At 55.1% G+C, this 57,671-nt stretch carries 51 protein-coding genes, 1 pseudogene and 1 riboswitch (1 of these 53 running past the window's edge); of the genes and pseudogenes, 13 read left to right on the top strand and 39 right to left on the bottom strand.

Annotation, left to right across the window (positions count from 1 at the left end; all coding sequences use genetic code 11):
- From H7B67_RS25550 to H7B67_RS25540, 3 genes are all read right to left on the bottom strand, one after another.
- Positions 1–921, bottom strand: partial view of an NAD(P)/FAD-dependent oxidoreductase gene (locus H7B67_RS25550; protein ID WP_185122720.1) — the 5' portion only. Its footprint begins 444 nt before the window's first position; the window shows 921 of its 1,365 coding nt (coding positions 1–921); it begins with the start codon at positions 919–921; its stop codon lies beyond the left edge, outside the window.
- A gap of 65 nt (positions 922–986) precedes the next feature.
- Positions 987–3,311 (bottom strand): ABC transporter permease, encoded by a 2,325-nt coding sequence (locus H7B67_RS25545; RefSeq protein WP_185122755.1) that lies wholly within the window; start codon positions 3,309–3,311, stop codon positions 987–989.
- A 2-nt stretch (positions 3,312–3,313) separates the two neighbouring features.
- Complete coding sequence (locus tag H7B67_RS25540) at positions 3,314–4,018, bottom strand: ABC transporter ATP-binding protein (protein WP_185122719.1); 705 nt, start codon at positions 4,016–4,018, stop codon at positions 3,314–3,316.
- A 282-nt stretch (positions 4,019–4,300) separates the two neighbouring features.
- Between H7B67_RS25540 and H7B67_RS25535 the strand changes: the two genes are divergently transcribed.
- On the top strand, positions 4,301–5,128 hold the full coding sequence (locus H7B67_RS25535; protein WP_185122718.1) for a DUF92 domain-containing protein: 828 nt from the start codon (positions 4,301–4,303) through the stop codon (positions 5,126–5,128).
- On the opposite strand, the gene H7B67_RS25530 is transcribed toward H7B67_RS25535, so the two are convergent.
- Both H7B67_RS25530 and H7B67_RS25525 read right to left on the bottom strand, forming a co-directional pair.
- Complete coding sequence (locus H7B67_RS25530; protein WP_185122717.1) at positions 5,120–5,665, bottom strand: DinB family protein; 546 nt, start codon at positions 5,663–5,665, stop codon at positions 5,120–5,122. The two genes, H7B67_RS25535 and H7B67_RS25530, sit on opposite strands and share 9 nt — an antisense overlap.
- Before the next feature lie 67 nt (positions 5,666–5,732).
- Positions 5,733–6,680 (bottom strand): helix-turn-helix transcriptional regulator, encoded by a 948-nt coding sequence (locus H7B67_RS25525; protein ID WP_185122716.1) that lies wholly within the window; start codon positions 6,678–6,680, stop codon positions 5,733–5,735.
- A gap of 48 nt (positions 6,681–6,728) precedes the next feature.
- On the opposite strand from H7B67_RS25525, the gene wsfD reads away from it, so the two are divergent.
- Together wsfD and H7B67_RS25510 are read left to right on the top strand one after the other, a co-directional pair.
- A complete protein-coding gene (gene wsfD / locus H7B67_RS25515; RefSeq protein ID WP_483417632.1) occupies positions 6,729–8,873 on the top strand; it encodes a glycan biosynthesis hexose transferase WsfD in 2,145 nt (714 codons plus the stop codon).
- A gap of 17 nt (positions 8,874–8,890) precedes the next feature.
- Positions 8,891–9,112, top strand: a complete 222-nt coding sequence (locus tag H7B67_RS25510) for a YczF family membrane protein (protein WP_185122713.1) — start codon at positions 8,891–8,893, stop codon at positions 9,110–9,112.
- Positions 9,113–9,124: 12 nt separating this feature from the next.
- On the opposite strand, the gene H7B67_RS25505 is transcribed toward H7B67_RS25510, so the two are convergent.
- The 4 genes from H7B67_RS25505 to H7B67_RS25490 all read right to left on the bottom strand — a co-directional run bounded on the left by H7B67_RS25505 (position 9,125) and on the right by H7B67_RS25490 (position 14,193).
- The gene (locus H7B67_RS25505; protein ID WP_185122712.1) at positions 9,125–10,228 is read right to left on the bottom strand and encodes a GerAB/ArcD/ProY family transporter; all 1,104 of its coding nucleotides are present in this window, start codon (positions 10,226–10,228) and stop codon (positions 9,125–9,127) included.
- A 35-nt stretch (positions 10,229–10,263) separates the two neighbouring features.
- Entirely contained in the window at positions 10,264–11,484 is a 1,221-nt protein-coding gene (locus H7B67_RS25500) for a Ger(x)C family spore germination protein (RefSeq protein ID WP_185122711.1), read from the bottom strand.
- A complete protein-coding gene (locus H7B67_RS25495; protein ID WP_342592636.1) occupies positions 11,474–13,066 on the bottom strand; it encodes a spore germination protein in 1,593 nt (530 codons plus the stop codon). The genes H7B67_RS25500 and H7B67_RS25495 overlap by 11 nt, the downstream gene beginning before the upstream one ends.
- 128 nt (positions 13,067–13,194) lie before the next feature.
- Positions 13,195–14,193: an aldo/keto reductase gene (locus H7B67_RS25490; RefSeq protein WP_185122710.1), complete on the bottom strand. Its 999-nt coding sequence runs from the start codon at positions 14,191–14,193 to the stop codon at positions 13,195–13,197.
- Between the two features lie 112 nt (positions 14,194–14,305).
- Between H7B67_RS25490 and pdxR (H7B67_RS25485) the strand changes: the two genes are divergently transcribed.
- Positions 14,306–15,721 (top strand): MocR-like pyridoxine biosynthesis transcription factor PdxR, encoded by a 1,416-nt coding sequence (gene pdxR / locus H7B67_RS25485; protein ID WP_185122709.1) that lies wholly within the window; start codon positions 14,306–14,308, stop codon positions 15,719–15,721.
- Positions 15,722–15,965: 244 nt separating this feature from the next.
- Here pdxR (H7B67_RS25485) and H7B67_RS25480 read toward each other — a convergent pair whose 3' ends face one another.
- The 4 genes from H7B67_RS25480 to pdxR (H7B67_RS25465) form a co-directional block, all read right to left on the bottom strand.
- Positions 15,966–16,922, bottom strand: a complete 957-nt coding sequence (locus tag H7B67_RS25480; RefSeq protein WP_185122708.1) for a VOC family protein — start codon at positions 16,920–16,922, stop codon at positions 15,966–15,968.
- 143 nt (positions 16,923–17,065) lie between these two features.
- Positions 17,066–17,860 carry an SDR family NAD(P)-dependent oxidoreductase gene (locus H7B67_RS25475; RefSeq protein ID WP_185122707.1) on the bottom strand — a complete coding sequence of 265 codons (795 nt, stop codon included), beginning with the start codon at positions 17,858–17,860 and terminating at the stop codon, positions 17,066–17,068.
- A gap of 139 nt (positions 17,861–17,999) precedes the next feature.
- Positions 18,000–19,010 carry an AraC family transcriptional regulator gene (locus H7B67_RS25470; protein ID WP_185122706.1) on the bottom strand — a complete coding sequence of 337 codons (1,011 nt, stop codon included), beginning with the start codon at positions 19,008–19,010 and terminating at the stop codon, positions 18,000–18,002.
- Positions 19,007–20,431, bottom strand: coding sequence for a MocR-like pyridoxine biosynthesis transcription factor PdxR (pdxR, locus tag H7B67_RS25465; RefSeq protein ID WP_185122705.1), 1,425 nt, complete (start codon positions 20,429–20,431; stop codon positions 19,007–19,009). Before pdxR (H7B67_RS25465) ends, H7B67_RS25470 begins: the two co-directional genes overlap by 4 nt.
- A 118-nt stretch (positions 20,432–20,549) precedes the next feature.
- Between pdxR (H7B67_RS25465) and H7B67_RS25460 the strand changes: the two genes are divergently transcribed.
- Both H7B67_RS25460 and H7B67_RS25455 read left to right on the top strand, forming a co-directional pair.
- The gene (locus tag H7B67_RS25460) at positions 20,550–21,458 is read left to right on the top strand and encodes an NAD-dependent epimerase/dehydratase family protein (RefSeq protein WP_185122704.1); all 909 of its coding nucleotides are present in this window, start codon (positions 20,550–20,552) and stop codon (positions 21,456–21,458) included.
- The gene (locus H7B67_RS25455; RefSeq protein WP_185122703.1) at positions 21,448–22,314 is read left to right on the top strand and encodes an arylamine N-acetyltransferase family protein; all 867 of its coding nucleotides are present in this window, start codon (positions 21,448–21,450) and stop codon (positions 22,312–22,314) included. The genes H7B67_RS25460 and H7B67_RS25455 overlap by 11 nt, the downstream gene beginning before the upstream one ends.
- A gap of 48 nt (positions 22,315–22,362) precedes the next feature.
- Here H7B67_RS25455 and nirD read toward each other — a convergent pair whose 3' ends face one another.
- The 6 genes from nirD to H7B67_RS25425 all read right to left on the bottom strand — a co-directional run bounded on the left by nirD (position 22,363) and on the right by H7B67_RS25425 (position 29,724).
- Positions 22,363–22,707, bottom strand: a complete 345-nt coding sequence (gene nirD / locus H7B67_RS25450; RefSeq protein WP_425353926.1) for a nitrite reductase small subunit NirD — start codon at positions 22,705–22,707, stop codon at positions 22,363–22,365.
- A 20-nt stretch (positions 22,708–22,727) separates the two neighbouring features.
- Positions 22,728–25,181: a nitrite reductase large subunit NirB gene (gene nirB, locus H7B67_RS25445; RefSeq protein WP_185122701.1), complete on the bottom strand. Its 2,454-nt coding sequence runs from the start codon at positions 25,179–25,181 to the stop codon at positions 22,728–22,730.
- Between the two features lie 90 nt (positions 25,182–25,271).
- The gene (locus H7B67_RS25440; RefSeq protein WP_185122700.1) at positions 25,272–26,042 is read right to left on the bottom strand and encodes a DJ-1/PfpI family protein; all 771 of its coding nucleotides are present in this window, start codon (positions 26,040–26,042) and stop codon (positions 25,272–25,274) included.
- Between the two features lie 178 nt (positions 26,043–26,220).
- Positions 26,221–27,750, bottom strand: a complete 1,530-nt coding sequence (locus H7B67_RS25435; protein WP_245364107.1) for a right-handed parallel beta-helix repeat-containing protein — start codon at positions 27,748–27,750, stop codon at positions 26,221–26,223.
- 75 nt (positions 27,751–27,825) lie between these two features.
- Positions 27,826–28,716, bottom strand: coding sequence for a hypothetical protein (locus tag H7B67_RS25430; protein WP_185122699.1), 891 nt, complete (start codon positions 28,714–28,716; stop codon positions 27,826–27,828).
- 144 nt (positions 28,717–28,860) lie between these two features.
- Positions 28,861–29,724, bottom strand: a complete 864-nt coding sequence (locus tag H7B67_RS25425) for an SDR family oxidoreductase (protein WP_185122698.1) — start codon at positions 29,722–29,724, stop codon at positions 28,861–28,863.
- Between the two features lie 402 nt (positions 29,725–30,126).
- Between H7B67_RS25425 and H7B67_RS25420 the strand changes: the two genes are divergently transcribed.
- The 3 genes from H7B67_RS25420 to H7B67_RS25410 are packed head-to-tail and all read left to right on the top strand — an operon-like array spanning position 30,127 to position 33,633.
- Positions 30,127–31,461 (top strand): spore germination protein, encoded by a 1,335-nt coding sequence (locus H7B67_RS25420; protein WP_185122697.1) that lies wholly within the window; start codon positions 30,127–30,129, stop codon positions 31,459–31,461.
- Positions 31,458–32,552, top strand: coding sequence for a GerAB/ArcD/ProY family transporter (locus tag H7B67_RS25415; RefSeq protein WP_185122696.1), 1,095 nt, complete (start codon positions 31,458–31,460; stop codon positions 32,550–32,552). Before H7B67_RS25420 ends, H7B67_RS25415 begins: the two co-directional genes overlap by 4 nt.
- On the top strand, positions 32,545–33,633 hold the full coding sequence (locus H7B67_RS25410; protein WP_185122695.1) for a Ger(x)C family spore germination protein: 1,089 nt from the start codon (positions 32,545–32,547) through the stop codon (positions 33,631–33,633). The genes H7B67_RS25415 and H7B67_RS25410 overlap by 8 nt, the downstream gene beginning before the upstream one ends.
- A gap of 4 nt (positions 33,634–33,637) precedes the next feature.
- Here H7B67_RS25410 and H7B67_RS25405 read toward each other — a convergent pair whose 3' ends face one another.
- From H7B67_RS25405 to H7B67_RS25375, 7 genes are all read right to left on the bottom strand, one after another.
- Entirely contained in the window at positions 33,638–34,096 is a 459-nt protein-coding gene (locus H7B67_RS25405; RefSeq protein WP_185122694.1) for a hypothetical protein, read from the bottom strand.
- 15 nt (positions 34,097–34,111) lie between these two features.
- Positions 34,112–35,149, bottom strand: a complete 1,038-nt coding sequence (locus tag H7B67_RS25400; RefSeq protein ID WP_185122693.1) for a DUF3231 family protein — start codon at positions 35,147–35,149, stop codon at positions 34,112–34,114.
- A 64-nt stretch (positions 35,150–35,213) separates the two neighbouring features.
- Complete coding sequence (locus H7B67_RS25395) at positions 35,214–36,050, bottom strand: MBL fold metallo-hydrolase (protein WP_245364106.1); 837 nt, start codon at positions 36,048–36,050, stop codon at positions 35,214–35,216.
- Positions 36,051–36,088: 38 nt separating this feature from the next.
- Positions 36,089–36,871, bottom strand: coding sequence for a VOC family protein (locus H7B67_RS25390; RefSeq protein WP_185122692.1), 783 nt, complete (start codon positions 36,869–36,871; stop codon positions 36,089–36,091).
- Positions 36,868–37,419, bottom strand: a complete 552-nt coding sequence (locus H7B67_RS25385) for an NADPH-dependent FMN reductase (RefSeq protein WP_185122691.1) — start codon at positions 37,417–37,419, stop codon at positions 36,868–36,870. The genes H7B67_RS25390 and H7B67_RS25385 overlap by 4 nt, the downstream gene beginning before the upstream one ends.
- 162 nt (positions 37,420–37,581) lie before the next feature.
- Positions 37,582–38,250, bottom strand: coding sequence for a response regulator (locus tag H7B67_RS25380; protein WP_185122690.1), 669 nt, complete (start codon positions 38,248–38,250; stop codon positions 37,582–37,584).
- 16 nt (positions 38,251–38,266) lie between these two features.
- Positions 38,267–39,940, bottom strand: coding sequence for a GAF domain-containing sensor histidine kinase (locus H7B67_RS25375; RefSeq protein ID WP_185122689.1), 1,674 nt, complete (start codon positions 39,938–39,940; stop codon positions 38,267–38,269).
- 255 nt (positions 39,941–40,195) lie between these two features.
- Between H7B67_RS25375 and H7B67_RS25370 the strand changes: the two genes are divergently transcribed.
- Entirely contained in the window at positions 40,196–41,203 is a 1,008-nt protein-coding gene (locus tag H7B67_RS25370) for a DJ-1/PfpI family protein (RefSeq protein WP_185122688.1), read from the top strand.
- Here H7B67_RS25370 and H7B67_RS25365 read toward each other — a convergent pair.
- Together H7B67_RS25365 and H7B67_RS25360 are read right to left on the bottom strand one after the other, a co-directional pair.
- Positions 41,200–41,793 carry a TetR/AcrR family transcriptional regulator gene (locus tag H7B67_RS25365; protein WP_185122687.1) on the bottom strand — a complete coding sequence of 198 codons (594 nt, stop codon included), beginning with the start codon at positions 41,791–41,793 and terminating at the stop codon, positions 41,200–41,202. The genes H7B67_RS25370 and H7B67_RS25365 overlap by 4 nt on opposite strands.
- Positions 41,794–41,939: 146 nt before the next feature.
- Entirely contained in the window at positions 41,940–42,695 is a 756-nt protein-coding gene (locus H7B67_RS25360) for an SDR family NAD(P)-dependent oxidoreductase (protein WP_185122686.1), read from the bottom strand.
- Between the two features lie 301 nt (positions 42,696–42,996).
- Here H7B67_RS25360 and H7B67_RS25355 point away from each other — a divergent pair, with 301 nt between their 5' ends.
- Entirely contained in the window at positions 42,997–44,133 is a 1,137-nt protein-coding gene (locus H7B67_RS25355; protein WP_185122685.1) for a glycosyltransferase, read from the top strand.
- Positions 44,134–44,144: 11 nt separating this feature from the next.
- Here the strand turns inward: H7B67_RS25355 and H7B67_RS25350 are convergent, their stop codons facing one another.
- From H7B67_RS25350 to H7B67_RS25310, 9 genes and pseudogenes are all read right to left on the bottom strand, one after another.
- Positions 44,145–44,849 carry an HAD family hydrolase gene (locus tag H7B67_RS25350; RefSeq protein ID WP_185122684.1) on the bottom strand — a complete coding sequence of 235 codons (705 nt, stop codon included), beginning with the start codon at positions 44,847–44,849 and terminating at the stop codon, positions 44,145–44,147.
- Positions 44,846–45,919 carry a lysophospholipid acyltransferase family protein gene (locus H7B67_RS25345; protein ID WP_185122683.1) on the bottom strand — a complete coding sequence of 358 codons (1,074 nt, stop codon included), beginning with the start codon at positions 45,917–45,919 and terminating at the stop codon, positions 44,846–44,848. Before H7B67_RS25345 ends, H7B67_RS25350 begins: the two co-directional genes overlap by 4 nt.
- A gap of 139 nt (positions 45,920–46,058) precedes the next feature.
- Positions 46,059–46,514: a DinB family protein gene (locus H7B67_RS25340; RefSeq protein WP_185122682.1), complete on the bottom strand. Its 456-nt coding sequence runs from the start codon at positions 46,512–46,514 to the stop codon at positions 46,059–46,061.
- Entirely contained in the window at positions 46,471–48,270 is a 1,800-nt protein-coding gene (locus H7B67_RS25335) for an ABC transporter ATP-binding protein (protein ID WP_185122681.1), read from the bottom strand. Before H7B67_RS25335 ends, H7B67_RS25340 begins: the two co-directional genes overlap by 44 nt.
- Positions 48,271–48,385: 115 nt before the next feature.
- Entirely contained in the window at positions 48,386–49,918 is a 1,533-nt protein-coding gene (locus H7B67_RS25330; RefSeq protein WP_185122680.1) for an FAD-dependent oxidoreductase, read from the bottom strand.
- Positions 49,919–49,998: 80 nt separating this feature from the next.
- Positions 49,999–51,689 (bottom strand): annotated as a pseudogene (gene ilvD, locus H7B67_RS25325) (dihydroxy-acid dehydratase).
- Between the two features lie 20 nt (positions 51,690–51,709).
- On the bottom strand, positions 51,710–52,375 hold the full coding sequence (locus H7B67_RS25320; RefSeq protein ID WP_185122679.1) for a GntR family transcriptional regulator: 666 nt from the start codon (positions 52,373–52,375) through the stop codon (positions 51,710–51,712).
- 107 nt (positions 52,376–52,482) lie between these two features.
- Positions 52,483–53,082 (bottom strand): NAD(P)-binding domain-containing protein, encoded by a 600-nt coding sequence (locus H7B67_RS25315; protein ID WP_185122678.1) that lies wholly within the window; start codon positions 53,080–53,082, stop codon positions 52,483–52,485.
- Complete coding sequence (locus tag H7B67_RS25310) at positions 53,079–53,486, bottom strand: MerR family transcriptional regulator (protein WP_185122677.1); 408 nt, start codon at positions 53,484–53,486, stop codon at positions 53,079–53,081. The genes H7B67_RS25315 and H7B67_RS25310 overlap by 4 nt, the downstream gene beginning before the upstream one ends.
- Before the next feature lie 172 nt (positions 53,487–53,658).
- Positions 53,659–53,800: riboswitch (cyclic di-AMP (ydaO/yuaA leader) on the top strand.
- A 126-nt stretch (positions 53,801–53,926) separates the two neighbouring features.
- On the opposite strand from H7B67_RS25310, the gene H7B67_RS25305 reads away from it, so the two are divergent.
- Positions 53,927–54,724, top strand: coding sequence for an alpha/beta fold hydrolase (locus H7B67_RS25305; RefSeq protein WP_185122676.1), 798 nt, complete (start codon positions 53,927–53,929; stop codon positions 54,722–54,724).
- 47 nt (positions 54,725–54,771) lie between these two features.
- Here H7B67_RS25305 and murI read toward each other — a convergent pair whose 3' ends face one another.
- Together murI and H7B67_RS25295 are read right to left on the bottom strand one after the other, a co-directional pair.
- Positions 54,772–55,557: a glutamate racemase gene (gene murI, locus H7B67_RS25300; RefSeq protein WP_185122675.1), complete on the bottom strand. Its 786-nt coding sequence runs from the start codon at positions 55,555–55,557 to the stop codon at positions 54,772–54,774.
- A gap of 92 nt (positions 55,558–55,649) precedes the next feature.
- Complete coding sequence (locus tag H7B67_RS25295; protein WP_185122674.1) at positions 55,650–56,747, bottom strand: MGDG synthase family glycosyltransferase; 1,098 nt, start codon at positions 56,745–56,747, stop codon at positions 55,650–55,652.
- A 232-nt stretch (positions 56,748–56,979) separates the two neighbouring features.
- Between H7B67_RS25295 and H7B67_RS25290 the strand changes: the two genes are divergently transcribed.
- Positions 56,980–57,627 (top strand): C40 family peptidase, encoded by a 648-nt coding sequence (locus H7B67_RS25290; protein WP_185122673.1) that lies wholly within the window; start codon positions 56,980–56,982, stop codon positions 57,625–57,627.
- Positions 57,628–57,671: the final 44 nt, after the last annotated feature.

Genomic DNA, 57,671 nt, shown 5'->3' with positions numbered 1-57,671 from the left:
CTCTTCGAGTGTTCGAAAGAACGACGGCACGAACAAAGTGAAGTTCAGATTAGGCGTGCCCCCGTCCTCCCTCTCTCGATAATTCTGCCCGTCCGGCATGGCGAGTCCCTCCTGTTGCTTGAGGACGACGCGTCCGCGCGGGTTCATGCAGTAAGTCGTGGCCGAATAATCGTTGCCGGAGAAGCTCAGTTTCGTCTCGAACGAGCGGCCTAGAATCGCGTTCAGTTGGTCGCCGCGCATTTCGATCCGCAAGCCGAGATCGACCCGAGCTTCTCCGTAATCGATGCCCAGATCTTCGCACTGCCTGGACAGCCAGTCATTGCCGCTGCGGCCGGTGGCGATGAGGATCTTGCCTGCACGGATCGTCTCTCCTTCCTTCAGCGTCAGCTCGAAGCCTCCGTCCGCGAGGCGACGAATATCCCGAGCCTCCGTTCGGAACCTCCAGTCGATACGGTTCTCCATCTCCTCGTACATTCCGCGCAGGATCGTCCGGGACAGCTCCGTTCCCAGATGACGGGTTCTCGTCGTCAGTACGCGGAATCCCGCCTTCTCCGCTTGTGCGGCCATTTCCGGGTCGCGAGTATCATAGAGCCCGACGCGGTCTCCGCCGTACGAGCACAGTACCGCATCCACTTCGTCCATAAGCTCCAAAGCCCGCCCGTAACCGACTTTACGCTCCAGATCTCCCCCGAAGTCGTTCGTATAGTTGTACTTCCCCTCGGATAGGCCCAGCCCTCCGAAGCCGACGTACTTGTCGCAGGCGTCGCAGCCGCATTCTTCGCCGCGATCGAGCGGACAAGCACGCTCCTCCAGTTTCTTGCCTTTGTCGATAACGACAACTTTGCGTCCTCGCCTCGCCAACTCGCGCGCTGCGAAGACGCCGGCGACTCCGGCGCCGATGATCGCGAATTCGTAATTCATGTCCTTCCCCCGTTCCGTCCCAATTCTCCAAGAATACCGGACGAGGGAAGGAAGCGCAAGACCCGTCATTCCACGCTTTTTAACGATTCGATCATATCGATTCGGGTAACTTTGCCCCGCAGCATCAAGTTGGACAGAACGGTCAGCAAGAAAGCGAGGAGAACGGACGCCAGCATGATGGTTATCGTTAATTGGTCCGGGATTTGCTGGTGAGTGCTCGAAAGCGCCTTAACGATAAAAGTATAAACGTAACCGCTAATCGGCAAAGCGACAAGAACGGCGAACGCGGTCAGCACGATATTTTCCAAGAAGATCAGCCTGTTTATTTTAGGTTTGGCATAGCCTAACACCTTCAACGTAGCAAGCTCGCGATTCCTCTCGTAAATATTGATGGAAGAGATCGTATGGATAGCGCCGAAGGAGAGGATGACGGCACAGACGATAAACATGATAAAGACGAAGCTGTTTTGCTTCAAGATATATTCGGCCGATTCCTTGAGGTCGTTCTTGTCCGCAATGGTATCCACGTTCTGATCCTGTTCAAAGAATTGACGTACCTGGACAAGCTCTTCGGAGCTATTGGCTTCGACTAGCAGCGAAGTTGGGCTATCCGCTACTCCCAAGCTTTCCAAATAGGCCGGGGTGATATAAAACGACGGATTCGAATACTGGGTCGAGATTTCAAGCACCTTCATCTGCACGAGTTTATCGTTAAGCTCCGGCGCGCTGAATCGAATTTGGATCGTATCCCCTTTGGCGATGCTGTAATGGTCGGCGTAAGACTGAGGGACTACGACGCCATCGTTCTCCAACGAGAGTCGATTGGCGTTCTCGTCAAAGAAATGAATGAGGTTGTTTTCCTTTTCCGTGACGATCAAGGTTGCATTCTCTTGTTCGTCGCCTGCCAGGATTTCGACAGGAAACTCGGATATCCAATGACTGTTCATTAAGCCCGGCGGCAACTGCGCTTTATCGGAAGAGGTCCCCGGCGCGTAATCCACTCTTAAGTCATAGGAATAAACCTCTTCCACTTGTCCCGCTACTTTTAACAAAGACGATTGCGTACCGAACGCCGTGATCAACAACACGGTGCTGACCGCTACGCCGATTGCGCTCGCCAACGCCTTTTGCTTATTCAAAAAGATGTTCCTCAGGATCAGCTTGTAGCTGTAAGGGATACGGCTCCATATCCCCGGCATTCTCTCGATGACTAGCTTTTTCGTTTTCTTAGGAGGTTTTGGCCGCATCGCCTGGGCAGCTCTTTCTTTCAATACGTTTCTGCCGCTGAGATAACAGGCTAAGAGCCCGAACGCGCTGGATAAAAGAATAGGCGGAATGACCGATAAATACGATAGGGAGAAATGAATGTCGGGCAGAGAGTTAGACCGCGAGCTCGACGTCGTTACGAATGGGATAAAGACGGAAGCAGCAATGACGCATCCTATGATGGAGCCTACTACGGCTACCAGCACGGGGTATCCCATGTAATGAAGCATGATGCTTCTGTCTTTTACGCCCAATGCCTTCATGATCCCTACTTGATTTCGCTGGGAATCGATCATTCTGGACATGGTTAGAAAAAGAATAATCGCTTCGATGACAAAGAGAACGAACGGGATGACCTTGCTCATCAAATTGTTGTTGGCAATCGTTTCGTTTATTTTCGAATAGGAGAACGACCGTTCTTTGCTGACCTGCTCCAAGTAAGGCAATTGTTTGGATTGCGCTTCGATAGCTTGGCCGAGCTTGTCGATGTCATAGCCTTCTTCGGCGTCGATGATGACTTCATTATAGGCAAAGCCGCCTATGATCTCAGGAATCGTCTCCTCGTCGATGTACGCGAATCCGGAGGTTTTATGGTCTTGGGTATCGTTCTTTTTGACATGTTCGACGTTCTCGCCCAATCCGGTTATGGTCAACGTCAACTCTTGGCCGTTCGCCGTTAATTGGATTCGATCGCCGACGCCGTACCGGTGTTCTTCGGCATAATGGGAATCCAGCAACACCTCGTTCTTGTGGGACGGAATCCCCCCCTCTATTAAAGAAAGAGTGTTGATTTCATTGTTTGCGGGGATCGAATGAAGGGTCACGGTAGCTTTAGTGTCATCGAATGTTTGCGTGGCGTCTACCGTGTACCGTCCTTCGATTTTATGGATGCCTTCAATCTTGCTTAATTCGGACACGTCCTCTTGGGAGATCTGAGCGTAAGAGACGTTGAGGTCGCTTAGGTTATGTTCTTTGTAATAATCCTTCGTGTAAGAGCTAAGCGTGCTGCTATAGGTGACAAGCCCCGAATAAAAGAAAGCTCCTACCGCGACGACCAGCACCAAGGCGATAAATTGACCTATCGATTGCTTGATATCCCTTACTAATTTAATCAGTAATTTCATGCTCACCACTCGATCCCTTCGACGCTTCGTTTCACGTCATTCGTCGTAATGCTCTCGATCTTGCCGCTCTTCACCTTGATTACCTTATCGGCCATCGGAGCGATTGCGGAATTATGCGTGACCACGACGATGCACTTCCTCGTATCTTTGTTCAGATCTTGCAGAAGCTTTAAGACGGCTTTGCCCGTGACATAATCCAGAGCGCCGGTGGGTTCGTCGCAGAGAAGAAGCAGGGGATTCTTGGCGACGGCTCTCGCGATCGCGACTCGCTGCTGCTCTCCTCCGGAGAGCTGGGAAGGGAAGTTGCGGAGACGATCCTTTAATCCGACTTTGCTTAAGGTGTCTTTCGCATCCAGATGGTTTTTGCATACTTCGGCGGCGAATTCGACATTCTCGAGTGCGTTTAAATTCGGAATCAAGTTATAAAACTGAAAGACGAAGCCCACTTTCTCGGCGCGATATTGCGTCATTTTTTTGTCGCTCAGCTTCGTTAGTTCTTGATTGCCGACGAAGACTTGACCGGAACTCGCCGCATCCATGCCGCCTAGGATATTCAGAATCGTGCTTTTGCCGGCGCCGCTTGCCCCTAGAATGACCACGAATTCCCCTTCCGATATGGTAAAATCGACTCCGTCGAGCGCCTTTATCGGCACTTCGCCTATTTGGTACTCCTTCGACACGTTTTTGAATTCGATCAACTTTCTCATGGAACTCATCTCCTTCATCATTCTCCGGTCTCCCGTCCTGAATTTTCCATTTCTGTTTTCGGTTATCTACCCTGTTAATTATACAAATGTAAAGGATTGGCATCACCGCTCTGCGGACTTATCTTGAACTAGACTGAAGTCGGGCTTATTCCTCCTCCGTCAGACGTAAAAAAAGCGCCTCGTTCGGCGCGCGGCTTGCTCTCCCAGAGGAGCAAAAATAACGTTATACTTCTGGTATACGGTTGTTGCGTTTATGTAATTTAAGGTTAGGGGCGTCGGAATTTGGAATGGTTATTAGGTTTGGCCGGAAGCGCGGCCATCGCGGGGTTGGCCTATGCCAGAAAGTCGTTATCCCTCTCCGGGCTTCTGGCGGCGGTTTTGCTAGGGACGACGATGTATGCGCTCGGAAGCGCGGTCTGGTACGGCTCCCTCATCGCTTTTTTTGTATCTTCGACCTTGTGGTCCAAGTGGAAAAGGCAGGCCAAGAAACAAGCCGAGAGCGGGTACGAGAAATCCGGGAGGCGCGATGCCGGCCAGGTGCTCGCCAACGGCGGTCTGGGCCTTCTATTGTGCGCGGCAGATTGGGCTTGGCCTCATCCGCTATGGCTATATGCTTTCTTAGGAGTCATGGCCTCGGTGACGGCCGACACTTGGGCGACGGAGATTGGCGGGTCGAGCCGGAAGCCGCCGAGATCGATCAAGACGGGACGGCAAGTTGCGCCCGGCACGTCAGGCGGAGTCTCCGGCCTCGGTCTGGGCGCTTCGCTTGCCGGGGGACTGTTTATCGGCGCCGTAGCCGGTGCTTTATCGCTTGCTGTATCCCTCGAATCGGAAGAGGCTGCGCCGCTAAGGCTGATCGCCTACATTGGGATAGCCGGACTGGGCGGCCTTGTCGGATCGCTGGCCGATTCTTGGATCGGCGCGACCTGGCAGCAGATGTACCGCTGCAGGGTGTGCGGCCGCGAGATCGAACAGCCTCGTCATTGCGAGAAGCCCGCCGAACGAATCCGCGGGCGGGCAGGCTGGAACAACGATGCCGTCAACTTCGCGAGTTCGCTGGTCGGCGGCCTATTCGCAGCTTTATTGGCGATGGTGTTCAGTTTAGTTTGAGGAGCTAGGCAACTCGCTCTTTAGTCGGTCCAACTGCAAGAAATGGTGCCGATAGTGCATTTCGACCAACAAAAACCACTCTTTGGCGTTTAGCGCCCCTAACCTGGGATGGAGGACCTTGTTGCGTTCGGACGCTTGAGCCAATGCGGGTTCCATCCCTCGCATCCGCTCAGCGACTGCATGCAGCCCCTCTATCAGCCGGTCTCTGCTTTCGGGTTGCTTCGGCGTGTATTGCGGGGATGCCGGGACGCGAACCCGCACGGGCGGAAAACTTCCTTGATCGAATACCGCCTTCCCGCTCTCCGTTTTCTCCCCGTTCGCGCTCAAATTCTCCTCGCTTCCGGCCAAGCATAGGTCGGCATTGCGCAATTGCATCCCTTGCGCCGATTGAATCAAATGAACGTACATTTGCCCGATGGACCATTCCTCCGGATTCGCCTTATAAAGCAACTGCTCCCACTCAAGCTTCTCAAGTTCGCTTAAATAGGTTTTTATCGACACTTCAAACTGCCGCAGGGCTTCCGCAGTCCTTCTCATTGGTAAAGCAACTCCTCTTCTCATTAGGTTAATTCCACTATAAAAAAACGCTACTGACAACAGCGTGTCAGTAGCGTTTTAACATTTTCTCGGCTTCCTCCCGAATCCTGCTGCGTAAGGACTCCGGCTCCAAAACCTCGACCTCTCCGCCCCAACCGAGTACGTGAGGCAGCAGCTCTTCCGGCCTTCGAACTAGAAACGTAACCATAAGGACGTCTTCTCGCGTCTCCATCTCCTCCAGATAAAAGGGAACGGTCTCCTCGATTTTGTCGGCAATGGCGGGATTTGCCCGTATCGACACCCGCACGTTACGGTCGTCCGGCGGGCGATAACGGCTTAGATCAAAGCCTGGCGGCATGGAATAGCGTTCCTCCGATACGGCCAGCTCCGTCATCCGAGACAATCGGAAGTGCCGGATATCTTGACGCAAGCTGCAGCGGGCGACCAATACCCAATGTCCCTGAACAAGCGCCAGCCCGTACGGATCGACTTCCCTGCTGCTCTGACGACTTCCATCCGGTTCCGGCATTTTTTTCTGATACGTAAAGATTAATTTACGGCGTTCCAGTATGGCTTGCCGCGCCAATGCAAGATAGTCCTTCACCTTCTGGCCGGTTGACGGTTCGCCGGAGTAAATCAGCTTCATGGTTTCCCGGACTCGCTTCGACTCGGCTCGCACGGCTTCCGGCAGGATCGCTTCGATCTTGCGCCGAGCCGTATTGGCCTTGCTGCCGTACTCTTCATCCAGCCTTTGTTCGATAAAGTCCGTCCCCATCAGCAGAGCCACGGCTTCTTCCGCCGTGAACCCGATCGGAGGCAGAAAATAGCCCTCCATCATGGAGTAGCCTTGACCTGGAGCGCCGATGATCGGAACGCCCGCTTCGCTCAAGGCTTGAATGTCGCGATAGATCGTCCGGACGCTTGTCTCGAAGTGTGCCGCCAAGTCCTCCGCTCTCACCACTTTGTTGCGCTGCAGTTCGAGAGTGACGGCGAGCTGCCGTTCGGTTTTGTTCATTCGTTTCCCCCCGCTTGCCCTCCATTATACAATACAAGCCGCTTAAGTATGATGGTTCCATTAACGGGCACAGTATGGAAACCAATGAATTTTCGACAAGTAAGAAGGGGTACGACTTTGCTGAAGTCCAAAACGATACGGGCGTGGATCCTCTATATCCTCGTTGTGCTCGCCATCGCCATCCTGATCTATGTTCCAAGGACGATAGGGCTTGCCGATAATTCCGACTTTAACCGAACGATGAGAGCCTTCGGGCTCTCGTCGGTCAGCGGGATCAAGTACTTGAGCGCCGAATATCTGTATGACATAGCTAATCCAACCAGTTTGGGCAGGTATTTTATCCGCATCTTTCGGCCCGTCCAACACAACCCCGCGGAGTATTACTCCGCTCAATTTATCTTTGTCAAAGTCGCCTTGTTTTTCAACGCGGCCGCCAACAAGCTTCTTCGGCGAGAACCCGGCTTGTTTAACCTGGTTTTTCAAACCATATCATACGTCCTTATCTATGCGGTTGCTATGGCTCTATTTCTGAAGAAGAAGTGGAGAATTCAACTATCCGCCGATTTGTCGGTTAAAATCGTTTTTGCCGTTATGTTTTTGGATTGCGGCTATTTGGTTTATTTCAATTCCTTTTACGGGGAATCGACTACGCTAATCTTTCTCGTCATGGCTTTTGTCCTGCTTTTCTATCTTGAGAGAAACGACAACGGGTATTGGATTTACGCGGGGGCGTTGCTGTCCCTGTTCCTTTTTTCCGGTTCCAAAGCGGCCAACTTTCCGTCAACGGTGTTGCTATCCATTCCCCTTGCTTATTACGCGATAAAAAAAGAGAACCTTAAGAAAAAAATCTTGGTCTGCGTCTCGATCGTCGTTATGCTTGTTGCTTCTTACCGGTATGTCATGATTGCGCCCGAATGGATGACCAAGATGACCACCTTTCAATCCGTATTCTTCGGCGTTTTGTACAAGAACCCGTCGCCGGAGAAGGCTGCCGAAGACCTCGGTTTGCCGCGGGAGCTGTCCAAGCTGGAAGCCTTGAACGCCAACGTACGGCACCCCTTGAATCCCTATTACAAACGGGATCCTGATTTTAAATCTGAGTTTTTTGACCGGGTCGACAAATTCGGGGTATTCAAGTATTACTTGACGCATCCCTCCTTCTTCGCCGCAAAGCTGGATGAGAGCGCCGAGGCCGCTTTGCCTCTTCGTCCCACTTATTTATCCAATATTAATCTGCCTAGCGAGCGAGCGGATTTACGGTTTGCTTTTCGATGGAACCTGTGGGAGAGCTTCCGCAAGGAAGCAGCCGGCTTCGCTTCCGTATTCTTTGGCGTCGTGTCGGTCCTGTATGTCGCCAATGTAGTTTCATTAGTTAGGAAAAGGGCAGACTTCTACCGTATCTTGCTGAGGTTGGCGCTCTTGTGCGCCGCGGCGGGTCAATTCATCGTCCCCATCGTGAGCAACGGGAATGCCGATCTGCAGAAGCATATGTTCCTGTTCAACGTTCATTTCGACATGCTGATCGTCGTTTTGCTGTTGGACAATCTGGATTATCGAAGCCTGACGTTCCGGCGTATCGCCATTGCCGTTGCGGCCTTATTGGCAATCATCGCTTTCTATCCCGGCTCGCCGGGAACCGTAACGATAGGCCGCTTCGACGACAAACCCATAAAGTGGTACGTCTTGGATAGGCAAGACGATCGAATCAAGATAATCGCCAAGAACGCGTTATATCGCCGCGCGTACGACGAACGCTCTAACGATTATTCTCAAGCGAGCATTCGATCGGACCTTAATGCCAAAGCGAATGAATGGTTTACGCCGGAAGAGCGAAGCCGCATTCTATGGACGGAATATCCCGCCTTATGCAATGAATCCAACTCCCCGCAATCCGAGAAAGGAGACCGTCCCCATTACTGGTTTTCGCCCATCAAATATGTTTCGCAGGACAGCAATCGTGCCTATCGGAAGATGTACTCGGCTTATTTAACCTTGCCTTCCGTCGACGATGCGGAGAAGCTCTTTAAGCTATCGAAGTCGGCGTCCGTTCTATCCCATGATTATTGGCTTGCCGCTCCGTATTACAACAGCTCCGATATGGCACGGGTCGTGGCATCGGATTACCAAGTGTATCATCGCAAGGTCGATGCGGTACTGGGAGTTCGACCGGTCATGTGGGTTAAACTGCGATAACCAAGGAGGAGAAGCGCATGAAGCTAGCAGCCGTTACGGTATTGCTATTTGTCTATGGCACGGTTTACACGCTAATGGTCGATTGGATGGCCGGCAACAGCATAATCGGATCCTTCCGATTGCTGGAGAACCCTTTCAAGCTGATGACACTCCCGGAGCTCGCATTGGCGGTCCTTCTCCTTCTTGGTTTAGCCGCGTCTATCGTAAGAGCGGCATCGAAACGCAAGTCGACGCCATAACTCGATCGCTCCTTAAAGCGTCTTGCTTCCGATCGACCGGCGAATCCAATGAACCGCGAGCAATCCGACGGGAATCGCGACGGAGTAAACCGGCAGCAGGATCCCCATGATTACCTCTTTGCCCTTCAAGGCGAACTCCGGCCAGTCGTTAGAGGTCATCATGGAGTTGAACAGGACGACCAAGCCGACCGGCATCGCCAGCTTCATCGGTTCGCGAACGCGGAACAGGTCGGCGGCTACGGTAATGGCAGCATAGCAATTGATCGCGCATTTGAAGAAGGAGGTAATGATCAGAGTCAGGATGACCAAGCCGTCCATTCGTTGAATGAAATCCATAATATTGACTTTGCTGACCGCGAGAAACAAGGGGAACGTAGAACGGCCGTAGATGTTGGCTCCAAGAACCGAGACCTCGATCGCATGAGCGGCGCTTAGAATCGTACCGCTGGCGATCAGAGCCAGAATTCCGGCCTTCCGTCCCGACGAAGTCCGGTTCAAGGACGGAAGGATGGCGGCAAAACAAATCATCTCGCCGAAAGGGAACATGAGAATATAACGATAAGCCGACTCCAGTACCTTCCCCGCTCCATCTTCCATAACCGGCAGCAGATTCTCGACGTGCACGATCCCCGAGAACAGGATCAGGATCGTTCCTCCTCCGCCTAGAATAAGAACGTGAAGCAGATAGATCTCGCCGGTTCTCGCCAATACTTCGACTCCCTTGCTTACGACGTAAACGACCGTTAGCATAAAGAAAGCGCAAATGACGAATAACGGCGTCATATCGTACGCGGACGTGACGAGCAGCTCGCCGGTCTCCCGCAGCACCCTGGCGTCGTTATGGATGAAGAAGCCGAGATAGAGGAAGCCGATGAGCGAACCCGCATAGGTCCCCATGATTTGGCGGATGGATCCGACGAACGTCGATTCGGGGTACTGCCGGACTATTTGGTCGTAGATCAGGAATAACAGGATCCCCCCGATCAAGGCCAGCAAGATCGACAGCCAGACATCCCGATGGGAAACGAAGCCGATCGGCAGCACCAACGCCGTCCCTAATTCGAACAGTACGATCAGGGAAAACAATTGGCGTGCGTTTATTTTCTCTTTAAGCATGAAGCGCTCTGACCTTTCTTACCGAATGGGATTGCTTACTCCTTGATATACGGCTTCGTCCGCATGCCGGAACGCCGGATAAAGGACTCGACCTGCACCTCGATTTCGCAATCGGCGAAGACTTCGCTCCACCGGTCCTCAAGCTTCTTCCACGTTCTCGGATACGAACGGTTCAGAACCTCGCCGAAGCCGTAAACGTCGCTCGATCGGCTTTGGGCGGCTTCTATCGCTTCCCGGATTTCTTGCTTCGTCTTCGATCTCCATCGTTGCTCCAACTCTTCGATGGCTTCTTTCTTGCTAAGATCGACGGCGCAGGACACTTCTCCCACGTTGCCTTCTTCGCGGACGTAAACCCGAAACGCCGGCTCTCCGTCTACGACCGTCGCTTTGACTTTCGTTCGGGAACGAGTGATTTCGATGGCCGCGATGGCTGCGGGATCGTCACGGTCCTTGCAAGGAACGGTAACGACGGAGGAGTTCATCTTATCCTGAATCCGAAGCGCTCCCCGCGCCTTGCCCCCGTCCAGCCACGTTTCCAGCCGGCCGTTCTTGAACAGGGCGATCCCCTTGATTTCGATCTCGGCCGGAAGCTTGGTCTTGTCCAGATTCGCCTTCTCCCCTCCTTTATCTTGGTCTCCGAGAATTCTTACGCCGCTGATGAGGAGCTGCTTGCCCGGACCGATCAATCGGTTGATCACGTCGTCAACCCCGGTGATCATGCTCTCCGACCATATGCTCTTCGTCGATTCGAGCTTCCCGTATATCGCATCCGAGGGAATCCTCTCCAACGGAGTAAGGACCTGCAGGAGCTGCTCCGCGCTGGATCCTCGCGATACGACGAGCTTGGTCGTGAGGCGAATTTCGTGAGACCTTTCGAAGAAATCGAAAAGATTGGAAAGGTCTTCGCGCGCCAACGTTTCACCGATGACGATCAAGCGGATATGGGAGAAAAAAAGCTGCCGCGGCGATAATCCGGAGGTTTTGCGAATGACTTCGAAGATGGATCTTCCGTTCCCCGTATATACCGTGACGGGTATGCCGCTTTGCCCGCCGCCTCCGCCGGTGCCGGTCGTGGTGACCGCGCTCGGGTTGATGATCTGGAACGATACTTTGTAGCCTGGCTTGTCCGGCAATTTATCGATTCCGATCGCGCCGATGATCGACAAGTCCCTCAATTCCCTGCTATTCCAACAACCCGTCAACGGGATAAGCAGGAGTCCAATCAGCATCAGGCTAATCGCAGACCTAGTTCTCATCCGGACTCCCTTCTTCAGCCGCATCTCCCGGAGGAGCAGGCTTGCTGCCGTTCATCCGGGTTGTGTTTTCCTGGCTGATCAATCGCGGGCGCGTATTCAGGAACCACCTCGGGAGCCGGAGAAGGGTATCCTTCTGATCGGCGGCGATAAACGGCGCAAACGGAGCCATGAACGGGATTCCGAACGAACGAATGCTGCAAAGATGGGCGGTGATGATCAGTCCGCCGAGCGCGATTCCGAAGAAACCGAACAGCCCCGCGGAGATCATCAACATAAATCTTAGCATCCGTATGGAGATTCCCATATTGTAGGCCGGCATGGTGAAGCTGGCGATTCCGGTCAAAGAGACGACGATGACCATGGCGGAAGAGACGATTCCCGCCTGAACCGCCGCCTGGCCCAGCACGATGGCCCCGACGATGGATACCGCTTGGCCGATCGCGCGCGGCATCCGGACGCCGGCTTCGCGCAGAATCTCGAAGCTGGCCTCCATCAGAAAGGCTTCGATCAAGGCAGGAAACGGGACCCCTTCGCGCTGCGCCGCCAAGCTGAGCAGGAGCGACGTCGGAATCATCTCCTGATGGAAAGAGATCGCCGCCACGTAGATGGAAGGGCCTAATAAAGAGATCAGAAAGGCAACGAATCTTAACGTTCGGATAAAGATGGCGAATTGGAAGTTGTGATAGTGGTCTTCCGGCGATTGAAAAAACATAAAGAAAGTCGTCGGGGCAAGAAGAACGAACGGAGTTCCGTCGATCAGAATAGCGACCCGCCCCTCCAGCAGGCCCGCGGCCACGCTGTCCGGACGTTCCGTATTGTACATGGTCGGAAACAAAGAGAACGGGTGATCCCGAATGAATTCTTCGACGATCCCGGACTCCAGAACGCCGTCCGTCTCGATGCTGGCAAGCCTCCGTTTGACTTCCTCCACCGTCTTGTCCCCGGCAATGCCCTTGATATACAGGATTCCGACGTTCGTCTGCGTAACGTTGCCGATCTTGAAGCCGTCCATCCATAAGTTCCGGGTTTTGAGACGGCGTCTGACCAGGGAGATATTCGTTGCTATGGATTCGGTAAACCCTTCTTTAGGACCTCGTATCAGAACTTCCGAGGAGGGCTCTTCGACGGAGCGATGTTCGCCTCCGTGCGTGCTGACGATGATCGCGCCGGCGTATCCGTTTACGAAGATGGCCGTGTCGCCGTTCAGAACCGCGGCGAACAATTCGTTCCATTCCTTCGCGATGGCGGCCTCGCCCAGCGGCAGAATCCGATTTTTGATCGTATCCAGCACATCGATATCCCGCTCCGAAGCATTCGATTCGGAATCCGCGGTGCCGCTCATGGTCGATCGAAGCACGAATTCGCCAATTATCTTCTTATCGACCAGGTTGTCGATAAAGGCGATGGCGGCATCTTCCTGGACGTATCCGATTCGAAACTCGCGGATGACAAGATCGTTGCTGTGGCCCATCGATCGATTCATTCGCTGTAGATTGGCCTTTAAATCCGTTCCCAGGGGGCTTACGGAATTGCCGGATGGTTGTTGGCTCGTTTGGCTTCGCAATTTCCTTCGTTTGATCACGACGCTCCCCCTCTTCTGCCATTTATGTACATTTCGAACCCACTTAATACGCAAGAAAAAAATAGCAGCCGGCCTCAAGGGCCGACTGCCGCTTTATCTGGGAACGCAAACTGCTGCAGGATAGCCGCTCACCCCTCGCGAACAGACAACAGTTGATCCATCTGCCGCATTTCGGCCTCCGTCAAAGGTCCGAATTCCATTGCCTTTGCGTTCTCCGCGACTTGTTTCACGGTTCGGAAGCCCGGAATCGGAATCGTGACGGCGCTTCTGGCCCAAAGCCAGGCAAGCGCGCCTTGGGCTAGCGATCGTCCGCCGGAGGTCAGCACTTCCCGGATCGCCCGCAATTGTTCGATCATCTCCGGCGAAGGGATCCCGTCTTTAAAAGAAGCCAGCCAATCCAAATCGTTGCGGTACCGGATATCCTTCGGATCGTCGACGGTTACCGCATCCGAATACTTTCCCGTTAGAAGCCCCATCGCTAGCGGACCGCGGTTAATGCTCGCCAATCGATTGCGTTCGCAAAGCTCAAGCATGTCGGCATTGTCCTGAAAGACGTTCATATTATGTTGGATGGCCACGCAATGCTTGCTCTGCGCAAAGAGCTCGGCTCGGGAAGTCGAATCGGTGGACCAACCGAAAGAGCGGATTTTCCCCTCCTCCGCCAATTCCTCGAGCACGACCATCACTTCCGGAGCCGACTGTTCCGGATAGTCTCCTAAATGAAAGTGATAGAGATCGATATAGTCGGTATTCAGCCTGCGCAGCGATGCTTCGCAAGCCGACTTAATGTAGGATCGGCTTGCATTCGTTCCTGTGGCCATTTTGGTTTCTTCGTTCGTGACGAACCCGAACTTCGTCGCCAGAACGACTTGGTCGCGTCTCCCCTTTAGCGCCTGTCCCAGCACTTTCTCGCTATGTCCGGCCCCGTAGTTATCGGATGTGTCTATCAACTGAATGCCGCTGTCGAGCGCGCAGTGAATCGCGGCAATCGACTCCCGGTCGTCGGTCTCTCCCCATCCGAACGGTTTGCCCGTCCGTTCTTCGATCCATGGCCCTCCGATCGCCCAGCATCCGATTCCGACGGCGCCGACTTCGATTCCCGATCTCCCCAACGTTCGTTTGAGCATGCCATCTTCTCCTTTGAATTGGTTTGCCCTTTCAGTATAATGATGGAAATTGGTTCGACTAAGAGCCAATTCCAACCCGATTCAAAGAACCAATTTAAAGGAGAGAGTTCGGTTGTTCGGATTTAACCCCATCGCGGGCGAGGGCTCCTTAATCAAACAATTATGCGGCTATTTGCGCGATACGATCGCAAGCGGAGCGCTCTCCCCCGGCCATCGTCTGCCACCGACCCGCAAAGCCGCCCAAGAGCTCGGCATCGCCCGGAACATCGTGATCGAGGTTTATGAGCAGCTGACCGCCGAAGGTTATCTAACGTCCAAAGCCGGTTCCGGAACGTTTATCGCCGAAGGGATAGAAATCCATTCTCCAGCATTGGATCCTTCCCCGGTTCTGCCCGCGCAAGCAACTCCCCTGGATCCTGCCGCTCCGCGCGAGAAGCCTATCGACTTTGACGCGGGAACGCCCGATCTGTCGCTCTTCCCGCGCAGGCTGTGGAGCAAGTACGTGAGGGAGGTCGTCGATTCGGAGCCCGCGAACGCGTTTGCTTATGGCGATATCCAAGGGACGCTTGCGCTGCGGGAAGCCGTCGCCGATTACCTTCTCCGGGTGAAGGGGATCCGCTGCGGCACCGAACGGATCGTGATCGCGTCGGGCACCGCCGAAGCCTTCCTGCTGCTGGCCTCCGCTTTCTCGGATCGACACCGCACCGTCTATGTCGAAGAGCCGACGATCGGTTTTGTAGGGGATATTTTTCGGAAAATGAAATATGACGTACGACCGGTCCATGTCGATCGCCAAGGGATGAACATAAGCCGAATCGAGCGGTCGGAGCCTGGAGGATTGATCGTCCTTACGCCCTCCCATCAATATCCGACAGGAAGCATCCTCTCCATTCAGAGGAGACAACAGGCCGTCGCGCTGGCCGAGACGTACGGGCATTATATAATCGAAGATGACTATAACAGCGAATTCCGGCATAAAGGAGGGCCTGTTCCGCCTCTGCAGCTCCTTGCTCCATCGAGGGTGATCTACGCAGGCACGTTCAGCAAGACGCTGTCTCCTGCGCTCAGGATCGGCTTCCTTATCGTCCCTCCCCAACTAATCGAGCTCGTCGTTCGAACGAAGGAGGAGCTGAACCTGACGGCTTCCGCCATTTCGCAGTTGGCGCTCGCTCGATTCATCATGGATGGCCATTACGATCGGCATATTCACAAGATGAGGGCGGTTTACAAGCGGAAGCGCCTTTTCCTCGCGGAACAATGCCACCGTCTATTCGGCGACCGGGTGGAAGTGATCGGGGACGAGGCCGGCATGCACGTTCAGCTTGTCTTTCGGCAAGACTCGTACGGTCCGATCGAATGGCAGAAGCTCGAATCTTGCGGCGTCCGTCTGTCTTCCTTTGACGACTATGCGATGACAAGGGGGCGCAATCCTGGTAAAGCGGTGCTCGGCTACGGGAACCTGACGGAGGAAGAGATTGTCGAGGGGTTGCGAAGGCTTAGCCTGTTTACGGATGCTTGGAGGATTTGAACGAAGAAGGAATAAGCCCGCGAATCAGCGTCGATTTTATCGTCAAGGAATTCGGACGGGACCGATCGGGAAACCCGTTGGCGGCCCTCTTCTACGTGGAGGGTCTCGTCGATGGGACCAAAGTAAGCGACGCGATCGAGACGCTGGTCATGGTCGCTTCCGAAGCCGCCGCAGCTCGTATTCGCCCTCTGCTCTTAGCTGATCAGGCGCAAGCGAATGGCGGGATTTGGCTAAGGCTTCGAATTCAGTCATTGGATGTGTCTTCCTCTAATGGTCTTACGGTGAACGCGGGCAAGCCCTTGACGATATCGGAACGCCGCTCTTCGTACCATTCGGGTAATTTCAATGCTCGGCCAAGCTCCTCGTAGGATTCATCGCGGTCGAATCCCGGAGAGTCCGTCGCGATCTCGAAGAAGATGCCCCCCGGCTCGTAAAAGTAGATGGCGTTAAAATAGTTCCTGTTTTTGACGGGCGTAGGTTCTAGCCCTCTGTTGACGATTCGTTCTCTCCATACTTCATGCTCGGCGTCGTTCTTGGCCCGCCATGCGATATGATGAACCGTTCCGGGCCCGCCATGGCCGAGATCCGATGCGGCTTCCTTCAATTCGATTATGTTGCCTAGCTCTCCATAGGAGCGAAAACGAAGCAGTCCATTCTCCCTTCCCACCTTCTCGAGCCCCAGAAGCTCCTGCAGGAGAATACCCGTCCGCTCGGGCGCTCCGCTGTTTAAAACGGCGCCTCCAAGTCCTTTAATGGCCATCTCGGCCGGGATCTCTCCGAAGGACCACCCGCTATTAGGCCCCCTTCTTCGTTCCGTCAGTTCCAGTTGGAGACCGTCCCGATCCGCAAACCTCAGATACGTCTCTTCGAAGCGCCGTTCGCGAGCAAATTCGATTCCGAATCGGGTTAAGCGGTTCTCCCAGAAGGACATGGCCCCTTCGGGAATGGCGAACGTGATCCATTCCACTTGCCCGGAGCCGATCTTGCCCTGACGCCCATGCTCGAAGGGAAAAAAGGTAACGACCGTCCCGGGCGCTCCCGTCTCGTTGCCGAAATACAAATGATAGACGCTCGGAACATCGAAATTAACGGTCTGCTTAACGAGTCTCAAGCCAAGAATGCCCGCGTAGAAATCGACATTGGCTTGCGCGTCGCGGACGAAAGCGGTAATGTGATGAATGCCTGCCGTTCTTAAGGTCATATGCTCCAATCCTCCGTCCCGCCATGTTGTCTTGAAATTATATATCTTAATTTAAAGATATATGATCGGACTGAGATTGTCAACGACAATTTAGCAGAAAAGGCCGGCCCATAAAGGGCCGACCAGGAAAGCGCACCTATGCGTCAAAAAATCGTCGGTACCATTCCCCCGTCCATGCGGATCGGAGAGCCTTTAAAGGCTGAAGCGTAAGGGCTGCATACGAATGCGGCCAATCTGCCTATTTCCATTGGCTTGATAAACCGCTGGATTTCCGATTGAGGCAGGGTTGCCTTCATAAACTGTTTCTCTTTTGCGGAGAAGCTCATCGTATCGTCAGGGATTAGTCCCTCGATGATTTGCTGCACGTTCTCGGAAAGCGTCGGTCCCGGCAGGATCGTATTGACGGTGACTTCCGTCCCTCTCGTTAAACTAGATAAGCTCTTCGACAGGGAAAGCAGCATGGATTTCGTCACGGCATACTGGGGCATCTGACCGGAAGGCATGACGGCTTCTTCGCTCGCGATGAAGAGAATGCGGCCGTAGTCGTTCTTCAACATGTTTGGCAAGTAAAACTTGGACAAGCTATTGGCGGCAAGAAAGTTCGTACGGAAGTACTTCTCCCATACTTCATCGTCGACGTCCTCATAGGACATGATCTCGTAGATCCCCAAGTTATTGACCAAGATATCGACGTTTGGGTATTTCTCGAACAAAGCTTCCCTTTGCTCGACATCGACTAGATCGCCGGTCGCCTTCTGCGGAGAGGTTGACGGAAAAGCCGCTTGGATTTCGGACACCGTTCGAGCTACCTCGTCTTCATGACGTCCGTTTATCAGTACATGAACCCCTTCTTTGGCAAGTTCGACGGCAATGGCTTTGCCTATGCCCTTTGTCGACCCCGTTATTAAAGCGGTCTTATTGCGCAATCCCATATCCATAAAACTCGACTCCTTTTCACTTCGGCAAGCGGACTGTCGTTCATTCGCAGTCTTGTATGCCGGTTAGTGAACATAGTACCCTGTCCGGACGATTCCGTAACTAGCGCCGAACGCCATCCTTCTAGCATCACCCGCCATATCAAGAACTCTTGTGTTCGGCTCGCCAATTCGCGGGAGTATCCCCTTCCCACTGGCGAAAGGCGCGGTAGAACGAGTTCTGGTCTTCGTATCCGAGCAGGAATGCCACTTCCTTGATTTCAAGGGAAGAGTCTGCCAAATACTCTCGAGCTTGCTCTTGCCGGGCTTGCGTCAATAGAGTTTTGAAGCTTGTCCCTTCGTCCGTAAGTCGGCGCTGCAAGGTGCGGCCGCTCATTCCCAGTTCGCCCGCGACAGCCTGAATGTCGAGGCGGCCTCCCGTTAAGCTGCGTTTCAGGATCCACTTGACGATCTCGCAGACGGATCCGCTTTGTCGCTTATCCATAAGCGATCGGTCGAGCACGGGAGTCAGAATCTCCAGCAACTCCGCATTATAGGAGACGAAGGGCCGGTCCAGGTCTCTTCGATGCAGCCTCATGCGATTCCCATCCGCTCCGACCCGGATCGGACAGCCGAAGTAAGCCTCGAGCGCTTGCGCATCGTACAAGGAATGAGACAAGTCGACAGAAGCCGCCGTCAAGGCCTGACTCGTGCCCCGTCGCCCTAGCTCGAGAAGATTGGCCAGCGTGATCCCGACCAGCACCGGCGGTCCGGGCTGCCCGTCGTCTTGCCATTCCAGCTCGATCGTGCAAAACTCGTCTTCTTCGGAGATGCTTAACTGTTCGGGAGGACACATTTGCTTATATCGGACCGTTCGCTTCAAGGCATCCCGGTAATTGCGGGCGTGGTAAGTCGCCAAGACGGTCGGCGGGTAAAGCGCCGTCTCGTAGGCGGTCGTCAGCTTGACGATTCCCGCGGAGACGTCGCCGACGAGATCGGAGTAAGCTTCCCAGATCGCGAAGTATTGGGCGGTTGAGACTTCAAGGGGTTCCATGGACAATGGAAGCGGCAGCCGTGCCTTGCAAGCGATATCTCGAGGGTCGATCCCCATACCGCGCAAGCCTGCCCAGAACCCGGGCGGGATTTTAACAAGATCGAGGGGTTGGGAAGTCATGCTCTCGCACCTCCATAAGGATCATGAATCACGCTCGCCAGCATCTCGATTCCTTCCGCGATTCGACGTTCAGGCACGTTGCCGTAACCCATGATCAACTTGTGTTCGTAATTCCCTTTGACGATCGCATACGTCTCGGCGGGATACACCCTTACCTGCCGCTCTTCCAGCGAAGCGGTTATCTTCGAGTCGAACCGGTATCCCGGAAAATCGGCCACCAAGTGCAAGCCCGCCGCATCTCCCGATATCGCGACCTTGCTGCCGAACGCGCGGGATAAATGAGCGATCAGGCTCTCCCGCCTTTTGCCGTAAATCCGCTTCATTCTGGCCACATGACGTTCCAGCTGCCGTTCGGCGATGAATCGTGCCAGGATGAGCTGCGATAGTGTCGGGCTAGCGTGGCCCGACAGATATTTAAGGCGAACCAGAGGAGCCGCCAATTCTTCGGGCACCACCATATACCCGAGGCGGAGCGCGGGAAACAGGTTTTTGCTGAACGTTCCGATATAGATGACGCGCTGCGCATTCAGCTCTCTCAAGGCCCGAACCGGAAGCCCGCTATAACGGAATTCGCTGTCGTAATCGTCCTCGACGACGTAGCAATCGCGGGAACGAGCGTACTCCAGCAGCTGAATGCGGCGAGCGGCGGACAATATGCTGCCGAAGGGAAATTGATGGGATGGCGTAACGAAGAGAAACTTCGGCTTCGCTTCTCCCGGTATCTCATTTATGCGCAAGCCTTCTTGATCCACCGGAACCGGAACCACGGCTGCGCCAGAAGATACGAAGATATCATGAATAAACGTTGCGGTCGGATCTTCGGCGACGATCTCCTCCCCCGGACGGACGAGCAGCTTGCACAGCAAGGCGATCGCCTGGGTGGCGCCGGCCGTTACGACGATTTGCGAAGGCTTGCATTCGATGCCCTTGGATTGAAGCACGAGACGGCATATTTGCGTTCGCAGCTCCCAATTGCCGGCCGGATGATCGTGGCCGAATTCCGAGTCTCCCGCCGCATCGAAGACGTGAAGAGCGGCTTCCTTCCATTTCTTGCGCGGCGCGTATTCCAGAGCAGGCAGGCTCGGACGGAAATCGATCCCTTCGAAGCGATACCCGGATTCGGCCGGCTCCTTCCGCTCGGACGGAACGGCCGTTCCAAGCAATCCGGAGAAGAGCGGCTTGCCTTGCCCAAGATCGGTCACGTAGGTTCCCGAGCCTTGGCGGCTCTCCAAGTATCCCTCGGCAATCAACTGCTCGTATACGTCGACGATAAGGGCCCTGGAGACGCCGAGCTCTTTGGCCATGTCCCTGGACGACGGAAGCCTCTGGCCGATAAGGTAGCGGCCGTCGATGATCCTGTCCCGCAAGTAACGATAGATTTGTTCGGTTTTGGAACCGTCCGCATTCAATGTCCATGACATGGGATCCGTTCTCGCTCCCCCCCTGAGTGGTATGGCATTATTCCGAGAAAAGTGGTACTTAATCATACCAATATATCATGATAGGATAAAACTGCTCAAGGAAAGGAGGCAATCCGGAATGAAAGTGTTTGTTGCGGGCGCATCAGGCGTCATAGGAAGGCTATTGGTACCGAAGTTGCTGGCAGCCGGTCACGACGTGTACGGAATGACCCATAAAAAAGAGAACGAGAGGTTGGTTCAACGTTTAGGCGCTAAGCCTGTCCTTGCCGACGCATTCGATAAAGAAGCCGTTAAATCCGCCATCGGCAACGTGCGGCCCGATGCGATCTTTCATCAGCTTACCGCGCTTAGCGAATGGAATACGGCCGATAACGCGCGAATTCGGACGGAAGGAACGCGCAATCTCGTGGAGGCGGCTTTGGAGGCTGGCGTGGAGCGGATGATCGCCCAGAGCATATCCTGGGCTTATGAGCCGGGACCGGAACCGGCGACGGAGGATGTTCCGTTGGATATCGAAGCTCCGTTGCCCTATAAGACGACGGTTGACGGCGTGATCGCCCTTGAACGATCCGTAGCGGAGATGCCCGAGCACGTTATTTTGCGATACGGGCTCTTATACGGTCCCGGGACCTGGTACGACCGAAACGGCCTTATGGCGGACCGAGTACGCCAAGCTCAAGTTCCCGCAACCGAGGGTATAACTTCCCTCCTTCACGTTGAGGATGCCGCGGTCGCGGCCTTGCTCGCTTTGGGTTGGCCGGCAGGACCGGTCAATATCGCGGACGACGAGCCTGCGGCGGAATTCGAATGGCTGCCCGTCTACGCCGACGCATTAGGGGCGCCAGCTCCCGATAGGCAAACGGGACGCAAGCGGGGCCAACGCGGAGCGTCGAACGCGAAGGCGCGCAGCGAATACGGTTGGAAGCCGGTCTATCCGACTTGGAGATCGGGGTTGGCTCATAGCTTGAGCGTGCGACCGTCGGAAACCCGCCGATCTAAAGGGGATGATATCTTCGATGTTGACTAAGCCTGAAATTCAGTCCTATTTACGAAGAATAGGCGTGCCGGACATTCAGCCCCCCACTCTCTCCTATCTGTTCGAGCTTCATCGGGCCCATGTGCGAAGCATTCCTTGGCAAACCGTCGATATCGTTGCCGGAAGGCCGGCGTCGATTGATCTTCGAGAATCCGTGCAGCTCCTCTTAAACGGCCGAAGCGGGTATTGCTTTCACCTGAACGGGGCGTTCGGCGAGCTCCTTCGATCCTTGGGATATCCCGTGAATTGGCATAGAGCCGGCGTTCAGCCGCTAGGAGAAGAGCCGCGCATCAATTCCTTTCACTTGGGCTTAACGGTCCATCTTCGGGAGGAAGCGCAAGTGCAACGATGGATCGCGGATGTCGGCTTGGGAGACATGCCCTACGAACCGTTGCCGATCGTGCCGGGTGAGTATCGGCAAGGTCCTCTAACGTATAAGGTAACAGAGTCCTCTGTCGTTCCGAACGGCTGGCGACTGGAGCACGATCCGCTTGCTTTTTTTGCCGGAGCCGATTTCGATCCCGAAGCATTAGACGATTTGGATGAATTTAAGCCTAAGCATGCTTATTACAGCCTGTCGCCGGAATCCCCTTGGATGAACCAACTCATCGTTCGGAATAGGCATGCCGAGGGAAGCAACGAGCTTAGGGGCTGCATCTGGAAGAAGCGGGATCGGCAAGGTTTGGAGAAAAGGGAACTCGCGAGCAAAGCTCAGTGGTTCGAAGTGTTGGCGGATGTGTTCGGAGAACGACTTGTTGCGTATACGAGCCTAGACCGGGATGACTTGTGGAACAAAGTATGGAGGTTGCATGAGGAATGGAAAAAGGCTAAAGCCTCCCGTCCTTGATCTGACAAAGAAACAGGCACTCTCGAATGGAGGTGCCTGTTTCTTGATTTATCTATCGCTATTGGAAGGCAGTCCGATCAGAACAGCCTCGTCTTCGATCCTTACCGGAAACGTGCGAACCCGTCCGGTATCGGGCTCTTGAACCTCGCCGTCCTCCAGGTCGATCTTCCAGTCCCGCAACGGGCAATACACATAGTGACCGCTGACGATACCTTCCGCAAGGGGGCCGCCCTTCGGATGAGGCGTGCGATTCTCCAGGGCGTACAGGGCGCCGTCCGTCGTCCGGAACACCGCCAAGTCCCAATCGGAGATCCGAACTTGCCGGCCCAGTCCCCTCGGGAACTCCGACAAACCGCCAATCGGCGCGAAATTGAGTTGTTCTCGGTTAATCACGCGGTTCGCCTCCTTCTCCCCTATCTCGCATCCGCTTCGACCGATTGGTAATAGTCGCGCCGCAAGCTCTCGTCGCTGAACGCTTCCCGCCATGGATCTTTCCCTTCCGCAAGCGCTAGCTCGACGCGATCGAGCAGCAGCTTGCGAACCTCGGGCTTATGAAGGACGGCGTCCCGAACGTTATCGATGCCGACCCGTTCCAACCATTCCGAAGTGCGTTCGGCATAATGGCCGGTCTCCCGGTAATATTGAATGAACGCTCCGCACACGTCCATGAGCTCTTCGTCCGTCTTCACCTTGCAGAGCGACGCCGCGACCGTCGTCTTGATGCCGCCGTTGCCGCCGACGAAGATCTCCCAACCGCCGTCGTTGCCGACGATTCCCAGGTCCTTCGTCCCCGACTCGGCGCAGTTGCGCGGACAGCCGTTCACGGCCATCTTGAACTTAGCCGGCATCCACAGCCGCTCGAACTTCTTCTCGAGCCGGATTCCCATCGCGATCGAATCCTGCGTGCCGAACCGGCAGAACCGGGCACCGACGCAGGTCTTGACCGTGCGCAGCGCCTTCGCGTACCCGTAACCGGAAGGCAGGTCAAGGTCTTCCCAGATGGCGGGTAGATCCTTCTTCTCTACGCCGAGCAGATCGATTCGTTGCCCGCCGGTCACCTTGACCATTTTAACATTGTATTTCTCCGCCACTTCGGCGATCCGGCGAAGCTGCTCCGGCGACGTCACTCCCCCGTACATGCGGGGAATGACGCTGAACGTGCCGTCCTTCTGAATGTTGGCGTGGAGCCTTTCATTCACGAATCGGGAATCGCGTTCGTCCTCGTGCTCCGTCGGCCAAATCATGCCGAGATAATAATTAAGGGCGGGCCGGCACTTCGAGCAGCCTTCGGGCTCGCTCCAGCCCATCACCGCCATCACTTCCCGCACGCTCGTCAGACGCTTCTCCCGGATCGCCGCCACGATTTCTTCGCTGTCATGGGTCGTGCAGCCGCAGATCCCTTTCTTAGGAGCCGTCCGTTCGCGATAGCCGTCGCCTAGGACGACCTGCAGCAGTTGTTCGACGAGCGGCTTGCAGCCTCCGCAAGACCGGGTCGCTCCCGTGCGCACTTTGATCTCGTCTACCGTCGTCAGTCCGTCCACCTGAATGACCCGAACGATATCGCCTTTGGTCACGCCATTGCAGCCGCAGACAATCTCGTCGTCCTTCATGCTTAGGACGGCTGCAGCACCTTTGCTTGCCCCGCCTGCGCATTCCTGTCCGCTTCCGAACAGCCGGCCGTAGAGCTCGTCGGTCATCTCGGCCCCTTCCCGGATGAGCTTGGCGAGCTGCGGCGCATCGGTCACGTCGCCGTACAGAACGGCGCCGACGATTTGATTGCCGCGCAGCAGCACTTTCTTGTACAAGCCCAGCCAGTCGTCCTGCCGGCGAAGAACCCGGTGACCCGGCTCTTCCTCGTACTCGCCCGCCGAGAACACGTCGACGCCGGAGATCTTGAGCTTGGTCGACACCGACGAACCCGCGTAGGGCGCAGTCTCCGCACCGGCCAGATGCTTCGCCAGAACGGCCCCTTGTTCGAACAGGGGGGCTACCAAGCCATAGGCGATCCCGCGATGCTCGCAGCATTCCCCGACCGCATACACGTCGGGAGCGCTTGTGCGCATAAAGTCATCCACGACGATCCCGCGGCCGACCTCGATTCCGCTCGCCCTTGCCAGTTCGACGTTCGGCACGATACCGGCGGCCATCACGACCAATTGCGCCTCCAGCTCCGTCCCGTCTTCGAAGCGCAAGCCGGTCGCTTCCCCGTCACCGAGCACCTCTGTCGTCTTCGCCTTCATTAGGAATCGGATGCCTTGGCGCTCCAGCTCCGCCTTCAGCATTCCCGCAGCCGCTTGATCCAATTGTCGTTCCATGAGCTTATCCATCAGGTGCACGACCGTGGTTTCCATCCCTAGCTGGACAAGGCCTTTCGCGGCCTCAAGCCCAAGCAGTCCGCCGCCGATAACGGCTGCCCGCTTCACCCGCTTAGACGCTTCGATCATCGCATGGCAATCCGCGATGTCCCGAAAGCCGACGACTCCTTGCTGGGTCGCTCCCGGCACCGGAAGAACGAATGGCTTCGAGCCGGTTGCGATGATCAGCGCGTCGTAGTCGGCACAATCTCCCTCGCTCGTAAAGATCTTCTTGGCATCCGGATCGATCCGGACGACTTTGGTTCCCGTATGGAGCTCGATTCCGTTGTCCTCGTACCAGTTCCGGTCGTTCAGGATGATTTCGTCGATCCGCTTGCTGCCTTCGAGAACGTACGACAATTGAATTCGATTGTAATTCGGGTAAGGCTCTTCTCCGTACACGGCAATGTCGAAGGAATTCGTCAGCTTGAGGATTTGCTCCAGCGTGTTGATCCCGGCCATGCCGTTGCCGATCAAGATCAGCTTGCGTCGATGGTTCGATAGATCCGCCATGTGAGTTCCACTCCTAATCTGTTTATGTGGCCTCATTATAACGGGACGCCTTCGGCATGCCAGTGACTTTAATCACGGCAAGCGACAAGATTACGGATTCGCCGCAAAATCGATCGGCTCTAAACCATCGGCTTTCCATACCGTGCCCCTTTGCTCGTATTCGAACAAATTTTCTACGGCATTCGCGATTTGCGGTCCCAGCTCGCGCTCTACCAAATATAAAGCCACGTCGAGCCCCGATGTCACCCCTCCTCCGGTCACAAGGCGCGGATTGTCTTCGACGACTCTGGCGTCGATCGCAAGAGCTCCCATCGAACGCAACGCGTCCATCCCGATTTGGTTCGTAACCGCGTATTTATCTTTCAGCATACCTAGCATTCCGGGCAGTAATGACCCCCCGCAAACGGTAGCTACCGTTACGTTCTTATTTTCGAAAGCCGTTTTTATCTTGCCTGCCAAGGATGTCTTGACAGCCCTTCCCAATATATTCGAGATGGAGTCCGTCGATGTCCCCGCCGGTTTCCCCGCTGCTCCCGGCAACAGAATAATTCCCGAACGGTTCGGATCTAGCGCGGCTTCCGCTTCGAGCGCCGGCCCGTTCAAACCGCTAGGAACGGAGCGCTTGCCTTCCGCGGATACCAGCTCGACCGTAACGGCGCCTCCCGAGTACATCTCCGCTGCGGCGAATACTTCGTAAGGCCCGAGGGCGTCCAATAAATCGAACCCGTCGAACAACACGATTTGCACGTGCAAACGATTTTCCTTTTTGGTTTCCTTTTCGTTTTCTTTGGCGCTGACCGTCGGAGCGACAAGGGTTAGAATGAGCGCGAGCGACATGAATAATCGAAACCATTTGTTCATCCAGCTTCAATCCCTTCCATTAAATGTTAGTTGATTACCTTCAGCCTATCTTGCTTGCGATCGCAGAGCCATCTTAGCAAACGAATATCTCTAAAGCGGGTATAAAACTATCACAAACCGATAACTTTCCGATAAAACAAAAAAAAGCCCGATTTTTGATCGAGCTTTGAACGATAGGTTATTGGTCGGGTTCGCTCCAGCCTTTGCCTTCGGCCGGGGATCCGGTCTTAAGCCGGAAATCGCCTCCGTCTGCGTCCATGAACTGCGGATCCTCAAACGAGGAGTTCGAATCGTTTCCGGACGATTTTCGATAGGCGGACCAGCCCGTATATTCTTTGTTTTTCCACACCCAGATCGCGTTCTCCGCTCCCGATGCGGCGAAATACACGTTTTGATCCATCGCGTTATCCGCGTTGCTCGTATATTCGTTATGGATAAGAACGCCCGACCCGCCGGCGACCATAATATTGTCTTTAATCGTATTCCCGCTTAAGGAAGCCTGCAGATACAGCTGGCCGTTGCCTTCATCCAGCAGGTCGTTTGCGTAAAGCGTATTCGAGATGATCTTGCTGTTCGCCGTACCTCCCCGTTCCTCGTCATAGCCGCCCATGGCAATGCCGGCGAGTCGGTTGCGATAGACCAAGTTGTTCTTGACCGTGATGCCGCCGGTCACGCGCCCCGCATGCTCGGAAGCCAGTTCGATGCCGATATCGTTGTCGTATACGCGGTTATTCTCGATAAGCGTATCCCTGCCTCCATCCACGTATATTCCGCCGGCCGAATGACTATCGTTAGGCAGGTCCTTCCCGTAGGACGGATTATTATCCGTAGTAATCCGATACACCGCGTTGCCCCTAACCGTGCCGTTGCGAGCTTGGTCTGCCGCATCGCTTCCCGCCGTCCCCTCGAAGCCGATCAGATCGATACCGATGTTATCGTTGTCGTGAATTCGATTGTTCGTAATGGCGAAGGTGTCGACATTGCCGTTCACGGCCAACGATTCGCTGGAACCGAGCACGAGATCGTACAGCTCGTTGCCGTCGATCGTCAGATCGCGCAGCGGTTCTTCCTCATCGGTTCCGTAAACGGCGATTCCATGGGCATCCCTTCCCGACAGCTCGTCGCCTTCCGGTACGGCCGTATTGGCGATGGCATGAATCCGGTTATCCAGAAGGGCGATGCTCTCCCCGCTTCCATGAATATAGATTCCAACCGGCACCATTCCGTTAAGCGAAGTCGCGTAATTGCGGATCTCCAGCTGCCGGATCGTCACGCAGTTCGCATTCTCGATCTCCACAAGCCCTTCCATGCCGTCTACGGGCAAGCCTTCGCCGTCGATGACGGCCGTCTCGTTCGGATACCCGGAGAAGACGATCGCCCCCTCCGCCTCCGATCCCCCACGCGTAATGTTCAATTTCTGACGATAAACGCCCTCCCGGATATAAACCGTACTGCCCGGCGCGACTTGATCGGCCGCATGCTGAAGCGTTCGCCACGGCGATTCTATCGTTCCGGGATTTAGATCGTCGCCGTTTGCGGCGACATAGTAGACAGACCCGGGATACGGTTTCGCGGCCGTGTCCTGCCGTTGTTCCTCCGACGAGTCGGACATCGTAACCCGCGTTATCCCCGAATCGTTCGCAACGGCACAGCCGCACAATGCTATTAGGCTAAACAAGGCAGCCAGCCGATGGATTGTTAGTATCATTAAATATCTCCTGCGGAACCTGATATTTGCCTGAGCCTGATGTTCCTCTCCCGACATTATACACAATTAATGGAGCTAGGCGCCTACACCACGACGAACCGTCGCCGAGCGATGCACGAGAACGGCTTTGCGAAGCGCAACGGCTCCGGCGGCCAGCGAGATCAGGAAGCTAAAGCCCGCGACGAGCGGAAGCATCGACCACTCCAGGATCGGGTGACCGTTCTTCGTCTGCCATCCGATCGCGATGAGGCCTACCAGAAACGCGGTCCCGGCGATATGGATCAACGCGCGCCGAGCGGAAGCCTTCGCGTCGGTACGCTCGGCAAGCAAAGCGACGAGCGGCACCGCCTGAAGCGCATGGAAGCCCAGTCCGTGCAGCCAGATAATATTGCCGTCCGCTCCGGTATATCGGCCTTCGTTGGCGGAGATCCAGACGCCGGCCGCGAACGAGACGACAACGGCGATCATCGCATAACGAACGCTTAGCGTCAACTCGGGCCGAAGACGGTAAGCCTTAGCCCGGAAGAATTGAGCTCCCAAGAATAGATAAAACAGGACAAGAAACAACGCGACGAACGTAAAGATATTCCCGACCGTCTGGTCGAAGATCGAATCGCTCTCCACGAACCTCGGATTGACGCCGCGGAAGTTCTGAACCGTCTCCGCCCCATAGGAATAAAGCGCGAGCCCGATATAGACCCTTCGGAACCATGTCCGGCTTCGCTTCCCCATTCCCGAGAAGGGTACGATCGCCGCGGTCGACAGGATGAACATGCCCAGAGCCGCGTCGAAGGAGAACGCCTTCGAGACGTCCCCGTCCGGAGCGACTTCCCCGCCGTTGATCAGCGTCCATACCCCGCACACAGCGGCTAGAATGAAACCGAGAAGTCCGGTCAGAACAAGGCTTTTCTCTCCTTCGAACAATCGTACCTTTCGCGCAGCCTCTTGATCGTTATAACCTTCCATACTACCGCTTCCCTTCCCGTGAGATGATACTCTCACTTTACTGGAAGGGGCTGGGGGGCCGTAACGGTCCTCGGATGAGTTCTCGCTCGGACTTCAAGCGGTTCGCACGCTCCGTCGGAGGTCTTATCGATACGGACGGGAGTCTTACTCCGCGGCTAAACCATATCCTTCCGGCGCGGGAATTCCCTTCTCGGCCGCTCGGCTTACCGATTCCCACTGCTTCCAAACCGCTATTCGTTCTTCATGGGCGCTCATCGCCGCATCGAAAACCATGCTGCCAAGAATAAGCCGCGAGGGCGGATTCTCGCTCTCTACCAATTTCATCAGAGCTTCCGCCGCCAATCGGGGATCGCTGTCCACGGAGCCCTCCGATTGCTTGCCCATTTCTTCCTTGAGAGATCCGTAGGCTTCGATCGAATCGCTTAAACGCATCGTTAGGTACATATCCGTCCAGTACCCTCCCGGTTCGACCATAGTGAGATTAATTCCGAAAGCGGCAGCCTCTTTGGCTAACGCCTCGCTCAACCCTTCCAGAGCGAACTTGCTCGCGCTGTAAATGCCGGTCATGGGCCCTGCTACGAGGGCGCCGATGCTCGAGATTTGGATAAGATGTCCCGAGCCTTGCTCGCGCAGGTAAGGCATCGCCGCTTGACTCACCCAGAGAGCGCCGAAAAAGTTCGTTTCCATCACGCTTCTGGCATCGGCCTCGCTCAGTTCTTCGACCATCCCCAACGTCATGGTGCCTGCGTTATTAACGATGACATCCAGACGTCCAAAATGCTCCTTCGCTGCTTTGACTGCCGCAAATACGGACTCCCTATTCGTTATATCGAGCGTTATTGGCAATAAAGAGTCCGGGTAGCTCTCTTTTAACGCTTCCAAGCTCCCGATGTTTCTGGCAACGGCCGCAACCTTATCTCCCGCCTCCAGGGCGGCGAGGGTGAACGCATGCCCCAGGCCTTTGCTTCCCCCCGTTATGAACCAAATGCGATTGTTTGTTGTTGTCATGTTGAATCTTCCTCTCCGAAAATAATAAAAAGCACAGGCGTTGCTCTGCCTGTGCTTAGCGTAATCGAAAAAGAGATCCCATAAGAGTCCTTATAAGCGATCGTATAGAATACCGAACTCCCAAAAACGTTTAGGAGCAGGTTTAAGACGCTTATACCTAAATAACGACTCACATGGACAGACCTATCCCGATTACTCTGCTATCAGGCAGAGCTGGCAAAAACCGCGATTCATCCGGTTCGCTTTATCGGGAATAATCAATCACACGTAAGCCTCCATTCCATTTGAGATGGTTTCATTATAGTCAGGAAGAAATTTCCCGTCAACTGACAAGCCAACCGAATTTGCATAATTTTCCCTATGCCTCGGCATCCTAAGCTTAAAATGCGCAGAGGTACGCCCATGATGCAACCTTCGTCCGATCCTCTCTTGCAGTCCGACGATTTCGTGCGGGAAACCCTCGACAACGGCCGGTTTCAAATCGAAATCTGGTATTATTCGACGCTATGCGATCCGGACTTGATCCGCAAAGAAATCGCCCATCCGTTTCTTCTGTCGGATTCTCCGGAGACGTTCGAGAAGGTGTTGTGCTCCGCTTTGACCGGAGTTCGGATAACGGATACCGTGCATTTATCCGAGGAGATGCTCCAAGGGAATACGATTATTCGGCTTCAAGGAGCGGACTATAAGCTTAAAACGCCTAAACCCGGCAATACCAAATTGATGCAAGCTTCGACGGAAACGACGCTGCAGGGACCTCAAACGGCTTTAAGCGAAGACGCCGATACCAGTCTCATGCTCGTTAGAAGACGTTATCCGCAACAGGATTTGATCTCGGAGCAAATGAATCTGGGCAGCAAATCGCGGACGAAAGCTTATCTATTGTACGACAAGAACAAAGCGAACCCCAGAATCCTGGAGGAATTCCGAAGAAAACTCAAGGCGATCGATGCGGAGGTCGTCTTCACCGTCGGACAAGTTGAAGCTCTTATTACGGATACCCAATTGCGCTGGTTTCCTACCATGATCGTGACGGAACGTCCGGATAGATGCGTGCTGAACTTGTCCCAGGGCAAAATCGTGCTTATCGTCGACGGAACGCCTTTTGTCCTGATCGCTCCGGCGGTATTTCAAGATTTCCTCTCCGCCATGGACGATATCTTTCTGCCAAGCCTCATCACGAAAGCTCTCGTCATGCTGCGCTATATCGGCATCCTGATCACGACGACGCTGCCCGCGCTCTACGTAGCGGTAACCTCCTATAATCCGGAGGTCATCCGGGTTCAATTCGCGCTTTCGCTTGCGGGCAGCCGGGCCGCGGTGCCGTATCCGACCTTCTTCGAGGTCATCTTCATGCTATTTCTCATCGAGGCTCTGATCGAAGCGAGCCTGAGGCTTCCCCGTTACATCGGATCAACGGCCACGACGGTAGGCGGATTGATCCTTGGCCAAGCCGCGCAGCAGGCAGGCTTGGTCAGCAGCGTCATGATCATCGTGACCTCCGCCGTTGCGATATCGAACTTCCTTATCCCCATTAATATAATGAGCTTCGCTTTTCGGGTCATCAAATATCCGCTGATTCTGCTGGCCACTCTCTTCGGCATTGTCGGCGTCGTGGCGGGCCTCATCGCCGTATGCTTCTATTTAGCCAATCAGAACAGCTTCGGGTTGACTTACTTCCGCGTCTTTATCGGCGAACCCGCGGTATCCGGTTATAAGGAGGGAGACACCAAGTGAGCCGATATTTCTATTACTTCTACACGGTTGGCTTATTGATCAATACGATTTTTTTCGTCCCTCGCATTTTGTTGTCCGAACGCTACGATGGCTCGGTCATGGCCGTGTTCGCCGGCATCCTCTTCGGCTCCGTAAGCGCGTTCTTGTTCACCAAGGCCATGATGCGATTTCCGGGAGAAGGCATACCGGAGATCTTCGAACGGAATTTTCCCAAGATCATAAGAATTCCTCTGTTGATAGGCCTGGCCATGATGTGGACGATCGCGGGTTCGATTATCCTCGTCGCGTTCTCTTCGATTTCGATCCGCTTCCTAAGCCCGGAAACAAACCCTGCCTTCATGCTTATGTTCTATTGCGCATTCGGTTGCTACGCGGCAAGCTTTCGGCCGTCGACGGTCTTGAACATGGCGGAACTCATCATCTTGTTGAACCTTCCGTTCGTGGCTTTTATTATGTATAAATTGATTTCCAGTCCCTATTTCGAATGGGATTCGATTCAAGTTCTTGCCGACTATGTCTTTCGTATCCCTTCCCTTACTTCTTTTGCGGCAGCGACTTATCCTTTTACCGGCTACATAAGCTTAGCTTTGTACAACCGCCTTTACGAGAAAACCCGAGTCGGGCATTTATGGATCCTTCCCACCATCGGCACCGCGGTCATGCTGGTATCTTACTTCGTGCCTATCGGCTTGCTGGGCATTGACAGCGTAGATCATTACATCTATACGTGGATCACGGCAGTCGATACTCTTCGGATGAAGTTCGGATTTATCGACCGTGCTCTGTACCTTTTTCTATTCATGTACATCGGGCTTTCTCTTATATTTATCGCCATCAGTTGGAACGTCGGTTCCGTGCTGGTTCGCGATGCGTTCGGATTCAAACCCGTAACGATTCTGAAGGTAAAGGTTCCTTCCCAGGTCATGATCAATGCCGGATTCGCGATCGCCACCTTTCTATTCGGGGTGAACTCGAGCGACAAGAGCTTGATCGAATTCGTCTCGGGCTGGCTTAATACCCGATTGGCTGCCGAGATCTTGCTGGTCATTATCGTTATTTGGCTTTCCAGGAGAGAAGTGAAGCATGCCTAAGAAAATTTCGGTCCCCCTGCTCGCGTTGCTATTGCTGATGCTTCCCGGCTGCGGCTTTAAAGATATCGACAAGCGTTTTTTTGTCGTAGCGATCGGCGTTGACCAAGGCGAGCGAGCGCCCTTTAAAGTTTCATTTAAGCTAGCTATTCCTTCCCCCCGTACCGAGCCGGGAGAAGCGAAATATCAGGTCATCAGCCAAGAAGGAAGCAGCATAGCGAACGCGGTTCGACTGATGAAATCCAAGGTGGACAAAGAATTCGACTTTGGCCACACGACCGTTATCGTCATCGGGAAATCCTTCGCGGATCATCGCGAATTAGGCCGCTCGCTCGATTGGTTTTTCCGGCGCCGGGATATTCAGGAGATTGCCTTCATGGCCATCGGCGAACCGGATGCCCTGTCCATTATTCAAACGAAGCCGAAGTCCGAACGTTTGGCGGGGAACGCGCTGATGCTGCCATTCACCAATGAAGGAACGGAATCCCCGTATATCGTGAAGACCTACTTGTTCGATTATTACCGAAGATGGCACGAGCACGGAAGAGACGCTTTCCTGCCCATCGTGTCCTCCCGTTCCGAAACTTTCGTCATTAACCGTGCGGCTATTTTTAGCAGTAATTTAAAGAAACTCGAGCTGACTGCCAAGGAAACCGGTATTTTTAATCAATTTCTGAAGACCAGGCATCGATTTCTGATTCTGGCCGCTCTGGACGGCAAGCAAATATCCTTTAATGCCAAAGTGAGATCCTTGCGATTCAAACTGGTCGATTCGGCCAACAAGCCGGAGATCCGGTATCGCATATCGATTAATGTGGAGTCGGAGGATACGGAGGCTCCCGTATTCCACCAAAGCTGGGACGAGCTCGAAAAGACCGTCGAAGAGGAGTTTAGAAATCAAGCCCTGCAGCTATTGAACAGATTACGCGACAATGGCGTTGACCCTTTAGGCTTCGGACTGCGCTACCGGGCGTCCCGTCACGGGGGAGAATCCGATTTCGCGGAATGGCAAAAAATCTATCCGAAGGTAACCTTCAAGGTGAACGTGAACGCGCATTTCACCGGCACCGGCATTATCGAGTAAACGGCTAGTCGGATGGAATAGCGGAGCGGCTCCAAAGCAAGTATTGAAGTCCCATCCCTGCCGCCAACCCGACGGCCAGCCCGCATAACCCCAACCACATGGCGCCTAGAAAATCTTGCGAGTAGATAACCCCGACCGTAGCGAAAAAAGCCCCGAACGCGAACGGAAACACGGCGAACGGTTTGGTTCCTCCCCCTGCGTCTTTATAGGCATCCCACATCCCGAACATATAGACGCAAGGGTAGAACATGAGCCACTCATAATTCGTAAGAGCAATCGATGTCCGGATATCGCCGTGAAAGCTCGCGATGATCAGCAGATTAAGCCTGGAATTCACGTTGATCAGGATTTCCAAGAGAATCAGCAGGATTCCTTTGATGTACTTGCCGTTGCGGAATTGACCGAATCCGGGGAACGCAATGCTCCACAATAAAGCCTCGGCTACGCGGGAAGGTTTATCCATGGCTACCCCTATGGGTTATTTGGAAGCTAAGGCGTCGCGATCCGCCGCTAGCGGCGGTTGTTCCATCCAGCCGAAATCGATCAGGATATTCGTTCCGTCTTCGAGGTAATTGCCGACTTCCGCCAGCAGCCGCGCGAAGACCGATGCCACGTCATGCCTCGCGCTGAACGCCAGGGCATTGCCGTACGTTCGGATCCGCACCGCAAACATGTCTATTTTGTGATAGAGCATGATTTTATCGGAGAACGGGGAGAAGGTGGAATCCGTGACCAAATGATCCAGGCTCGGATGAACCGGCAAGTCGTCTTTCCGCATCAGCCTGTTGAAAATCTCGATATGCTTGGAGGCAATCCCTTTCCCTCTCAGAAAGTAGTTCCGGACTTGTTCGGATTGGGCCGTTTGGCTAAAGCCGGTCAGGACGGCGCTGCTTGTCGCGTTGTTCTCAAGGTTGTCGAAAATATGGGTGATTTCCAGGGCTTGAAGCGGACGGACGTCCCCGAAGAACCCGTTAAGAAACGATTGCTTCTCGATAAAATCGATTCGATTGGGCGTCGGAATGAACGGCGGCTTAATCAAAAAACCCTTGGCGTCGAGCAAGATGTTAATGTCGTTAATTAATTGGACCGTGGTAACGATGCAATCGGTAAATAAATCGCGAACGTCGGGACGGATCATCAGCGGGACGGCAATACCGTAAACGCTGATTCCCGCTTTGCTGACGTATTTCAGATAATGAAGATAAAATTCATCGTCGAATAATCGGGGAGCGCCTACATTCACGTCTTGCTCGCTGAACCCGCTCGGAAGAGGAAAGCCTTCGCGGTTGAACATTTCCTTAATCGTATTCGTAAACCGTACCGCCAACCGAAGGCCTTCCTCCAGAACGGACTTGATTTCGCTATCGTCCACGTTATTCAGGAAATAAGGCAGGATACGGCTGGCCATGCTGTTTCCAAGATAAGTCACCCAGAGCTTCCCGATTTCGGGCGAGGTTAACTTATCCGTGACGCTAGTTTTAGGCGCGCTTTGGCCCAAGGATTCAAGCTTGATCATCGTTGTTGCGTACCTCCCTCGAGTACTAGTTTGCGCTTCATCCTGCGGTTGCCTTAATTCCATCCTAGTCGCCGCGGCCGGGAACGGCTATTCGTTCGAACTCGTCCGCCAATCGCTTTAAGTGAACGCCCAGCCATTCTTTATAGGCCGGCTTGCCGTGCCCGGTAACGGCGACGGTCGGCTGCAAGGCTTCCAGTTTCTTGACCGAATCGGAGGCCTCTTGCCAGTTCATCGTAAAATATTGCGGAGGTCCGCCGATTTCGAGCTCTTGCGTAAAGACGCTATAAAGCGATTCTTGCTTTACCGTGACGAACGCGTCTCCGGCAATCAATACCCGATCCGCTTCGCGAAACAGCGAGACGTGTCCGGGCGTATGTCCGGGCGTGTGGATCCATTCCCAGCCCGGCATCCCCGGAATAGACCCATCCTCCGGAAGCGCGGATACCCGGCTGCCTAAATCGATCGGCTCGTTCGGGTACCAAGGAGACAATTGGGCGAGCAAACCGCTGGATACCGTCGGATCGCCCGGCGGGTAGGCCAATCGTCCGGTCAAATAAGGCAGTTCTTGCGGGTGAGCCATGACAGGAACGTCCCAACGGCCTGCCAGCTCGACAATCGAGCCCACATGGTCGAAATGGCCGTGGGTGAGCAGGATGGCAGCGGGACGGCTTCCTTCGCCGAATCGCTCGTTAACAGCCTTGAGAATAGTATCCGCGGAACCGGGCATTCCCGCATCGACGAGAATCCACCGATTTGTATCCCGCGCTCCGATAAAGACCACGTTTACGATTTGTACCGTTAGAGTCCATACTTCCGGCGCGATCAGCTCGAATGAACCGCTCTGAATCGAAGTGACCGGAATGTAGTGGTAATCGGTTCCGTAAGTCATGTTCTCAACCAATCGTCTTTCACGCCCTTCGCCTTCTTATTAAGGCGTGATTAGTATTCATTCAGGGGGCGCGAAACTATACGGTTGGGTCGCGCGATCAAATGTACGGTATAGCCGAACAGATTGAACGTCAGTTTGTTCCCATCGGTATCCAACAGCTGATTCTCGCGGATGAGCTCGCTGCGGATAAGCTCTAGATGGTCCTGACCGTCGATTCCGTAAGCAATCTCTATATTCGGCTTCCGGGCGATCATCGAGATCGGCACCCACCTTCGCTCTGTCGACACGACAACCGAATACGCCGTTCCGCCGACCATAAAACCGAATTGCTCGTCCTCCATCGCGCTTTGCATCGACAAGACCCGCTTCATCCATTCCCTGGCGCCGTTTAATCTTTCCGGTTCGAACGGAAGTCCGACCTCTCTCATGTACAGAACCTGGAGCTTGCCGAACGCCCGCCGCCCTTGTTCCCTTCCGTCGGAATGAGCGATCAATTCGAGCAGATGCCCGTCTCCATCCCGAAAATAAACGTTCTTTCCCGTCTCAAACCGGTTAAGGGTCGTCCCGTCCTCCCATGACAGCAACGGTACGGTTCGCCGAAGCTCGTTCGCGATGTCGTCGAAGGCGGAGAACGGTACTTCGAACGCGAAGTGAACCGGAACTATCGGCTCTTCCGACTCTTCGAACGCAAGCTCGAATGAATCCGTCGGCCGAAAACGGATCTCCCCTTCCTCTTCCATCGCGATCGGGAATCCTAGAATATCGCGATAGAACTGTTTGACGCCTGGAATAGACACGGTATGCAGCCTCAGTCCGGCGAAATGCGTGATCATCTTACGATCGCATCCTCTCTTCGGGCCAGCTTGCCGACCAGCCGCAGGAACGTCTCCATTCCATGCTCGCTTCTGGCGTCGAGCTCCGCGTTCTCAAGCTGCTCATACCTCGCGCGCTGAGCTCCCCCGATGGAGACCCACTCCGGGCTATTGACGCCATGCAGGTTGCGAACGATCGTCTGCAGCTGCGTCAGCGAACTGGTTCCCACCGCGCCCCCCGACGAACTGACGGACAAGACCGGCTTGCCGGCAAAATGCTCTTGCCCGAGAAAATCGAGCGCGTTCTTGAGCACTCCGCTTACCGAGCCATGATACTCCGGGGTGGTCAGCACGATCCCGTCGGCCTCCCTCATGAGTCGGCTCAGTCTCTGCACGCCGTCATGATGCTCGTAGCTGTCATCCGGCGAATAGTAGGGCAGCGGCCATTCCGCCAGATCGAACACGCTTGCCTCCACTTGCTTGCGCTCCATTCTCATCGCCATTGCTTTGGCCAATATCGTGCTGGTCGCTCCTATGCGATTGCTTCCGGTCAGGAATACGATCTTCATGGTCTCTCGCTCCTTTGGCTTTGTTCGCCTGCTTGATATGGTTTTATTGTAAAAGCGCCATGCCGATCGGTCGTCGGCAGCAAGAACGAACTTACGCCAAAAAGGCTCTCAATCGTTCGATTGAGAACCTCTACGACTTTGGGAGGAGATGACCTCGCGTCGTTATAAGCCGATCCCCCGTTTAACCGCGAAGATAGCCGCCTGCGTACGATCGGAGAATCCAAGCTTGTCGAGCAGATGGCTGACGTGAGTCTTGACGGTTTTCTCCGTTATGACAAGAGATTCGCCGATTTCTTTGTTCGACATGCCCGTTGCGAGGTGCCGCAGAACCTCCAGCTCTCTCGGAGTCAATTGGCCAAGCCGATCTTCTTCGCTCGATCCCTTGTCCTCTTTCGTTAGCGGGCGTTCCGAGCCCGATAAATGGTTGACCAGCATCCCGGCGGCGTCCGGGTGCAGCTCGACTCGGCCTTGGTGAACCCGACGGACCGCTTCGATGAGCATATCCGGCTCTATGTCCTTAAGCAAGTACCCCTTCGCTCCCGCCTGAATAGCGGGCAGAACGTGGTCTTGATCCGCGAAGGAAGTGAGAACGATAACTTTGATCTCCGGCTGGGCTTGGATCAATCTGGCCGTCGTCTCGATGCCGTTCAACACCGGCATGTTCAAATCCATCAGAATAACGTCCGGCCGCAGCTCGGCGGCGCGATCCAGCGTCTCCTGCCCGTTCGCCGCCTCGCCGACGAGCGCGATATCCGGCTGCGTCGCCAGAAAAACCTGCAAGCCGCGCCTGACCATCGCATGGTCGTCGGCAATCATAAGTCGGATGGTCATTCCTCTCCCCCTTACCCTATAACGATTCGGCTCCCGCCAGCGGAATGATCGCTTCGATAGTCGTCCCGCTTTTAACTCCGGAATGCAGCGCGAATCGGCCTCCGAGCGCTTCCGCTCTCTCTCTCATCGACGATAAGCCCATCGAGTCGCGCTTCCATTCCGCCAATCTCTTCGGGGCGATGCCCCGACCATGGTCGGTAATCCGCAAGACCGCTTCCTTCGGTTGGAGAAGCAGTCTTACCTCGACCTCCGTCGCTCCCGAATGCTTGCTAACGTTATTGATCGCCTCTTGGCCGATTCGCCATAAAGCCTCTTCGACCGTCCGCGGTAGCTCCATGACGCCATTGACCTGGGTGCGCACGCTCAGCTTTAACCGTTCCCCGTATTGCCTGAGGCCCGTTGCCAATCCTTCTTCAAGACCCGATGGCCGAAGCTGCATGATGAGCTCGCGCATCTCCTTCAGCGCGCGCTGGGACAGCCCCTGCATATCCTGCAGCGTCTCGACAAGCAGAGCTTCTTGGCCTGAAGAAAGCAAACTCGCGGCGCCGCGCGACATCATCCCGAGCGAGAACAAGGTCTGGTTTACGGAATCGTGCAGGTCTCTTGCAAGCTTATTCCGTTCCTCCAAGCGAGCGATCTCCCGCCGGTTCTCTTCCGTCCGAACTCGCTCGAACGTCACGCCGATCTGCCCGGCGAGCGCTTCGATCGCTTCGGCATCCGTTCGGTAGAGATCGCTTGGTTGATCATAACCGATCAGCAAGATGCCCGCGGCGCCTTTGCCCGGCAAGACGACCCGGGAAGCGGCTGCCTGCGCGACTCTGGGCAGCAATCCTTGGCAGACTAACCAATCGGCGAGCTTCATGGCTTCTTCTTGCGGGATCGGAGCAGCGCTCAGCTTAACCGATTTATCTTCATGCCAGTCCATGACATCCATCGCCATCTGAAGCTGAGGCACGATCGTTCGACCCTCCGCATAGATGGCGCGCACGGTCAGATCCCCGCCTGTCGGCTCGAGCAGCGCCGCGCTCGGCCAATCGAAGCGGCAGCCGATTAGCTCCATGGCATGCTTCCATAGCCCGGCACGCTCCTTGGCTCGAGCCGCCTCCGCGCCTAGCGCGCTTCCGTATTCGCCGAGCTTCGCGAACAGCGAAGCTCTTCTCTGCTCCGCCGCGTACAGCCGCATTCGTTCTATCGCGCTTCCGATCTGGTAAGCGACCGCCTGAAGCAGCGCAAGCTCTTCCTTTTCGAAGCGTATTTTATCGGGAGCGGCCACGTTAAGCAGGCCGAAGCGCTTGTTGCCGGAGCGCAAGGGAACGGTAGCATGGTGCGTAATCCCGCAGGTGTCTCCCCAGTCGCATGCCGCCGCGTTCTCGATCCGTTTGCAATTCATGATGTTGACGGCGTTCTTCAATCTCCCGTCGCCGTAACGGTTCAGGCACCAGCAGCTCCCGCTTCGCATAGGTTCGGCATCGCGATAGCTGAGGCCTGGAGGCAATCCGCTGCCGGCCGCGAATTCGTAGGTGCCCCGCTCGTCGACGATAAACATCCAACCGGCCGTCAATCCCGTCAGCTCCAGAAGCTTTTCCAGAACGACGTTCAGCATCGAACTCATATCGTTAGATTCGTTCAGCGTCTCGGCGATCGTCTTGAGCGTCGTCAGCTCCTGGATGCGAAGGTCCCGTTGGTCCATGGACTCCCTTTGGCCCCTTTCCTAACAAGCTAAACGCTCCAAGCTCCATCATAGCAAAGGCCGGATCGAGTGAAAAGAAGCGATCGGCAGCATTCGATAACGGATATTCCCGTCTGTCGGCCAACGAGAAACAGTTCCGGAACTGTAGCAAACAGGTAAAACCGGCGCGTTTATCGTTTTGTGACCTTTACCCTCCACCATTCGAGATATTCATAGGTTAGGATGCCTATGACGTCATTTAAGGAGGAATTCTCTATGATAAAGGTTCAAATCGTTTTATTCGACGGCTTCGATTTGATGGACGCGATCGCGCCTTACGAGGTCTTCAGCGGTGCCGCCATGTATTCGGACAACGCGTTAAGCGTGGAATTCGTGACGGCCGAAGGAGCGAGGTCCGTCGTCAGCGGCGTCAACGGATTAAAAATCGAAGCGAGCGGCAGGCTGGATCCCAAGCGCGCGGGAATCATCCTCGTGCCGGGCGCATCCGGCGAACTCGAAGGAGACGGGCCCGATTCCATTCCCGTTCTTCTTGGACGTGCCGCGAACACGTCCATTACCGAACTCATGAAACAAGCGCTCAAGCAAAAGGACGTCGTCGTCGCCACGGTTTGCGGGGGTTCTCTGGTGCTGGCTATGGGAGGTTTGCTGGAAGGCAGGTCCGCGGTCACGAACCGCTTGGGCATGGATTTTCTCGGAGCGACCGGGGTCAATCCCGTCCGGGCCCGCGTGGTGGATGACGGCAACCTGGTGAGCGGCGGAGGGGTCACTTCCGGTCTCGATGTCGCTCTATACTTGGTGGAACGCGAACTGGGGCCGCGCATCGCAATCGCGGTAGAACAATTGTTCGAATTCGAACGGAGGGGCACGGTTTGGAGAGCAAGCGGGTTGGCTCCCCTTCTCTCTTCTGGCACTCAAGAGGGCGATACTAGAGAAACGGAGCTCTCTTCCGGAGTCCGATCCGACGCCGGCTTCGACGGCGAATGGGACGCGACGCTCGCCACTCCCGTCGGGAAGTTGCAGGTCAGGCTCTCGATAACGGCGAAGGACGGCGCGATCCGCGGAACCGCCGTTCAAGGGGACGAAGCGGTCGAGTTTATCGATCCGGTGCTCCGGGACGGCACGCTAACCTGGTCCCTTCGAATAACGAAGCCGATGCGCCTGAATTTAAAGTTCGAAGCAGTGGTCGACGGGGACGAGATGACCGGAATCGCCAAAGCCGGCATCCTCCCGGCTACGAAATTAACGGGTCGTAGGATCCGTTAACCGGGATTGTTGAACTCGATATAATCCAAGCTTCGATTCACCTGAATCAACACTTGCTCCGCCATGTAATTCGCCGAATATTTGAAGCCCGTCTCTACCCAGTACATGATAACGCCGACGAAAGCGGACATTCGGTAGCTGAGCATGATTTCGTAATCGATTTGTTCCTTCGTTTCCTTGATGACGATGTGCATATCGTTCATCATGGAATTGTGCAGCATGTTGTAAATATCGTAATAAAAATCTTTATTGGCGGAAATCATGGCGACGAATTGGTCTTTATGCAGCTCGATGTGCTGCAGCAGCCTTAGCGTGGAAGGGAATATCTTATCGGCGTCCACGCGATCCAATCCCTCGTACGGGGCCAGCAGCGCGTCGGACAGCTCCCGAAGAATCTCATGCTTAATGGCTGCCAATAAATCGTCTTTGTCCAAATAATGCTTATAGAAGGTTCCGCGATTATAGTCGGCCCGATTCGCGATATCCATGATGGTAATGGAGCCGTAGCCCTTCTCGAGAATGAGCTCCACCAAGGCGCTTTTCAAAGCCGACCGCGTCCGGTTGATCCTTCTGTCGCTCGCGTCATCCATGGTCCGTTAACTCCTAAGCTGGGATTCGTCGTTGTCCAGACCTTAATTATAGGCAACAATGGAATACTCGTTCAAGTCCGACAAAAAGCGCAGCCCTCTCTATGGCTAGAGAGCGGCTGCGCTTTGGGCTGATTCTATCCGACGATTTATTGCGCGACCATGCCCCCGTCGACGGTGTAGAGCGAAGAGGTAACGAACGAGGCTTCGTCGGACAGAAGGAAGTTCATCACGGCCGCAACCTCTTGCGGCTCGCCGTATCGGCCCATCGGCGTAGCCGCTTCGTTCAATTTCTTGTAATCCTCGGCATTGCCGGAATTCTTCTCGATTTGACGCATCATGCGGGTGTTGATCGTACCCGGCAAGACCGCGTTGACGCGGATGCCAAGCGGCGCCAGCTCGTTCGCGACGGAACGGGTAATGCCGATGACCGCATGCTTGGACATGACGTAAGGAGACATGCCCGGAGCTCCCATCAGACCGGCCAGAGAAGAAGTATTCAGAATGGCTCCGGATTTTTGCTTCTTCATCACCGGAACGACATATTGCAGGCCAAGGAATACGCCGCGGACGTTCACGTTGTAAACGAGGTCGAGCGCCTTGATGCTCAGGTCTTCCACGTTGCCAAGCGGGCCTTCGATGCCGGCGTTATTCGCGAAGTAGTCGATCGAACCGAACTTTTCCACCGCTTTGTTCACGTAGTTTTGAACGTCTTCTTCCTTGGAGACGTCCGCCGCAACCGCCAAGGAGTTGGAATCGTTCAGACCGAGCTCCGCGATAACCGCTTTAACGGCCTCTTCGTTCAGGTCCACAAGCACCAGATTCAAGTTGCGTTCCGCCAGGCGACGTGCAAGCTCTTTGCCGATGCCGCCTGCGGCGCCGGTAATGATCGCTGTTTTTGCCATGTATGTTCGCTTCTTTCTATGATGAGATATTTTGAAACCGGGTTTCATCATTGGGGTCCCATCTGTAGTTTAGATCGTTACAGATCGGTGAACAACAATCAATCGCGATGGCAATGTCGCGTAACCGACAGGCACCGCGCTATTGTCACCGGCTTGGCCGAATATTAAACATTCGGAAGCATAATGTCGCTTTAAGCGAAATTCCTTCCGCCTTCTGGTTGTTTGCCCGTTGCCGAAACGGGAACGCGAATGTACTTTGAACTATCGATTAAAGGGAGCATTCGCAGAAAGGCGCGGTGATATGAGCAAGCTATTGGTTGTATGGAGAGGCCCCGTCAAGCGTGCCTCCGGGCTGGGGATCGCAAGCAGAGAATACGTGGCCGCTCTTCGCAGGCAAGGAATAGCCGTCAAGGTCGGTCGCGGACTTAATAAAAATAAACGAAGACGCCGACTCCATGCACGTAAGGTGTTGATTTATCATCAACTGCCCAGAAAGTGGACACTGGTAAAGGATCGGAAACGGTATGACCGTATTATACTGAATACGGTCTGGGAGACGACCCGAGTCCCGCGTCGCTGGGTTCCCAAAATCAATAAATTCGACTCCGTATGCGTACCGACCGAGTTTAACCGAATCGCCTTAAGGCAAAGCGGCGTCAGCATTCCTATCTATCGGGTTCCGCACGGGGTTCACCGGACGAAGTTTAAACCCGGGAACCCGAAATATCCCTTGGCGCGCGCCAAAGGACGATTCGTCTTTCTCTCGGTATTCGGCTTCCAGCATCGCAAGAACCCCGAAGCCTTGCTAAGGGCTTATTGGGAGCAATTCTCCGCATCCGATAAAGTCCTGCTCATAATCAAGACGAACGGGTACTCTCCGCGCGAGTCCGGACGTTGGATTCGGAACCGAATCGCAAGCTATAAGAAACGGCTCGGCATCCGCAAACAAACCGCTCCCATATTCGTCATCGCGAAGCGTTTGAATTCGGTGCAGCTTGCCGGCCTCTACGCTCTCGCCAATGCCTTTGTCCTTCCGACTAGAGGCGAAGGGGTGGGATTGCCCTTCATGGAGGCACTATCCAGCGGAATTCCCGTCATTGCGACCGGCTGGGGCGGACAAATGGACTTCTTAAACGAGGGCAATTCCTTTCTCGTCCGTTATAAGCTGCAGAATCCCCGGACCGGCATGAACAGCCGCCACGCCATCGCGCGAAGGTTCCGATCCTTATTCTCCGGTAGAGAACAGCTTTGGGCGGAGGCGGATCTGGCAAGCTTAAAAAGCCAGCTTCTTCATGCGTATCGCCATCCGGAGTTGTGCGTTAAGAAAGGAAGGCAAGGACGCCGGGATATGGAGCGCTATTCGTGGGACCGCGCGGGAGCCATGATGAAAAGAGTCATTGAGCAACGCCGAGCCAGCAGAATATCGGATCGCTTCTAGAGCAACGTAATCTACTCGAGAAAAATGTCCGCCAATTCATCCAAGGAACGGATGTTCGGGATATGCGCGTAATCGCCCGCTTCCTTCCATATGCCGCATGGATCCAGAAGAATGGGAAGAAGACCCGCGCGAATGGCGCCGTCCACGTCGTAAGGCGGCATGTCGCCGACGTAGACGGCTTCCGCGGGTTCAACCTCCAGTTCGTCGCAGCACAACCGGAAGATCCGCGGGTCCGGCTTCTCCAATCCGACGACGTCCGAATCGATGGCGGAATCGAACAGCGGCGCAAGCTTCGTCTGCTCCAGCGCTTCCGCCAGATTGCCGTAATAATTGCTGACGATTCCAAGCTTGTAGCCCCGATCACGCAGCTCGCCCAGCAGCCGATAGACGTTCGGTCCGACCGCGTTCGTCGGCCGCGGAAGCTTGATTCGCATCAACTTCCCGATATAACCTTCCAGCTCTTCCTTGATGCCCGCTTCCGTCAAGCCTGCGCGAAACACGTGCTCCCGCCAGCTTAAATCCTTCCAGTCCGCCGGATTGACCCGCTTCATCCCTTCTCGCCAGCCGGCTGCCGCCGCAGCCCGGACGATCTCCGGATCGCCCGGAAGCGGCACGTCGGCTTGGTCGCAGATCCAGCGGAACATGCCCGATTTGGAGCCCAGGTGAGAGACTAGCGTATCGCCGAAGTCGAACAAAATCGCTTTCCCGTTTGTCATCGTCCTTGTCCTCTTCCTATCGATAGTAATTGACTGCCTTGCTCGCCGAGCAATCGTCCGGCCCATTCGTCCATCCATTGCCCCTTGGGCGTGTCGGGCCATTCCGACGTTCCTCGCCCGTTCAAGAGGTCTTGGGTATCCTTGCTGCGTTCGTCGGCAGCAAGTCCTCGCAGCGCCTGATAGAGCACGGCGAACTCCTCCGGGCAACCGGCTTCCTCCGACCAGGATTGAACCGCCCGTTCGAATTCGGGATCGACCTGGTTCAAACGTTCGGTATCCGGGTCCGGTCCCGTTCCGTTGATGGCGTCGAGAACGTATTGCTTGCGGTCCTTCATGGGCAAATCGGCTAGGGCGCCCGGCTCGATGGCTTGGCCCACATGGATATCCTGCGCGACCAGCCGATAAGGATAGATCGGCTTGCGCTCGACCTCTTCCGCCGGAAGTCCTCCGGAGAAGCGCACGGGAATGATCGGAACGCCGGCATCCGCCGCCAGACGAATGACGCTGTCGCTGATCTTGGTCACGCGATGCTTGCTCGAGAAAGCCCGGGTACCTTCAACGTGCACCATGCAGCTGCCGCCGAGCAGCATAAAGTTCCTCATGTCGTACAGCAAGCGGAAGATCGAGCGCGGCTCGGCATCGTTGAAATAAAACAGTTGGTAAGGAAAAAGGGTGCCCGGCGCGAATTCGGGGTAGCGGGTCGCGCCCTCAAGCATACGTCCGATCCAATGGTCCCGAATCCAGATTTTGATCATCGTGCCGATTCGTCTATCGGTTATCGCGGACATGACCGTCGTGAAGAACAGCGATTCCAGCAAATTCTGATGATTAGCCAGGTACAGTACTCCGCTCCTGCCGGTCGCCTCGTCGAAGGATTCCGGGTGTTCGATCGTTACGCTCCGCACGAAACGACGAGCTAACGCGGGGTACAAGTCGCCGATCAACCAAGGCTCTCCCGCGGGCCGCGTCCAATGACGTTTGACTCGCTCCCAGCCTCCATCCGGCAAACCTGTATTCCCTAGAACGATCCTTCCCTTACCGTTCGTGTCTTGGTTCATTATCGATTGCAATGTCCTTTTTCTCCTCTCGACAGCGTCTCTCCGCTCTTCTTCCGACTCTAGCCGACCGCACTCCCAAATCTCTCCCAGACGCAACCCAAACAAAAAAGCCCTCGCTGGGCGAGGACTTCTCTGTATTAGGATTAATGTATTAAAGCCGGGCAAACGTAATAAAATCGACTTGGACGGGCTCCGCCGAATCCTGCCGAAGCGCGCGGTTGATCTGGCCACGGTGGTATTGGCCGTGCAGGAGAACCTGCGACAGAATGTCTCGGACGGACGTCCGGAAAGGGACGCCGCTCTGGTTCGCGTATTCGACGATATCGTCCAGCCTGTTCTCCTCAAGCCGATCGATGTAGTTTCGATACCGCCGTTCATTCTCCTCGAACATCGTTTTCAGCGTCCCGACGTCGTCTTCCTCTTCCCATAACGCATATTGCGAGCTGCCTTTTCCCTCCAGACGGGACAGCCATACTTGCTCCGCGACGGCGACGTGCCGGACGAGCTTAAGAATATCCTTGTCCTTGGTTCCGTTCTCGTCCAGCGCCTCCATGATCCGCCGGTCAGCCCAATACAGGTGCTCCATCATTCGTCTTATCGTTTGCATGCCGGGTTCCTCCCTCTCCAATCGTCTGGATATTGAACAAGCGGGCATAAGATCCGCCTACTTCCATGAGCTCTCGATGAGTTCCTTCTTCTTTGATCTGACCGTGTTCGATAAGGATGATTTTATCCGCATGCGTGATCGTTGACAACCGGTGCGCGATCACGATGGTCGTGCGGTCGCGGGCGAGCCTCTCCAGCGAATCCTGCACCAGATGCTCGGACTCGAGGTCCAGCGCGGAGGTCGCCTCGTCCAGGATGATCAGCTTCGGGTTCTTCAAGAAGACGCGCGCGATGGCGATACGCTGCTTCTGGCCTCCGGACAGCTTGACGCCCCGCTCGCCGATTTGCGTCTCGTAGCCTTGCGGCAGATCGAGGATAAAATCGTGGGCATTGGCGGCCCTGGCGGCTTGGAGCACCTCCTCATCCTTCGCTCCGGGCCTTCCGAACAGGATGTTCTCCCGGATCGTTCCGCTGAACAGAATGTTGTCCTGCAGCACGACTCCGATCTGGCTGCGAAGGCTCTGGAGCGTGACCTGGCGGATGTCCTGGCCGTCGATCGCGACGGAGCCGGACTGGATGTCGTAAAGTCGGGGAATCAGGCTGACGATCGAGGATTTGCCCCCTCCGCTCATGCCCACCAACGCCACGGTCTCTCCCGGGCGAATATGCAGCTGAATTCCCTTCAGGATCCAGTCGGAGTCTTCCGCGTACTTAAACCATACGTTCTCGAAGCGAACGTCGCCTTCGATCTCTCGCATCGGCTTCGCGCCGGGAGCGTCCGTCACGTCGTACGGCTCCTGCATGAACTCGAGAACCCTCTCGAGCGACGCGCTCGCTTGCGTCAATTCCGTCGAGGAGTTGACGATGCGCCTCAGCGGATTGTAAAGCCGTTCCAAGTAGCCGAAGAAAGCGACAAAACCGCCGACGGTCAGATGACCCTGGATAACCTGATAGCCGCCGTAGGCGATGACCAGAAGCGGAGCGATGTCGGTAAGCGTGTTGATGATTCCGTTGGTCAGCGCGTTCCAGCGCGTATGGGCCAGGGCTCGCTTCAGGAATTGCTCGTTCTTCTTCCCGAATTGGCGCAGCTCGTTCTGCTCGAGCGTAAAGCTCTTGATGACGGGAATCCCGTTAATCCGTTCATGCAAATAACCTTGCATCTCCGCGAGAGATTGGGATCGGGATTTCGTTAACATCCTTAATTTCTTATAGAGAAGCTTTACGGCAATGGCATAGAACGGGAGAATGGCGATCGACACGAGAGTCAAGGAAGAATCCATGTAGCTCATTATGCCTATAGCGATGGATAACGTGATGACGTCCAGCCATATATTCATCATCCCCGTCTCCACGAGTCCCTTCGTCTGCTCGACGTCGTTCATCATCCGCGAGATAATCTCGCCGGTCTTATGGTTCTGGTAATAGCGGAGCGACAGGCGCTGGGCATGATCGTACAGCCGATTGCGGATATCGAACAGCGTTCTGGACGTTATAAGCTGCGCGAAGTACTGGCGGTAATACTCGATCGGGTAGCGAACCACGATAAACAGAACGGACGCCGCGCCGATAACGGTCAATAGGCTCCTGATCCTCTCCGCATCCGCTTGTTCGCCGAGCAACACCTCGTCCACTACATACTTCAGCAGCAGGGGCAAGGTCAGCGGAATGGCGAACTTGACGATTCCGATCAATACGGTGGCCAGAACTAGGTGCCAATACGGTTTGACAAATGAATAATAAGCCTTGAAGTTCGACAATGGAAGCTCTCCTTTGGTTGTCGGTCTCCTTTCGCGAAACCAATCTCTTCATCGTTTACTATACTAGAAAAACCGCAAAAGAAAACAGCCGCGGCGCGCGCGGCTGTTCTCGAGATTATTGGGCCTCCGACTCCAGCCGCTTCAACGGTTTCTTCGCCGGGCCTTCGATCACATCGCCCGTATAAGAAAAACGAGAGCCGTGGCAAGGACAATCCCAGGTACGGTCCCCATCGTTCCAGACCGTCTCGCATCCCATATGGGTGCAAGTGGTGTCCACCAGGTGAAGAGCGCCGTCGGGATCGCGGTAAGCGCCGGCCCGTTTGCCGTTCACCCGGACCACGGAGCCTTCGTTGGCTCCGACTTCGCTCGGGGAACGGTGTACCATTTCCGTTTTGCCGGCAATCAGGTTCTTGGCGACGTCCAGATTGTTCGTGACGAAGGTTCGGATATCCGGATCGGCATGGAACCGGGATGGTTCGTATATGGCAAGGTAAGGATCGTCGATTCCCAGGACAAGGTTCTTCAGCATATGGGCGGCGGCGGTCCCGTTCGTCATGCCCCACTTGCGATAACCTGTCGCCACCAGAACGTTATCGGTTTCTTGAGTCACCCTTCCGACATACGGAACCTTGTCCAAAGTAACGAGATCCTGCGTAGACCACCGATAAGCGATCTCCTTGACGTCGAAATGGGTTTCGGCGAACGCCTGCAGAGCCTCGTAATGGTTGATCGTGCAGGTGCTCTGCCCGGCTTTGTGTCCGTCTCCCCCGATCAGGATCAAAGGCTCCGGCCAGTCCAGCGCCAACCGGACCGACCGCTTCGGCTTGTCGACGTTGATGTACATACCGCCCGGATAAGGCTGCCCGGTCTTGACGCCGAGCACATACGATCTTTCCGCATGCATTCGCGCGAAGTAGAAGCCTTTCCAATCCATAAAGGGAAAATGGGAAGCGGAAATGACATGCCGTCCTTGGATACGGTGCCCTTCTTCCGTTACGACGACGGGGTTCTCCCCTTCTTCGACTTTAACGACCGTCGTCTTCTCGAATACTTGGGCGCCCCGTTGTACCGCTCTAGTTATTAATGCCGTTAAATAGGAGAGCGGGTGGAATTGAGCCTGATCGGTCATCGCCAACGCGGACTTGATCGGGACCGGCAGCCCGATGCTCCCTCTTATCTCGCCCGCGATTCCAAGCTTGGCATACGCCTGCCGTTCCTTCTCCAATTGGCTTGCCGTTTGCTCCGATTCCGCATAGATTATGGCGTCCTGAACGGAGAAATCGCACCCGATCTTCTCCGACTCCACCGTTTGTTTGATGAATTGCAGGGCATTCCGGTTCGCTTCGTAATACAGCCGGGCTTTATCTTCGCCGAAATGGCCGATCAATTCGTCGTAAATGACGCCGTGTTGGGCGGTAATCTTGGCCGTCGTATGGCCGGTGGTGCCGTGGAGGACTCGGCCCGCTTCCAGCAAGATGACGCTGCGTCCTTCTTGAGCGAGCAGGTAACCCGCGGTTATACCCGTGATTCCCGCGCCGACGATGACCACGTCCGCAGACATATCGCCTTCCGTTCGGGGAAATTCGGGGATGTCGGCAGACGCGGTCCAATAGGATTGCGGCAGCTGAGGAAGTTGAATCATGAACATGGCCCCTTTGCCAAGGTGTGCTAACGATGCTGGAATTATCTTTTCACAAAGGGGGGCTAACCATTCTCGGTAAGGCCGAATCAATCCGGAAGATCGGTAACTGCGCCTCTGGAGGCGGAAGCTACCAATCGCGCGTACTTGGCGAGCGCTCCCTTCGATACCTTCAGCGGAGGCTTTACCCAAGCTTGAGCGCGTGCCGCCAGCTCCTCGTCCGACACCTCCATCGTAATGACTTGCGACTCGCTGTCGATAGTGACGATGTCTCCCGTCTTCAGCAATGCGATCGGCCCTCCGACCTGGGCTTCGGGAGAGACGTGGCCGACGACAAACCCATGGGAGCCTCCCGAGAAGCGGCCGTCCGTCATCAGCGCGACTTCCCCTCCCAGTCCCTTGCCTACGATAAGCGCCGTAACCGAGAGCATCTCCGGCATCCCGGGCCCGCCTTTCGGACCGCAGTAGCGGATGACGAGCACGTCTCCTTTTACGATCTCATCCCTTAAAATAGCCTCGGTTGCTTCTTCCTCGCTGTCGTATACCTTCGCCTGACCGACAAAGCGCAGCTTTTTCATCCCCGACATTTTGGCCACGGCTCCTTCGGGGGCGAGATTGCCTCTTAGGACAACCAGAGGCCCTGTCGGTTTCAACGGATGATCCAACGGGCGGATAATCTCCTGATCGGCTTGCAGTGGCGCTGCCTCCGCTAGGTTCTCCGCCAATGTTCTGCCCGTTACGGTCATGCAGTCCCCATGCAGCAGGCCTTCCGCGAGAAGAAGCTTCATCACGCCCTGTACGCCTCCGATGTCGTTTAAATCCTGCATGACGAATTTACCGCTCGGCTTCAGATCGGCCAGGTGGGGCACGCGCTGCCGAATCCGTTCGAAATCGTCCAGCGTGAGATCGACGTCGACGGAATGGGCGATCGCCAGCAAATGCAGGAACGCATTCGTCGAGCCGCCTAACGCCATGACTACCGTAATGGCATTCTCGAAAGCTTGCTTCGTCATGATGTCTCTTGATAGATATCCCGCTCGAGAAGCGTGAGCACCTGCCGGCCCGCTGCCGCGCATTCCGCCGCTTTGGCCGGCGAAATCGCCGGCGTCGAGGAGGAGCCCGGGAGGCTCATCCCCATCGCTTCCGCCGCCGCGGCCATCGTGTTGGCCGTGTACATGCCGCCGCAAGCCCCCGGTCCCGGGCACACGCTGCATTCGACCTTGTGAAGCTGCTCATCCGTCATTCTCCCGTCGTGATATTGGCCGACGGCCTCAAACGCCGTGACGATATCCACCTTCTTGCCATCGAGCTCTCCCGGCTGAATCGTTCCGCCGTACACGTAAACGGCGGGAATGTTCAGCCTCCCGATCGCCATCAGGCTAGCAGGCGTATTTTTGTCGCAGCCGCCTACGGCAACGAGGCCGTCGAAGCGTTCCGCCCCGGATACGATCTCGATCGAATCCGCGATCGTCTCGCGGCTGGGCAGAGAGAACAACATCCCCTCGTGACCCATCGAGATTCCATCCGATACCGTAATCGTATTGAAGATCAGCGGCGCGCCGCCGCTCTCCCGTACTCCCCGTTTGGCATTCGCCGCCAGATCGTTAATGTGCATATTGCAAGGGGTAACTTCGCTCCACGTACTGGCGACGCCGATCATCGGCTTCTTGAAATCCTCGTCCGTAAACCCGACTGCGCGAAGCATCGCCCGGTTCGGCACCCGATTGACTCCCTCGCTGATCGCCTTGCTGCGAATGCGCAGATCTTTTTTGCCCGCCATGATTCCTCTCCCCTATCCTGTTAAAGTAATCCGTGCAATTCCTTCATCGGCCGTATAAAATTTTGCTTCATCATGGCTAGCGCGCGCTCGCCGTCTCGTCCCTCAAACGCTTCTATTATCTCGGCATGCTCTTCGACCGAGGCTTGCGTTGCCGCGATCGGCTGCTTAAGGAACACGTACTTAAAGCGCCGGATGTGGATCTGAAGGGAAGCGTTAAAGGAAGCGACATACGGATTGTCGGCAAGCTCGACGATCAGGTTGTGGAACTGTTCGTCCGCCTCCATCGCTTGATAGGCTTGCCCGCTCTTGATGGCATTCTCGAATTCCGAGTTGATCGCCCTCAACTGCTCGATCTGTTCCATCACGATCGTCGTCGCGGTCATTTCGGCGGCAAGCGATTGAAGCGCGGCCATGGTCGAGTACATTTTGAAAATATCGTCTTTCTTAATCCTGGTGACTTTCGTTTCTTTGCCGGGGTGCGTCTCGACAAGCCCCTGCACTTCGAGCAGCTGAAAGGCTTCGCGAATCGGCGTACGGCTCACGCCAAGCGTCTCCGCCAACTCGGCGTCGAGCAGCTTCTCGCCCGGCTGCAGCGTTCCGTCGATAATCCAGCGTTGAATCTGGGAGAACGCTCGTTCCTTGGCGGACATTCGAACAGGCGTTACGTAATTGCGAGGAATCGGCATTTTGGATCATCCTAACTTATTCGACTTATAATATGCAATATATCGCATACATATTTTTAATTCAAGCAAAAAAAGGACAGCAGGATCAATCCCTGCTGACCGTTCCTCTATCGCCTGAGCACACCAAGACTGTATTCTCGCCCGAACCGGCTGCCGAGAACTCCCCATAGCATTCCGACCGCCGCTTCCACCTTCGCCATCGATTCCGGATCGCCGACGTCGATCGCATCCAGGCCGATGTCCGTCGCCAAGGACGCAACGACGGCTACGGCCTCGGGGTCGTCCCCGCTTAGGAATGCGGCGGCGCGGCCGCCCTCGTAACATGGGTTCGCCAGCACCTCCCAGGTAAAGTTATGGAATGCCCGAACCACCCGTGCATCTCGAACGAGGCTCCGCACCTTCGCGTCCGCAGACGTTCCATCGAAACAGATGGTGCAATTGATAAGAAGCTTGCCTTTCAGATCCCCTGCTTCCGACAATGCCCGTTCAATGTCTTCAGCCATGACGGCCAGCAAGATGACGTCGCTGCGCTCGACGGCTTCCCGTATCGTAGCGGCTTCCGCTTGAGGTCCGGATGCCTGAAGCAGAAGCCTCATCTTCTCGCTGTTCGGCTCCCTGGATCCGAAGGTTACGCGATGCCCGACCGCCGCCCACCGCCTGCCCAACGTGCCGCCCATGTTCCCCGAGCCGATCGTTGCGATTTTCACGGCTTCGTCGCCTCCTTTGCCAACAATTCTCGGTAGACCTCCAACTTCTCCTTCGTCTGCTCCATCAGACTGGCAAGCGCCGCATATTGAGCCTCCATTCTCGCCAGATGCTCCGCAAGAATACTCGTTCGGCTCTCGATGGTCTCCCTGTCCTCCGCGCTAAGCGGGAAATAGGGGTTCGCATAGCATTGACCTTCCATCAGAAACGCCTTCATCTCGACGAGCGTTAATCCCGTCTTCTTTAAGCATTGCAACGAGATTAAGAACCGGACGTCCTCCTCGCTATACGATCGTAGACGTCCCTTAGCTCTGACAGGCGGCTTCGTCAAGCCGATTTTCTCGTAATAGCGGAGCGTATCGATGCTTAACCCCGTCAGCTTGGCCGTTTGCCCGATGGAATACATCGAATCGCCCCTTTCCAGCGCTGGATGATTTCATTTTAGAATCTGGAGTCAACTCCATGTCAACCGGTTCCCGAAGAAAAGCGCCGCTGCCCGATCGCGATCGAATTTCTTTATTTTACAATAACTAAGATTAGGAGTATGATGGGATTCATTGAATAAATGATAATCTACTAATCGCTTAACGCTTAATTCCCGATTCGGGAAGCGGGGGAACCATTCGAGCGCGGCTCGCGCTCCGGGGTGAATCCATTATGGAAGGGCGACTCTCACGTCCTAATCCGTCAGCTAACCTCGCAAGCGTAACGAGAGGCAACTGCCCAACGCGCGAAAGCCATGGCGCCTATTCGCCATGGCTTTAGAAGCCGCGAGAAGAGTTCCTCTTCTTTCGGCTTTTTTTGTTGCCCTCGCTCACCTTCTATCTTCTAAGGAGATGCGAATCGATGCCTGTTCACAGGGTTAATGGAACTTCGCTCTATTATGAAATATCCGGCCGGGGGACTCCTCTGCTTTTTATACATGGTCACGGGCTGACGCATGAGATGTTCCAGCCTCAGATCGATTATTTCAAGGCTTCCTATCAAGTCATCGCCGTCGACCTTAGAGGCAACGGGCAGTCCGGCAAGCTTCAGGCCCCTTCCGCCAAGGTGATCGATATTCAGTGCGAGGATTTGAGCCTGCTGCTCGGGTTCTTGGGCGTTCGCGGCGCGGTGCTGATCGGGGCGGATTACGGAGGAATTCTAGCCCAACGGTTCGCCTACCTGTATCCGAATCAAGTCCGGGCCCTTATCCTTGCGGATAGTTTGAGCAAGAATACGGCCACTTCGCCGTCGGAGAAAGTCTGGCGGTCCCTCTGGCTGGTCAGCCAGTTGGCTAACTACTTGCCCGGAGAGCTATTTCTGCGCTCGTTGAAGGTCATGTACAACCGTTGGGATCTCGCTTATCGCATTATTCGGAAAAGCATGCTTCACAAAAGAACTAGCGAAATGCTGGTCCAAAGCTTGGCGACGAACCAGGTCGATTACACCGCGCTTCTCCCTCTCATTCGAATCCCGGCCTGCTGCATTGCCGGCGATCAGGCGGAGACGGACGTTCGCAACATGCAGGATACGGCTCATCGGCTTCCTTACGGGGAATTCGCGACCATCCCGGATGCTTTTCACCTATGCAACCTGTGCCAGCCGGAACTATTCAACAAGCTGGTTCAAGATTTCCTGGAGGATAGGACGGCGGAGCGATGATCGATCGCGCTTAACCTGCTGCCGTCCTTCCCGGGCTCGGCTATCCCTTAGCTCGTTACCGGATTATCTTCTCTCAGGCGCTCCATCAGATGCCGGTACCGGCTCAGCTTGGCTTCGTCCCTGACGAGACGTCCGGATTCATAAAACCGAACGGTGCCGTCGCCTTCCTCGAGACGATTGTTCAGCAATCTTCTCAACTGCTTGGCGGTGCCGACGCTGCCGTCGACGAAATGAACCTCGTTGCCGAACAACTTGCGCAGCGCCGTCCGGAAATAAGGAAAATGCGTGCAGCCCAGAACGACGGTCCCGACTTCTTTTATGTCCACGTTCTTCAATTGCTCTCGCAAATAAGGCAGCACCGCGTCGTCGGAGAACTCGAACGCTTCCGCGAGCTCCACAAGCCCCGGAAGAGGCAAGCTTTCGACTTTATGCTCGCAGTCCAGGCTTCTCACCAGTTTCTTGTATTTCTCCTCCTGCAGGGTGAGGCGGGTAGCCAGAACGAGCACTTTCTTGTTCCGCTCCTTGTTCTCCAGAACGGCAGGCTTCACGGCCGGTTCGATTCCCAGTATCGGAAAATCGTATCGCGCCCGCAGGTCTTCGATCACGATGCTCGTCGCCGTGTTGCAGGCGATTACGATCGCCTTGACGCCTTGAGCGGCGATAAAATCGACCGCTTCGGTCACGAATCGCTTGACCTCCTCCTTCGGCTTCTCGCCGTAAGGAACGTGGTCGGTATCCGCATAGAATATATAATCCTCTTTGGGTAGCAATTCAAGAGCTTGATAGAGGACGGTAAGTCCGCCCACCCCAGAGTCGAAAAATCCAATCTTCACGATGGCGCACCTCGTTGACTCGCTAAATGAAAGTAGGAAAGAATCGTACCTCTCTATAATACACGCCTTGTTCGCTAAAGAACAACGTTATCCTACCGATATAAGCGACTTGCGATAGTAGAGACCGATTCCTGTCGATAAAGGCTTCTCATCGCTTCCTTCATTCTGCCGGCTCCATCCTTGCTGAGCGCGATTCTTAGCTGCAAAGCCAGCTCTTCGATACGATAAGCGACTCGGACCGCTCCCATAGCGGATAAATATTCCGCATTGCCCCGTTCCTGGCCGGGCAGAGGCCGGTACACGACCGTCGGCAGCGACATCGCCATCGCCTCCGTTAAGGTGATGCCTCCGGCCTTCGTCAACAAGCAATCGGACATCGCCATCAGCTCGTGAATATGGTCCGCGTATCCGATCAGGGTGACGCGCGAGCTCGAGGCGTACTCGGCTTCCAAGCTTCTCTTTAACTTGGCGTTCTTGCCGCATACGACGATCACATCGCTGTCGGCGTTCGCCAGTACCGTATCCATTATCGCCTTAACCGAGGTTTGAACGCCATAGGCTCCCGCCATCATCAGAATGCGGGAGCGATCGGCTTCCAGCTTATATTGGCGGCACAGCTCTTCCCGGCTGCGCGTCTGCCGGAACGCTTCCCGCAACGGGATTCCCGTTACGGCAATCTTGCTGGCCGGAACTCCCGCGGCCGACAAGGACCGCTTTAGCGATTCGCAGCCGACGAAGTACATGCTCGTGTTCCGATGGACCCACCTCGTATGCAGAACGTAATCCGTGATTACCGTAATCGTCGGAATGTCATGCCGGAGCTTGTAGCGCAGCTCGTCGGCCGCGAGCAGCGGAAAGGTGTGGATGACCAAATCCGGACGCTCTCTCGCCCATTCCTCTCGCAGCCGTTTCATGCCGACGGAATGGAAGAGGCGGCTGACCAACCGGCTCGGCTTGACGTTAGTCGCCCGGTAGATAAAGCCGTATACCCGCGGAGCATAGCTTGCGCTCTTCAAATAAAACCTTCGCGATACCGCATTCAATCGGGGATGGGTCTCTTCAAGCAAGTCGTAAAGGCGGACGTTGCGGTAACCGTGCGATTCGAACGATTGCTTCAGCGCCTGAGCGACTTTAAGGTGTCCGTCCCCGAACTTCGAATACACGATGGCGATTCTGGATTCCGGCTTCATGCTCTTCTCTCCTTGTCGAAGGTCTCTTCTTACCATACAAGGCGTTCATAAAAGGAAAATAAACTCAAAAGGATTTGGATTATGATTTTCTAATGGAGTTTTAATTATTTGTGCCTAACGGCCGGAGGACAAGGATTCGGGTTTTCTCTGGGAAGTGATGGGTTCAAATCTTATGTTATGGTGGTTATGGGCATCGACCCGATCCTTTGACTACTAAGGAGGACATCATCTTATGCATAACGAATTTCCATATACCTCTAAAACGAACCGAATCGGCAAGACGTTCGCGGGCGTGGGCTTAAGCCTGGCGATCCTGTTCTCCGGCAGCGCGCTGCTGACGGCGCAGCCGGCATCCGCCGCTGCCGCCGAAGCCGCGGCGGATGCAACGACTGATGTAACGGCGGGCGTATCGACGTCGACGCTTGCGGATAAAATCATCGCCACGGGCAAACAATATCTCGGCGTCGACTACGAATTCGGCGCGAAAGGCGGTCAAACCGGCACGTTCGACTGCTCTTCGTTTACTCAATACGTGTTTAAGCAGAATGGAATCGACCTTCCGCGCTCTTCGAGGCAGCAAGCCGAGGTCGGAACGGCCGTCTCCAAGGAGGATTTGCAGCCGGGAGACCTTATCTTCTCCGATACGAACAAGGATGGAGTCATTAATCACGTCAGCATTTATATGGGCAACGGAAAAGTATTGCAAACGTACCGGGTCGGAATCGGCGTGACGATCTCTGATTTCGAAGGCAGCGTCTGGGATCGCACTTATGTCACGGCACGCCGCGTCATTCCGGACAACGGGCAAGCGACGGACAGCGTGACGGATCCGGCCGACGCCCAAGCGGGAACGATCGGCTTGCCAAACGATAGCGAATAATGACATGTGATAAATGGTTTAGGAGGGGCTGTCCCAAAAGTAAG

The organism is Cohnella thailandensis (assembly GCF_014212135.1).
Lineage (GTDB): Bacteria > Bacillota > Bacilli > Paenibacillales > Paenibacillaceae > Cohnella > Cohnella thailandensis.
Note: the sequence above shows the minus strand (reverse complement) of the source record. Positions and strands in the feature narration are given on the sequence as shown.

What these genes read in the sequence shown, in the direction of transcription:
- H7B67_RS25545 (WP_185122755.1), bottom strand. Translation starts at nt 3,311, where the DNA reads ATGAAATTACTGATTAAATTAGTAAGGGATATCAAGCAATCGATAGGT.
- H7B67_RS25540 (WP_185122719.1), bottom strand. Translation starts at nt 4,018, where the DNA reads ATGAGAAAGTTGATCGAATTCAAAAACGTGTCGAAGGAGTACCAAATA.
- H7B67_RS25530 (WP_185122717.1), bottom strand. Translation starts at nt 5,665, where the DNA reads ATGAGAAGGACTGCGGAAGCCCTGCGGCAGTTTGAAGTGTCGATAAAA.
- H7B67_RS25525 (WP_185122716.1), bottom strand. Translation starts at nt 6,680, where the DNA reads ATGAACAAAACCGAACGGCAGCTCGCCGTCACTCTCGAACTGCAGCGC.
- wsfD (WP_483417632.1), top strand. Translation starts at nt 6,729, where the DNA reads ATGATGGTTCCATTAACGGGCACAGTATGGAAACCAATGAATTTTCGA.
- H7B67_RS25510 (WP_185122713.1), top strand. Translation starts at nt 8,891, where the DNA reads ATGAAGCTAGCAGCCGTTACGGTATTGCTATTTGTCTATGGCACGGTT.
- H7B67_RS25505 (WP_185122712.1), bottom strand. Translation starts at nt 10,228, where the DNA reads ATGCTTAAAGAGAAAATAAACGCACGCCAATTGTTTTCCCTGATCGTA.
- H7B67_RS25500 (WP_185122711.1), bottom strand. Translation starts at nt 11,484, where the DNA reads ATGAGAACTAGGTCTGCGATTAGCCTGATGCTGATTGGACTCCTGCTT.
- H7B67_RS25490 (WP_185122710.1), bottom strand. Translation starts at nt 14,193, where the DNA reads ATGCTCAAACGAACGTTGGGGAGATCGGGAATCGAAGTCGGCGCCGTC.
- H7B67_RS25480 (WP_185122708.1), bottom strand. Translation starts at nt 16,922, where the DNA reads ATGACCTTAAGAACGGCAGGCATTCATCACATTACCGCTTTCGTCCGC.
- H7B67_RS25475 (WP_185122707.1), bottom strand. Translation starts at nt 17,860, where the DNA reads ATGGATATGGGATTGCGCAATAAGACCGCTTTAATAACGGGGTCGACA.
- H7B67_RS25470 (WP_185122706.1), bottom strand. Translation starts at nt 19,010, where the DNA reads ATGACTTCCCAACCCCTCGATCTTGTTAAAATCCCGCCCGGGTTCTGG.
- pdxR (WP_185122705.1), bottom strand. Translation starts at nt 20,431, where the DNA reads ATGTCATGGACATTGAATGCGGACGGTTCCAAAACCGAACAAATCTAT.
- H7B67_RS25460 (WP_185122704.1), top strand. Translation starts at nt 20,550, where the DNA reads ATGAAAGTGTTTGTTGCGGGCGCATCAGGCGTCATAGGAAGGCTATTG.
- H7B67_RS25455 (WP_185122703.1), top strand. Translation starts at nt 21,448, where the DNA reads ATGTTGACTAAGCCTGAAATTCAGTCCTATTTACGAAGAATAGGCGTG.
- nirB (WP_185122701.1), bottom strand. Translation starts at nt 25,181, where the DNA reads ATGGCGGATCTATCGAACCATCGACGCAAGCTGATCTTGATCGGCAAC.
- H7B67_RS25440 (WP_185122700.1), bottom strand. Translation starts at nt 26,042, where the DNA reads ATGAACAAATGGTTTCGATTATTCATGTCGCTCGCGCTCATTCTAACC.
- H7B67_RS25435 (WP_245364107.1), bottom strand. Translation starts at nt 27,750, where the DNA reads ATGATACTAACAATCCATCGGCTGGCTGCCTTGTTTAGCCTAATAGCA.
- H7B67_RS25430 (WP_185122699.1), bottom strand. Translation starts at nt 28,716, where the DNA reads ATGGAAGGTTATAACGATCAAGAGGCTGCGCGAAAGGTACGATTGTTC.
- H7B67_RS25425 (WP_185122698.1), bottom strand. Translation starts at nt 29,724, where the DNA reads ATGACAACAACAAACAATCGCATTTGGTTCATAACGGGGGGAAGCAAA.
- H7B67_RS25420 (WP_185122697.1), top strand. Translation starts at nt 30,127, where the DNA reads ATGATGCAACCTTCGTCCGATCCTCTCTTGCAGTCCGACGATTTCGTG.
- H7B67_RS25410 (WP_185122695.1), top strand. Translation starts at nt 32,545, where the DNA reads ATGCCTAAGAAAATTTCGGTCCCCCTGCTCGCGTTGCTATTGCTGATG.
- H7B67_RS25405 (WP_185122694.1), bottom strand. Translation starts at nt 34,096, where the DNA reads ATGGATAAACCTTCCCGCGTAGCCGAGGCTTTATTGTGGAGCATTGCG.
- H7B67_RS25400 (WP_185122693.1), bottom strand. Translation starts at nt 35,149, where the DNA reads ATGATCAAGCTTGAATCCTTGGGCCAAAGCGCGCCTAAAACTAGCGTC.
- H7B67_RS25390 (WP_185122692.1), bottom strand. Translation starts at nt 36,871, where the DNA reads ATGATCACGCATTTCGCCGGACTGAGGCTGCATACCGTGTCTATTCCA.
- H7B67_RS25385 (WP_185122691.1), bottom strand. Translation starts at nt 37,419, where the DNA reads ATGAAGATCGTATTCCTGACCGGAAGCAATCGCATAGGAGCGACCAGC.
- H7B67_RS25380 (WP_185122690.1), bottom strand. Translation starts at nt 38,250, where the DNA reads ATGACCATCCGACTTATGATTGCCGACGACCATGCGATGGTCAGGCGC.
- H7B67_RS25375 (WP_185122689.1), bottom strand. Translation starts at nt 39,940, where the DNA reads ATGGACCAACGGGACCTTCGCATCCAGGAGCTGACGACGCTCAAGACG.
- H7B67_RS25370 (WP_185122688.1), top strand. Translation starts at nt 40,196, where the DNA reads ATGATAAAGGTTCAAATCGTTTTATTCGACGGCTTCGATTTGATGGAC.
- H7B67_RS25365 (WP_185122687.1), bottom strand. Translation starts at nt 41,793, where the DNA reads ATGGATGACGCGAGCGACAGAAGGATCAACCGGACGCGGTCGGCTTTG.
- H7B67_RS25360 (WP_185122686.1), bottom strand. Translation starts at nt 42,695, where the DNA reads ATGGCAAAAACAGCGATCATTACCGGCGCCGCAGGCGGCATCGGCAAA.
- H7B67_RS25355 (WP_185122685.1), top strand. Translation starts at nt 42,997, where the DNA reads ATGAGCAAGCTATTGGTTGTATGGAGAGGCCCCGTCAAGCGTGCCTCC.
- H7B67_RS25350 (WP_185122684.1), bottom strand. Translation starts at nt 44,849, where the DNA reads ATGACAAACGGGAAAGCGATTTTGTTCGACTTCGGCGATACGCTAGTC.
- H7B67_RS25340 (WP_185122682.1), bottom strand. Translation starts at nt 46,514, where the DNA reads ATGCAAACGATAAGACGAATGATGGAGCACCTGTATTGGGCTGACCGG.
- H7B67_RS25330 (WP_185122680.1), bottom strand. Translation starts at nt 49,918, where the DNA reads ATGTTCATGATTCAACTTCCTCAGCTGCCGCAATCCTATTGGACCGCG.
- H7B67_RS25320 (WP_185122679.1), bottom strand. Translation starts at nt 52,375, where the DNA reads ATGCCGATTCCTCGCAATTACGTAACGCCTGTTCGAATGTCCGCCAAG.
- H7B67_RS25310 (WP_185122677.1), bottom strand. Translation starts at nt 53,486, where the DNA reads ATGTATTCCATCGGGCAAACGGCCAAGCTGACGGGGTTAAGCATCGAT.
- H7B67_RS25305 (WP_185122676.1), top strand. Translation starts at nt 53,927, where the DNA reads ATGCCTGTTCACAGGGTTAATGGAACTTCGCTCTATTATGAAATATCC.
- H7B67_RS25295 (WP_185122674.1), bottom strand. Translation starts at nt 56,747, where the DNA reads ATGAAGCCGGAATCCAGAATCGCCATCGTGTATTCGAAGTTCGGGGAC.
- H7B67_RS25290 (WP_185122673.1), top strand. Translation starts at nt 56,980, where the DNA reads ATGCATAACGAATTTCCATATACCTCTAAAACGAACCGAATCGGCAAG.